Genomic DNA, 50,945 nt, shown 5'->3' with positions numbered 1-50,945 from the left:
ACTACCTCATCGCGGGAGACTTCGACGGGGACGGACGCGGCGACATCGTCGCAGTCGCGGCCGACGGTCAGCTCCTCCTCTACACCGGGGCGTCGGGCCTGCGCACGGTGCGACAGGTGGGCGTGGGCTGGCAGGAGTTCACCGAGGTCACCGGAGGCGTGGACTACAACGGCGACGGGCGCGCCGACCTGCTCGCGCGCACCCCGGCCGGACAGCTCTACCTCTATCCGGGGAACGGGAACGGCGCCTTCGGCGCGCGAGTGCTCGTCGCCTCCGACGCCGCGGACTACCTCGCGATCGAGTGACCGGCCGGAGTCGAGCACTCCGGGGCGCGTATCGTGGGCGCATGGCCGCGGGGACGTTCGACGACATCGCGGCAGCGCTGTATGCGGGGCCGCCGGAATCGTTCACCGCCAGCCGGAACGCCGCGGCGAAGGAGATCGAGGACGCTGCGCTCGCCGCGGAGGTGAAGGCGTTGCGGAAGCCGTCGGTCGCCGCCTGGGTGGTCAACGTGTTCGCGCAGGAGAGGGCCGCCCAGCTCGGGGAGGCCCTGGCGCTGGCCGCGGAGCTGCGCGAGGCGCAGGAGGACCTGGATGCCGGAGCCCTGTCCACGCTCAGCAGGCAGCGCCGGGCTCTGACCCGGCGGCTCGCCGAGAGTGCGGCGGACCTCGCGGGGTCCCGGGGCGAACGCGTCACGGCGGCCACGCGGGACGCCGTCGAGCAGACGATCTCCGCGGCGTTCTTCGATCAGGATGCCGCCGCGGCCGTCGCGTCCGGACGACTCGTGAGGGCTCTGGAGCCGTCGGGGACCGCGGACGACGTCCGCGACGCCGTGGCCGGCACCCTCCCCACCCTGCAGCCGCAACCCCCACGCCCGCGGGACGAACTGCAGGAGCGGCGGAAGCGGCGGGACGCGGAGCGACAGGTAGCCGCGGCGGAGAAGGCCCTGGCCGCGGCGGAGCGGGCACTCACCAAGGAGGACGAGGCGGTGCGGGCACTGAGCGACCGCGCCGAGGAGCTCGCGGACGGCATCGCCGAGGTGGAGGCGCAGCTGGAGAAGCTGCGTCAGGAGGCCGACCGCGTCGAGCGCGACCGTCCCGCCGCGGAGCAGAGGCGCACGGCGGCCGCGGAGAAGCGGGACGCCGCTGCCGAGGCTGTGGAGTCGGCGCGCGAGGCCCTCGACGACCTCTGAGCGGACCTCAGCTCCGGGCGGAGGCCTTCTCCTCGTCGGAGTTCGGCGTCCATCCGAACCAGCCGTCGTCGGACGGGATGACGCTCCAGTCGCTGCAGACGAAGACGGTCTTCGCCTCGTACGCGGACGGGCCGTCGTCGAGAGTCCAGGTCGGGGCGGAGGTCCGCTCCGTCTCCACACAGTCGTCCGGCAGCGCTGTCGTGCTCGTCAGCAGAAGTACGGCGTCGTCGGCGTCCTCGATGGTCGACGTCCGGAGCGTGAGAGCGGTCGCGTCGTCCGGAACCCAGTCCGCGTCGACCGGCGTGTCCGCCCGGAAGGCGTCGGCGTCGTCGAAGGTCGTGGTCGACTGCTTGTGCACGAGACCCTCCACGGCGGCGCATCCGCCGAGCAGCAGGGTGCCGCCGAGGAGCAGGGCGGCAGCGGGGAGGAGGTGTCGTCGTGTCATACCTCCACTCTGCGGGCGCGGCTCGCGGGCGGCGTCCGTCGGGGGAGGTATCCCTGGTCACCCGAAGGAGTGATCTCTGCCGGAGGCGTCTCCGATAGCCTCGGGGGATGCGGGAAGAAGTCCTCGAGGGCGGCAATGCGAGCGGACCCGTCGTGCGGGTCGGGGACACCGTCCGCAAGGCGTGGACAGCCGCGACCCCGCACATCATCGCCTACGTGCGGGCGCTGCGGGACGGCGGCGTCGACGCGCCGGAGCCGCTCGGCAGAGATGCGCAGGGGCGGCAGATCATCGAGTTCCTCCCCGGGACGCTCGCCATGGACGCCGCGCCGCTCTCCGCCGCCGAGCTCGGTCACGTGGGCGGGATGGTTCGCCGGATCCATGACGTCTCGGCGCGGTACGTCCCTGCTGTCGACGCGATCTGGGAACCACCCCTCTCGGCGCCCGCGCAGGAGCTCATCTGCCACAACGATCTGGCGCCGTGGAACCTGATGCCCGGCGACCGCTGGGTCTTCATTGATTGGGACGGCGCCTCCCCGAGCACCCGGTCGTGGGACCTCGCCTTCTCCGCGCAGACGTTCGCGCTTCCGGATCCGACTCGGGACCCGCAGCGCTCCGCCGCCGACCTCGCGGCGTTCGTCGACGGATACGGCGCCGACGAGGAGCTGCGCGCGGTGCTCCCGGACATGATGCGCCGGCGCACGCAGGCGATGCTCGACCTGCTGCGCTCGTCCGCGGAGACGGGGCGCGAGCCGTGGGGCACCATGTACCGCACGGGTCACGGGGCGCACTGGGCGGCGGTGCTCGACTACGTCACCGCGCATAGGGGTGTGTGGCAGCGGGCGCTGGCGTGACCGTTCCGCCAGTCTGCTTCTCCTAGGGTGATCGACATGAGTGACGACGTCGGCCGCGCAGTGATCGCGGATCTGTGCCGGATCCCGAACCCGGAGTCGATCGACAGGACGACGTACGTCGACCTCGGCGGTGTCTCCCAGTTCGTCTCGATCCGCGGTCGCAGCACACGGAACCCCGTGCTCGTCGTCTGCCACGGCGGTCCTGCCCTCCCGTCGCTGCCCTCGTCGTGGGTCTGGCAACGCGGCGTGGAGGACTACTTCACGGTCGTCAACTACGACCAGCGCGCGAGCGGCAAGTCCGTGGGCTCCGTGTCCGAGGACATGGACCTCAGCGTCGACCGGTACGTCGACGATCTCGTGGAGCTGATCGCGTGGCTCCAGGGGGAGCTCGGCGTGCCGAAGGTCGGGGTGCTCGGGCACAGCTGGGGGACGGTCCTCGGGCTCGCCCTCGCCCGGCGGCGTCCCGACCTGCTGTGGGCGTACGTCGGCGTCGGCCAGGTCATCTCCGGTCCCGAGAACGAGGAGGAGAGCTTCCGCCACGCGATGCGGAGTGCCGTCGCGGACCGGAACGAGCAGGCGATCTCCGAGTTGCAGGCGCTCGGGGAGTACCCCGGTGACGAGCCGTTGACCGTCGAACGCATCGTGACCTGCCGGAGATGGGCGCAGTACTACGGCGGCCTCTCGGCGTATCGCTCCGACTTCGCGTACTTCACCGAGTCGCAGGAGCTGTCCCCGTATTACACGGACGCCGACCTGGGCCTCATCGGTGTCGGGCAGCGGGCGACCATGCCCGCGGTGCTGCCCGCCCTGCTCGGCTTCGACGCCCGCCATCAGACGGTGTTCGAGGTGCCGATGCTCCAGTTCCTCGGCCGGCACGACTGGACGACCCCCACCGGGCCGGTCGCCCGCTGGCTGGAGACCGTGACGGCGCCGTCGACGCACGTCGTGTGGTTCGAGAACTCCGCGCACCTCTGCATGTTCGAGGAACCGGGGAAGTTCCTGGTGAGTCTCGTGACCCACGCGCTGCCGCACGCGGTCGAGGCGGGGCAAAGCAAAACCCCCGCCATGTAGAAGCTAGGCGAGGGTTTCTGGGCTGATTGTAATGATCAGCCTTGTGGCTCCGACCGGCATCGATCCGGTGACCTTTCGATTTTCAGTCTCACAATTGTGTCCGTATGGACTTGCTTTCCTTCCGTCCGACTGGCTAACCTAGCCGTACGGAATCACACGGCATCGCCTGGAATCGCCAGGAAGGATGCACCTGTGGTTGCACCTTGGCCGGAAGGGAGCAGCGATGATCCGCCAGCGGAACATCCGTAGAAGACCGATGCATGTCGGAGTGATCAACCTCGAACTTTGGAGCGCGCATGGCAGAAGACTCGAAGCGCACGCAACGTGCGCCTAGCCGCGGTAAGGGCGAGGGGGCGGTCTTCCAGGACAGCCGGGGCCTTTGGACCGCCGTGCTGGAACTGCCCTCTCAGGACGGAAAGACCCGCCGCCGCAAGTACATCCGCGCCAAGTCAAAGCCGGACCTCATGGTGAAGTTCGCCAAAGCGCGTCGAGAGCTCGAGGATCGCGGGGACCTTGACACGAATGTGTTGACGGTCGAGCAGTGGTTCACCTACTGGCTTGAACAGGTCGCCGCTAAGAGGGTGCGGCCAGCAACACTGAATGGGTACAAGTCGGTGGTCAAGGCGCACATCGTCCCGGGCCTGCGTCCCGGGACCAAGCTAGACAAGATCACCGCCGCGACCATTCGGAGGGTTCACGCGTCTGCGCTGAACGCTAACGGTTCCTCCACGTACGCCCTCAACGCCCATCGGATCATGTCGGCATCGTTTGAGGTTGCTGTCCGCGAGGGGCGCTTGTTCCGTAACCCGGCCAAACTTGTTGAGGCGCCGCGTCGAGCGGTTACGTCGCTCGACGTGCTAACGAAGGACGAGGTTCGAGAGTTCATCGCCCGCGCTAGGGCGACTCCAGGTGGAACCCGTTGGATCGTGAGCGTCCTTACGGGTGCGCGGCGCGGCGAGGTTATCGGCCTTGAACGTGACCGTGTTGGCGACGTCCTCGACCTGTCATGGCAGTTGCAGCGTCTCCCTGGCGCCAGGGACGGCAACCTAGTGGCCCCGGCAGACTTCGAGTACCGCCACATTCGCGGAGGCCTGTACTGGACGCGGCCGAAGTCGAAGGCGGGATGGCGCATCATCCCCCTCGTCGAGCCACTGCGAACCTATCTCCTGGAACACCTCGAATCAGAACCCGAGAACCCTTGGGGCCTCGTGTTCACCGAACACGGACGGCCCAGGGACCCAGACCGCGACACCAAAGCCTGGAACCGATTCGTGGAGGACATCTTTCCCGGGCGCAACGTTCGGTTGCACGACTTGCGCCATACCGCCGTGGACATGCTCTACGAGGCCGGCGTCCCCGAGGACCTGATGATTGAGATCGTCGGGCACTCGACGCGCACGATGACCCGTGCGTACAAGACTCGCGGCAACATCGACCGCCTGCGCATCGCTATGAGCAGCTTCGGTGAGCTCGTCACGCCGCCGGCGGATGGGCCAGCACGTATGCTCGAAACAGGCGGGTCGTAACACCAAGCTCGTGGATAACCCGTTGTTCATCAGGGCACCACTTGTACAAGTCGGCAAGTTCGTCGGGATCGATCAGATTCTGCGCGGCGAACTTGTCGGCTTGTTTTTCGTGCTTTGGGCGATCGTCTTCATGGCCATGGGCTGCGTGTCCCACGCCATGCGCAAGGGCAGAACGTTGATGGACGGCACGAATTCGCGAGTTCACGATAAGCGTGTTGTACTCAGGCAGCCACAGCTCATGCCCGGTCCGGAGCGGTCTCGTTACGACTTCGAGGCCTAGCGAGGCGGCGTGCTCCCATGGGTCGTACGCACGGCCCCTAGGGAAGGTCTGACTCGTCCTGGTCCATGTGCTCGTCATTGATTGCTGCCTTCTTCTGGATCGCTTCCAGTTCGTCGTCGGTCATCTCAGCCGGGTTCTTCTTCTGTCGTTGATCGGCGATGCTAGCGACGGGTGGGGACACTGGCGCTTCGGGGTTGAGAGTCGGCCCGTCGGACCACCACCCTCCAAAGCCCTCCGCCCGCTCAACGGCTCGCCGAACAAGCTCCTGCGGAGTTATTCCGAACACCCTCGCGAACCTGGCGATCGCGGTGACATGGATATCCCTAGGGGCCTCGCTGAGAATTCGATTGATCGTCGACTCGCTGAGGCCCGTCTCAACGATCAGCTCTCGCACCGACTTCTTGGGCCGCAAAGCGGCCTTCTCTGCGGCGATCTGAGCGCCCATGGCCCGGTTCAAGATCGAGTCTTTGGTATCCATCCGTCCAGCATATGCGCCGTGCGAGAACTTTTCAGCCCGTATGGACACTTTTCGCTTGCCTTCTCTCCGTACGGGTGTTACCTTGTCCATATGGAAAGAAGAAGCCCCGCCCAGACCATCGCCGCCAACGTGCGCGTGATGGCTGCCGACTCTGGTTTCGCCGTTGAAGCTGTATCCGAGGCCGCTCAGGTTGCTCGGTCCAAGATCGAAGGTTCTGAAGAACTGACGTTCGTGGACGTGTGCAACCTGAGCGGCCTTTTTGGCGTTCGGCCGGAGGTCCTGTTCGAGGGAGTGTCATGAAGAGCGTTGTGAAGCTCCTGCGCGAGATTCGCGATCTGTTGATGCAGCAGAAGCAGGTTGCGTACACCATCCCGGAGGCGGCTGGCGTTGCCCGGATCGGGGTTACGAAGCTGCGGGAACACATCGCACGGGGCGAGCTTGTCCCATCATTCATCGACTCCAAGCCCGTGATTCTTCATGACGAGCTTGAGCGGTGGCTTCGCGAAAGGCCCAACAAAGCGCCCCACTGAGGCGCCGGCTAACCACCGACAACCGGTTCCCGCACCTCCCTGTCGCGGGGAGGGGCGGACGAGTGCACCCAAAAACAGGGGCACCACAACAACACATAGTCGTCTTCCGGAACCCCTTCGGGGCAGGAGATACACCGTAAGCCGATGCCCGCTCGGGGCCCGGTTGAGGAAGACGACGCTTCACAGAACACCGACTACGGGGCTCCGGGATGAGTGCGGGCCTGTTGGGTGTGGAGTTTGACGCTGATGGAGCGGTTGTTGACTCCCGCGTATAGGTCGTTGAAGACGCTTCTGGCGTTGATGGTGCGGCTGTTGACCCGCGGGCATAGGTCGTTGAAGGCGTGGCGGGTGGAGGGCATACACCGGGGTTCGAGTCCCCGGCACCCACGTGGTTGCAGGCGTGAATGCAAAGAGGTTTCCCGCGCCTGCAACCCAACTACATGAGAGGTGCACATGTCTGAACTTGTACAGCGCGACTTGAACTGGGCGCGGAAGATCACTGAGCGTCTGCGGTTCCCTTCCGCATGCACATCTGGCAAACCGACCACATCTGGTGGCTCGACACCGGACTCAACACCATCCCCCACGAAACGTGGCGGCTCGCATGGGACCACGCGGCATTCATCCACCGCATCAGAACGGAATCCCTCACATGAACATCGATCGAGCCCGCGAAACGCTCAGCCAGCGCCTCCTCGACCTGGCAACCGCAGAAAGATCCCTCAGTCCCGCTCGCATCCGCCTCGCGCAAGAAGCCGTGGCGCGGGCAGAGAAGATCCTCGTCGAAGTCACCCTGCGAGACGAGGGCGGCTGGAAGCCATGAACTGTCCCGTCTGCAAAGACACCGGACACTACCTCTACTCGCGCGACCCCGACCTCGAAGACCTCTGCACGTGCGACGCCGGCGACCAACTCAGATCACCCGGCGAAATGGCACTCAAGCTGCTCTTCAACGCCTTCAAAGGACTGTAAACACCATGAATGAAGTAATCATCGCGGGCGGATCCGTGGCCACGATGCTCCTGATCCTCGGCATCCTCATCGCAATCGCGCAGGGCATCAAGGAGGCTTTGGAGATCATCGCCATCGTCCTCGGCATCCTCGCCGGATCCGCCCTAATCGTTCTGTTCTGGGCGTGGGTAGCAGGAGCATTCGCATGACGCTCACGACGTATGCCGAGCTCGAACAGGGCTCCGAATCATGGCTGGCTGCGAGATGTGGTCTACTCACCGCATCCACCCTCGGCAAACTCATCACCCCCACCACCCTCAAAGTCGCGGACAACGAAACCTCACGCGGCCTCACCCTCCAACTCGCCGCCGAACGCATCACCGGACACGTCGACTACGTGTACCCGACCGCGGACATGCAACGGGGGACAGACGACGAACCGTTCGCCCGTGACATCTACGCCGAGCACTTCGCACCGGTCGAACAGGTCGGGTTCATGGTCCGCGACTTCGGTTCATACCGCATCGGTTATTCGCCCGATGGCTTGGTTGGTGAAGACGGGCTCATTGAGATCAAGTCGCGACGCCCCAAGGAACACCTCAAGACCGTGTTGAAGGGGTTGCCGCCACTCGAGAACGTCGCCCAGGTCCAAGCCGGGATGCTCGTCAGTGGCCGCGAATACTGCGACTACATCTCCTACAGCGCCGGCCTCCCACTCTGGGTCAAACGCGTCCACCCCGAACAGCGATGGATCGACGCCATCCACGCCGCCGCCGAGACGTTCGAAATCAACGTCACCAACATCGTCAACAACTTCACCACCGCCACGCACGGCCTACCCATGACCGAACGGCGGGCAAGCATCGAGGAGATCACATTCTCATGAGCGATTACATCGAAGACGCAATCGAAGCGGAGCTTGCCGAACGAACCGACCCGTCGCCCCTGTGGTGTAACAACCAGTTGGCGCATGGGCCGCACAGCGAACGCAATCAGTTCGACGGCATCAACTACTGCACAGGGCGAACCGATCTAAAGCTCGAGATCACGCGAGTGCTCGACGCGCGTGACTGGGAGTACGTGCCCGGATTCCTGTCTCCGGATGGACGCGCTCGGGTCTCGGCGGGGACGATCGCCCCCGGTTACGTGGCGCAGTTCATTGCGGAGGGTGGGGAAGTGCTTAGGCGAAGGGTCGGAGCATTTGAAGTTGTCACCGCCGACACCGCACCATCGGCGGATGAGGAGTAGCCGTGGATGTCAGTGACGCGATAGTCGCGAAGTCCGATCAGCTCAACGCGATCGACCTTGTGGGCCGCGATGTCACGGTCACCATCGTTGACGTCAAACCAGGCTCAGCAGATCAACCCGTACACATCATCACCGACACATACGGCCCAGCGCGCCCCTGGAAGCCATCCAAGACTGCACTCCGGGACATCGTGCAGGCGTGGGGGACCGACAGCACCGTGTGGGTCGGGCGACGCATCACCCTCTTCAACGACCCCGAAGTGCTCTGGGCGGGGCAACCAGTCGGTGGCATTCGCATTCGGGCCATGTCACACATCGACAAGGCGTTCGAAGCGAAACACGTCATCACCCGCGGCAAAACCAAGAAGGTCATGATCCAACCCCTCACCGATGCCCCCGTGGACAGGTCAAAGGTTGATGCTGCACACGCCGCCATCAACCAGGCAACCACCACCCAGAAACTCGACGAGATCGCCGCACACGCAACACGCATCGGCATCCACAACCAGGTGAAAGACGCAATCGAGACGCGACGGGCAGAACTCGAGAAGTAAACAAAATCAATACGAAACGAGGGCGCGCAACCGACCACGGATGCGCGCCCTCACCGCACCCCAGGAGACAACATGACGGTGCTCACATTCGACTGGCCCAGGCCGCCACTCAACGCAAACCAACGCCTCCACTGGGCGCAGAAAGCAAAGCTCACACGCACCATCCGCGAGACGGTCGAAGGAACGGCGCGTCGTGCATTCATGGACCCTTTCGAGCACGTCACCGTGCAGCTCACATGGGTCGTCACAGACAAACGACGCCGCGACTCCGACAACATCTACCCCACCTTCAAAGCCATGTGCGACGGCCTCGTAGACGCCGGCATCGTCCCAGACGACATCCCTGCCTACATGGACAAACGCGCACCACTCATCCGCCACGAACCCGGCGGCAAGGCGCGACTCGAACTCGAGGTCACCGCATGATGTCAGGGCCAACCGCTGGAACATGCGCCGCCTGCAAGAAGGACATTCTCGCGATCATCGATCGCCTCGGACCCGACCAACTAGGCATCCAGTTCCAGATCATCGCGAACGGCCACAACACCGTCCCTTCATGGACCAGAACCGCCGAATCAAGACGCAAACGCATCTCCGCGATCCGCACGGAATGCATCAGACAAGGACACAAGACATGCGAACTCTCCTCGACATCTGCTGCGGCGCTGGTGGAGCCGCCAAAGGATACGCAGATTCCGGGTTCAACGTCATCGGCGTCGACATCGAACACCACGACTTCCCGTTCGGCGACTTCTACATGATGGACGCGATCAAAGCGCTCGAGCAGGTAGCAGCGAACAACTTGACCTTCGACGGTCAACCCATCGACGCGATCCACATCTCGCCGCCATGTCAGCGCTGGGCGACCGGCACGAAAGACCCGGATCGTCATCCAGACCTCATCACACCCGCCCGACCGCTGCTCGACACGATCGGGCTTCCTTATGTCATCGAGAACGTGCCCGGTGCACCACTCATCGATCCCGTCATGCTGTGCGGGTCCTCCTTCTTCGACAAAGGGGAGCGGTTGGGGGTCCGCCGGCACAGGCACTTCGAGGTCAGTGCGCCGCTCCTGAATAGGCCCGCGTGTCAGCACGTCGCACAAGGGACACCGGTGGGCGTGTACGGCGATCACCCGGACAGCCGTGAGTTCTTTCGGCCGGATGGTACGCGCCGTGGCGCCAAAGCAACCTCGCTCAAGCAAGGGCAGCGCGCAATGGGGATCGACTGGATGCCCTGGATCGACCTGAAAGAAGCCATCCCACCAGCGTTCACGCGCTGGATCGGCGAACAACTCATCGAACACATCGGAGTGACAGCATGACGATCCGTGTGTATACGGAGGACAACCTGACCCCGGAAACGTGGATCCAGGACGCCGCATGCGCCCAGATCGGTGGCGACGCATGGTTCCCCGAACCCAAAGACGAAGCAACCGCCAACCACGCCAAACGCATCTGCAAGACCGCATGCCCCGTACGCGAACAGTGCCTCGAGTACGCACTACGCACACGGCAACGCGACGGCGTGTGGGGTGGGTACACCGCGAAGTCGTTGCAAGCAATCAGGAGAAGGAGCGCCGCATGAGTTACCTGACAGCACCGGGCGCGATCCCGACCACGTACCCCAGGGAAGCACCGGAGCACGTCTGCGGGAAGTGTCGCAACCCGTTCACGGTAGGCAACCCGAACTGCCCAAACAGCCGCGAGAAGGAGTGATCTTGGATTTGCACAGGGCTATCCACAGCCTAACGGGTGCGAAGTCGCCAATCTCGCGATTCTGGATTACGGAAGGGAGATCGTAATGGATGGCAGAACAATCGTCGCGGAGTCCTACCTTTCAATGCTGACTGTCGACGACCGGCACGCTGGAATGTACGTTCGGCTCGCTTATAACTACAAGGTGCCTTTCGGGAAGATCGTCTATATCACGGGCTTCGATCCGGCACTTGTTGTCCGGCTCATCGAAGGGGGCGACTGACTTGGCATGGTTCAAAGTCGACGACGGGTTGCATTCGTCCAAGAAGTTCTTGTCCATCCCCAGGCGCCACCGGTTCGCTGCTATCGGAGTTTGGACCCTTGCCGGCTCATGGTGCGCCGATCAACTCACTGACGGTCACGTCCCGGCATACATGCTTGAGCAGTGGGGAACACCGCCCGCAGCGCCGGCGGCTCTCATCGACGCGGGTCTTTGGGGCCGTACGTCTGACGGATACGAGTTCTACAACTGGCACGCGTACCAGCCACGTAAGGAAGACGTAGACGCTGAGCGGGCCGCGAGTAGGGAGCGCATGCGGGAGTTGCGAGCGCGACGTAAGCAAGGGAAACCGCAGAAAGACGCGGAAGAACAGGAACCGTTCGGGCGAACAGGTCCGAACGGTTCGGAAAACGTTCGTAACCCCGACCCGACCCGACCCGACCCGACCCCTACTTCTAAAGAAGTAGAAGGCGCTTCGCGCGGTTCACGCGTCCCAGAACCCTTCGACATCAGCGACGACATGCGCGCATGGGCGAAGGAGGAAGTGCCGCTGGTCGACATCGATAGGAAGACCATCGAGTTCGTCGACTACTGGGCGGCAATCCCGGGCCAGAAGGGCGTGAAGCTCGACTGGGGGAGAACGTGGAAGAACGGCATGCGGAAGCAGCAGGAGTTCGCGGAACGTGATGCAGGCAAGCGGCCTCCGAAGCCGCAGGTCAAGATCCCGTCGAACGAAGAGTGGATGTACAGATGAACGCAGAGCAAGCCGTTCTTGGCTGTGTGCTTCGCGAGAACCGCGTGTTCCGGGAAGCGGCGCTCATCATCCGCGGCGACGACTTCGCCGACTCGCGACTCGGGGTCCTGTTCGATCGTCTTGGAACTGCAATCACGGCAGGGGAGAAACATGACGCCCTGACGATCGAAGGTCGTTTCGGAGAGTGGGGGATTCGCGGCATCGGCCCCGATGAGCCCTGGCGGTGGCTAGACATGGCAACCGCGCCATCCCTCGTCGCCTCGTATGCGTCGATCGTGAAGCAAGACGCGATGCGGCGAACTGGCCGTACTGTCCTGCAGGACGGTTTGGCGAAGCTGGGGGATCACGGCACAGACCCGGCGCAGGTTTGGGAGGACGTAAAGTCCGGGCTCACCCGGCAAGCATCACCGTCCTTTGACACCGTAACGCTGGCCGAGGTGTTGCAAATCCCCGACGACGCAGACTGGGTGATCCCCGGGCTCATGGAACGCAAGGACCGCCTCATTCTCACCGGGCACGAAGGCCTCGGCAAGACGACGCTGGTCCGCCAGATGCTCATTCTGCCGGCCGCCGGTGTTCACCCGTTCACGTTCGATGAGATCGACCCCATCACCGCCCTAGTTGTGGATGCCGAGAACACGGGCAAGCAGTGGATGCGAGCAGCGAGATGGATGAGTGAGCAAGCGCAACGGCGCGGCATGACTGATCCGACTCAACGCATCCACATGCGCCTGTCGGGCCGCTTGAACCTTCTAGATCCGGCCGAACTCGGAGGCATTCACCAGCTCATCGACCGCCATGATCCGGACGTCGTATTCATCGGTCCGCTGTATCGCCTGGCGCTGCGGATGAACACTGACGACGACATTGCCCCTGTGATAGCTGCCCTCGATTCGATTCGAGACCGAGGGGTTGCGCTGGTGATCGAAGCTCACGCCGGTCACGCTGTTGGCGTCAACGGAATCCGCGACGTGCGTCCCCGCGGATCGTCTGCGCTGCTGGGGTGGCCGGAGTTCGGCTACGGCATCCGAAAGGACACCGAACATCAGGAATTGTACGAGTTCGTCGCATGGAGAGGAGCGCGTGAGTTGCGCGAGTGGCCAGAGAAGTTGAGGCGGGGCGGGGCGGGACAGTTCCCGTGGCACGCGGTGCAGGAGTGGTGATGTCCGAAGTGGTGGTGTTCACGAATCCGTCGTGTGTGCAATGCACAGCAACACACCGATATCTGACCGAGAAGGGCGTGGAGTTCATTGAACTGCCCGCCGAGAACCACCTGCCGCTGTTGCGGGCGCTCAACCACATCAGCGCGCCCGTGGTTCTGGCAGACGGTGACCATTGGTCTGGGTTTCGCCCGGACCGCATTGACCGAGTAATCGAAGCAAGGAGAAACAGCTAATGGCTGACATTCAGGTCCGATCCGCGTTCGTCGACAAGGTACTCGTCGGCACAGACGGCCCATGGGGACTCAAGACAAGCGAACCCCACTCCCGTAAGAACGACGCCGGCGGATACGACACCACCGGGCGCACCTTCCGAACCATCCGCGGCAAGAACATCGACTGGACCCAGTTCCAGGAGAAGGGCCGCATCGCGTTCTTCGGCCGTGAAGAGACCGTCGAGCGTGAACACGAGGGCAAGAAGTATTACGACCTGCTCGTGTGGGTTGACGGGGTTACGGTGCTGCGGAACACGGGTCAGTCTCGTCCGGCGCCCACACCCGAACCCTGGCAGACACCGGGCGCATCCACCCAGACCGGCGCATGGACAACACCCGCAGGAGGTGACGGCTTTGGAAGCCCGACCCCTTTCTGACCTGATCGCAGCACTCCGTAAGGGAGACGGCAACGGTTGCGAACGATCGAACTGGCTCATGCAGGAAGCCGCCGACGCACTCATGGCAAACCAGGGCGCGATCGTCAACAGCATCATCGAACGCACACGAACCGAGGTACCGGAGCCGAGCGCCGATGCCCGGTGCTGTGCTCACGTGAAGTGTCCGAGTGGCTCGCTCTGCTGCTGCATAGACGAGGCCCCGGGGGCGAGCGCGTGCGTTTGCTTGCCCGCAATCGCTGGGATAAGCGACGGCCCGAACGTGGATTGCCCGGAACATGGTGAGCGGCTGGATGTTGCGGTGCTCCGTGAGGCGTGGGTGCACTACACGGCAGTGGGCGCATCTGTCGAAGTGCAGGAACAGAAGGCCGCGGTCTTCGACAGATGGATTGCTGGGCCGCGGGTGGAGCCGTCCTGCGACTACGAGGCAGGCTATGCGGAGGGGTTCCATCACGGGGTTTCGACTCCGCGTGGCTCTGCCGAGAATGACCGCGAGCAGGGCGAACCGTCCGACGCGCTGCCGCCGTTGTGGCGTTGTCCGTCGTGTCCGGTCATCCTTGTCGGTCCACAGATCGACGGTGCACGTGAACACACACTTGAACACGAAAGCGAGAACCCATGACCCGGGACGTTATGGATGAGCTATCCGCAATCGACTTGAAGCGGTCCGTGATACTACGAAAGCTCGAGGAGATGAGGGGAGAACTTAAAGAACTAGAAGCGGAGCGTGACCGCTTGTGCGATGGCGTGGACTTGCCGACAGAACCAGGCTGGTATCTCACCGCCGACGAAACGCCCGCGCGGCTCAGCGAGGACGGAACATGGGACGACGGCTGGGGCAACAGCGGTCCGGACTACGGGCCCGCCTGGCATCCACAACCACTAAAACGACTGATCGTCGCCACCGAAAGCGAGAACCCATGACCGAACTATCCGATGGGATGGCCCGACTGATCGGACCATGGACCCTCACCGTAACCGTCGACAACCGCGACAGACAGCAACACTTCCCGCCCCTTGTCGACATGCTCAACGGGCAGCTCGCACCCGGAATGGAAGGCGGAAGCGGGGGAGGGCTGCCGTCAACGCGCAACATCCTCGACGTCCAATCGCTCGACCTGCTCATCCACATTCAGGACGTCACCCGGGCATGGCTGCAGGAATGGGGAGTTCAGGGCGCCGGCGAACTCAAGTTGGATCTGCGCGGATTCTGGGAACGCCTCAACACCCTGCACAACACCGGCGCAATGGACGACACCACGTTCGAACACCTCGCCTCCTACCCAGACACGTGGGCGGCGAAAGTGTGGGACCTCATTGAACCGCCAAAGACCGTCCCGCTGCGGCGAACCGAATGCCCCAAGTGCGGGGAAGGGAAAGTGACCAACGGTGAGGGCGAATCAACCGACAACCTCATCATCACCTTCCGGGTCGGGCACGAGTTCACCGCCGAATGCCGCAACCGGGAATGCGCCGCGGTGTGGATCGGCGTCAAGGGCCTTCAGGATCTTGGGCGCTCTATCGGAGTCGAAATTGATATCGACACGCTTCAGGAGGCCGTAGCCCAAATGGGCTGAAGTCTGCTATCCTGAAGGTGCTTCGGATTATTGTGTCCGAAATCCATACCTCCCACGCCTCTCAACGAAGCGCACTTGGGGGGTTTTCTTGTACCCGGCTAGTTCGGGTCGGGGTGCGTGAGGCATCCGAGCACAAGCGCCCACTGCAAGGCGCCAACCTCACAGTTGTTCCTCCCGGTCGGCTCATGGAATGACCCGTGGCGAATGGTCGGTCGAGGACAAGCCGGGTCGACGCCGGCGAAAACAGGTTGCGTGAGGCAACCCGACAAACACACGACAGCCCCACCGACCCATAGCCCCACGCTTACAGGTCAAAGCGCGCACCCCGTCGTGTCAAACGCTCGTGTCCGGGTAAAGCCGTGGCGAGCACCCCGGGGATTGGCGTAACTGGGAGCCGCGCGCGATTCAAGATCGCGTGTCCGTGAGGACGTGAGGGTTCGACCCCCTCATCCCCGACACAGCTCTAGATCAAACGATGGCGACCCAAAGCCCGTTTAGATCAAACCCTTCATAACTTCACAGTGCATGTTCACGGCTTATGCCAAAACCGGCTATGAAAGGCGACCATCGTGTCCCTCGCAGACCGCGGCGCGAAGGCAGCGCCCAGAACCAAGTTCGAAACCTGGCTCGACACCCTCAACCCCGAACATCACACCATCGTCACCGGCTGGCTCGAAGACCCCTGGTACTCCAACCAGCGCATCTCCGAAATGATCCGCGACGACGACCCCTCAGACAACTTCACCGGGTACAGGGCAAACAAGGACACCATCGCTGTCTGGCGGAAGGCACACAATGTCGATCGCGGCTAGAGCACACGCCACCGAACCCACCACCAACACTGGCAGCGTTGACGTCGGCCCGGACGGGGGAGAGTTCCGGGACATCAAGTCCGAAACCCCGATCACCGACTGGACCGACATCTTCCACCGGTTCGGCCTTGACCCCGCATCGTTCGCCATCGTTGACGACACGGTGCGCATGTCGACCTGGCAGCAGTCGAAACGCCTCGAGGGCGGCGAACGTGACGTCGTGAACCTGTACTCGTACCGGGCACAGTTCAAACGCCTCACGGGTGCTGAGGTTGACCTTCCCGCACTTTATGCGGAGGGGCGCCGGAAGCCGCGTGCACAGGTCAAGACGGCGCCCGCGAACCGGGTCACCGTGGTTGCCCTGTCTGACGTGCAGGCCGGGAAAGTTGACCACCGTGGTGGGACGCCCGAGCTCATCGACCGTCTCGCCGGGATGAGGGACAGGCTCGCCGCACACCTCAAGCAGCGGAAACCCCAGTCGACGGTCCTCGCCGAGGTGGGGGACCTGTTCGAAGGTTTCGAGTCCGGCGGCAACCCCATGTTCACCAACGACCTGTCGTTGGCGCAACAGATGGACCTCGCTGGCACCGAACTGTACAAGTTCATCGAGGTCATGCACCGCCACGGGCACGTCGACGTCATGTCGGCGCCGTCGAATCACACGGCTTGGCGGAACGGGAAACAGAACCTTGGACGTCCCGGTGATGACCTTGGCATGTTCGTTCACCGGCAGGTCGCGAAGGTCGCACACGCGGCCGGGATCGACGCGTCCTGGACGTTCAGTGACGTGTACGACGAATCGGTCACCCTCGACGTCCTCGGAACTGTCCTCGGCATGGTTCACGGTAACCAGTTCTCACCCGGTCAAGCGATCGGGTGGTGGCAGAAGCAGCAGCACGGTGGCATGCCCATGGCGCGAGCCGACATCATGCTGAGCGGCCACTACCACCATTTGACTGTCATCCCTTCCGGTCGCAACCCGAACACGGGGCGGCAGAAGTGGTGGTTGCAAGCCTGCACGACCGACAACGGTTCGTCATGGTTCCGCAACGTCGGCGGTGGCGACTCCGATGCCGGCCTCCTTGTCTTCGACATCACCGAAGACGGATTCGACTTGCAGTCCCTCACGGTGCTTTAACCCATACCTCCCACCTCCCGCGCATTTCGTCTACGCGAGTTCGACTCATTCAGAGACAACCGGCGTCGAGGAACGGTGGGCAGAACCATGTGTGTGTTTCACGACACAAAACGTTGCTGTGTCGTGAAACACACACCCTAGAACTCACGCCCGCCTAGAAAGGCACGCTCAATGGAGAGCACAAGAAACCTCATCCGTGACCTCGCCATCATCCACATGGAGGGCGAAGGATGCTGGCAGTGTGTGTGCGCCCCAGCAGGAGACGACGATGACGCCTGATTGCACGGCCACGCACCTCCTCGCTAGCCACAAGTGGGTTGTCCGCTACGGCTTCTGCGAGTGCGGCTACGAGTGCGATGCGCACGAGTGGGTACGACACGTCGCAGTCCTCACTGCCACGCTGGCTTCGAGAACCGAGGCGGCGTTTTGATGCGAAACGAGGTACAGGACTTCATCGCCTGGGCGGATCAGTCACCCGCGGTCACCTGGGCCGGAAGCCTCGGACTCAAAGAACGATGGCTCAACCGCGACAACCCCGAGTACAAGGCGATGCTGCGAATGCGGGGCGAAGATGTCGACAACTTCCTCTGATTGCACGGCCGCACACCTCCTCAACAACGACTCCCTCGACTGCCACCTCACCAACGGTCACGCCGGCCCACACAAAGGCCACGCGGTAGACGGCGACTACTGGTGGCAGAAAGAACCCACAAGGACACGTCATGAGTGAGTCCTGGTACATCCTCGAACACGACTTCATCCTCGGGCTCCTCTACAGGGCACAAGCCGACGAAAACCCCGATCTCCTCATCATCGAAGTAGAAGCCAACTGCAACACGGTCGAAGTGGAAGACGACGATGCCTAGAGTTTTATCCAATGGCGTGCGCAAGGCGGCGATTGATCTTAGCGATCTTCCCCCCGGCGCGGTCATCATTGATCAGTACGGACACGCGTGGCAATCAGCCAGGAGATATGGCACTCTAGGGTCCGCATATGCTTCTGGATACTGGTACAGGGCATACGACGGCGTGGATGCGTCGGAAGTGTCCACTTGGGACTTGGCCTGCACAGCCGGAAAGTACCGCGTTGTATGGGATGGCGCTGATGGATGAGCGTGTCGAACGGCTCTGGCAGAAAGCCGAAGACGCCATCGACCGCAACGACACCGACCAAGCCGAGGAATACCGCGTACTCGCCGGCCACATCGCATGGCACCGACGCAAAGAAGCACGCGAACTCAACCGCACACTCGCATACGCCAACAAGGACGACTGATGCGCACCCTCACATGGACCGCCACCACCCTCACCGGGATCATCCTCGCCTACATCCTCCGCCGACCCGCACTCAACTGGGCCTTCAACCACAAGACGGACCAGCCCCAAACGCCTGACGGATGGACACCGAAGATGCGCACCTGGATCAACGGGATCGAACAGTGACCACGACGTGCGCCCGATGCGGACGACCCGCAACCTACCCGGCCAGCGGGACCATCACATGCGTCTGCGGCAACCGAATCCACGGCACAACCACCGGAGCACACGCATGACCGACACCTACGTCTGCGAAGACTGCGGCACAGGCTGGAACTCCGAAGCGAGCGCCGACGCATGCTGTGTCAACGACGATCTAACCGGCTACGACCCGAGTAGGCGCCGGCTCAGTTATCGACTCTCCTACGACTGAAACTCCACACCCACACGAAGCCCTGACCACACACCGCCAGGGCTTCACCCCGTTAAGGACAGGTCAACGATGACCCGCACACTCCACACCTGCGACACCTGCAACGAACAACACGTCAGCATCCTCGCCATGCTCATGTGCTGCGACCCAGCAGCACCAGGGGACACCGACTAGAGAGAGCGCACGAGCCCTCTCAACGCCGGCACCTTCGGAAGGTCAACCCACAACCGAGTGCTGTTCGTGTACGCGCCCATGCCATTCACGATGAAGTCGCCAGCACCGATCTCATCAAGCAGCGGGGCCAACAATGCGGCCTTAGTCGCCGAGACGTACCCGATCTTCCGTCCCTCCCAGATGACGACGATCGCATTCCGGTCATGCTTGTTCGAAGGCTCCCGCCTCAGCGTGTACACGGTCCCGCCAACATCCTCCCGCAGTGCATCCGGCACATAGATCACCGTGCCCTTCACCCGCACCCGGGTACTATCCAGCCCCCTCAGATCGAACCCAACAGGTTCAGAGGCAGCGGCACGCTTGAACAGGCGCATGGTCACAACATAGCGAGGCAACCATGGTCAGGCGCAACACCGCAATGCAAGACCGCATGCGCCAACACGTCCGCCGCATCGGGGGTAACTGCCGACTCTGCGGAGAACCTTTGGACTACGACATCCCATACTTCATCCCCGGAACACGCAAACCAAACCCCGAAGCATACGTCGCCGACCACATCATCCCCATCAACAAAGGCGGACGGCACGACACCAGCAACGCACAACCCGCGCACTGGCGATGCAACAGCAAGAAACGCGCCCGAGTCGACGCACCAATCATCAAACGATCAGGCGCACTCAACTGACCAATCGAACACCGCTTCGAACCCAGGGGGAGTGCCCCCACCAACCCACCCCTGGCGGGTCTCCGGGGCTTGCCGTCTTCCCTCCCCGACATTTTTTCTTCGTTCTGCGAGGTGGTTTCGAATGGTTGTTCGAAAGGCTCCTGTGCGCGCGTTGCTCCCGGATGAGGTTCCTGAGCCCCCGAAGATCATGACTCTTGCTGAGGCGATTGAGTCGGGTGACTACTTGCAGATTCTGTTGGCGCAGCGGCGTGAGATTGCGGCGGATCTTCCTGATGAGAAGGGGCCGGCGAAGGCTGCTTTGCATCGTCAGTTGTCGCTTCTGTCGAAGGAGATTGAGGCGTTGCAGCGTGGTGGTGCTGAGGACGCGGAGGGCGGCGCGAATGTCGAGGACGGGGAGTTCGACGCCGCAGCCATCTGATCGGAAGTTGTCTGAGGTTGCGCGTCATGTGGTGATTCCGTCTGGGATTGTGACGACGGCTTGGCCTCGCGTGGTTGCTCAGTGCGCTGCGATGGGCGTCACGTTCGATTCGTGGCAGCACGGTATTGGTTCTGTGGCGTTGGGGAAGCGCAGGGACGGGAAGTATGCGGCCACTGTTGGTGGGGTCGTGTTGTCGATCCCGCGTCAGGTGGGTAAGACGTTCCTTGTGGGCATGATCATCATTGCCCTGTGTGTGTTGTTCCCTAATTTGACGGTGTTGTGGACCGCGCATCGGACTCGGACGTCGACGATGACGTTCACGACGATGCAGGGCATGGTTCGGAAGAAGAAGATCCGTCCTCATCTTGCGGTGGATCGTTCGGACGGTATTCGGGCGACGAATGGTGAGCAGGAGATCCGTTTCAAGAACGGTTCTCGGATCATGTTCGGTGCTCGTGAGGCGGGCTTTGGGCGCGGGTTCGACGCGGTTGACATCGAGGTGTTCGACGAGGCGCAGATCCTGACGGAGAAGGCGCTCGAGGACATGGTTCCGGCGACGAACGCGTCGAAGCAGCCTTCGGGGGCCTTGCTGTTCTTCATGGGCACGCCGCCACGTCCCACCGACCCGGGCGAGGAGTTCACGAATCGTCGGTTGAAGGCGATTGGTGGCAAGGCTAAGAACATGGTCTACGTCGAGTTCTCGGCGGACGATGATGCTGACCCTGATGACCATTCGCAGTGGGAGAAGGCAAACCCGTCGTATCCGTCTCGTACTCCGTTGGAGTCGATGCAGCGGATGCGGGAGCAGTTGACGGATGATGATTCGTTTCGTCGTGAGGCGATGGGGATTTGGGATGCTGCGGGTACTCCTGAGGTCATTGATGCGGCGTCGTGGGCTCGGGCTGCTGATCCGGCGTCGATGCCGGTTGAGCGGTTGACGTTGGCGATTGATGTGGCGCCTGATCGCCGTGTGGCTTCTGTTGCTCTTGCTGGTCGGCGTGCCGATGGGTTGTGGCATGTGGAGCTTGACGATCAGAAGAAGGGCACTGATTGGGTGGCTTCTTGGGTTGCTGATCGTGCTGCTCGCAACCAGTTGCATGCGGTTGTTGTGGATGAGATGACCGGTCTGGTTGAGGAGCGGCGTGGGCGGAACTATCTGCGTGGCACGGATGTGGTTGTGACGTTGGCTGCGGCGGAGGGGCGTGACATGGCGATCGCTTCTGGGCAGTTGTTTGATGCGGTGATGGTGGCGGAGCCGTTGGTTCGGCATACGGATCAGCCGCAGTTGAATGTGGCGTTGTCGGTTGCGCGGAAGCGGCCGTTGGCGGGTGCTTGGGCATGGAATCGCAAGGACGAGGTGTCGGATATCACTCCTGTGGTGTCGGCGACGTTGGCTTTGTGGGGTGCTCGTAAGGATGACGTGGAGCGTCCGATGCGGCGTAGGGCTATTGAACGGACGGCGGTGATCCTGTGACTGATGAGGCGATCCGTGTTCCGGGTTTGACTGATGACGAGCTTGTAACGGTCAATTTCTTGGCGAAGCAGTTGAAGGACAAGACGCATCACAACCGGAAGCGTTCTGACCTGTATGACGGGAAGTCGGCGCTTCGGCAGGTGGGGTCGATCATCCCTCCGCAGTATCACCGGTTGGGCCTTGCTCTGGGGTGGACTGCGAAGGGCGTGGATGGTCTTGCGCGGCGTTGCAATCTCGATGAGATGGTGTGGGCTGACGGTGATCTTGACGCGTTGGGGATGCAGGAGCTTGAGGATTCGAACTTCCTGTTGTCGGAGTTGTCTCAGGGGCGTACTGATTCGCTGATCCATGGCATCTCGTATCTGATCACCACGAAGGGCGATGAGGATGAGCCGGCTGCGCTGATTCACGCGAAGGATGCGTTGAATGCGACGGGTGAGTGGAACGCGCGTAAGCGTCGCCTGGACAACTTGTTGTCGGTGACGTCTCGGGAGCGGAATCGGATTACGGGGTTCGTTCTGTATCTGGACGGGGAGACGATCAACGCTGATCTTGAGGATGGGCGTTGGGTTGTTGATCGTTCGGAGCATCCGTGGCATGTTCCGGTTGATCCGCTGGTTTACAAGCCGCGTACGTCGAAGCGTATGGGGCGGTCGCGGATCACCCCGGCTGCGATTTCGCATCAGTATGCGGCGTTGCGAGAGCTTGTGCGGCTTGAGGCCCACATGGACGTGTTCACGATCCCTCAGTTGATCCTTCTGGGCGCCAGTGAGGGCATGTTCAAGAACGAGGACGGGTCGTACAAGGCGTCGTGGCAGATCGCTCTTGGGCGGGCGTTGGCGTTGCCGGATGCGGTCGATGATCGCGGTGACGTGATCGAGGGCGGTCGCGCCGATGTGAAGCACATTGCTGCTCAGTCGCCGGCCCCTCACCTCGCTGATCTGAACGCGTTGGCGAAGCTTGAGGCGCGTGAGTATGACCTTCCGGATTCGGCTTTCGCGTTGACGGATATGGCGAATCCGACGTCGGCGGATGCGTACAACGCGTCTCGTGAGGATCTGATTGCCGAGGCTGAGGGTGCGACGGATGACTGGTCTGTTCCGATTAGGCGGACGGTTGCTCGTGCTTTGGCGATTCAGAACGGTCTGGATGAGGTTCCGGACGCGTGGGCGTCGATTGATGCGAAGTGGCGTAGCCCGATGTATCTGTCTCGTGCGGCTCAGGCTGATGCGGGTGCTAAGGAGATTGCTTCTCTGCCCGATTGGGTGAGGGAGACGACGGTGGCGATGCGGCGGCTGGGTTGGTCTCAGCAGGAGATCGATTTGGCGTTGCAGGAGCGGCGTCGGGCGGTTGGCAGGCAGTCGGCGTTGTCGATCATTGAGGCTCGTCAGGCGGAGGTTGCGAATGGTGACCGCTTTGGAGTCGAAGGCGCAACTGACGCTGCTGGGTGATGATGCGGAGGATACGGTGCGGTGGATGCTGCGCCGTTCTTCTGGTCGGTGGGAGTCGCGTCGTGTGCAGTTGTTGGACACGGTGCCTGATGTGCTCGGGTTCTATTCGGAGGGTTCTGCGGCGTTGGCTGTGGACTTCTACGATGACGCGCGCGCTGGGGTGGCGGGCCGGTTCTCGGCGGCTCCGGTGGTTCTTGATCGGACGGTGAAGATTCGCCGCGGAGTTGTGTGGGCGTCTGAACCGTTGTCGGTTGATGATGATGAGCTCGCAGCCGCCAGGTTCGCGCAGTTGATGCGGTCTGAGATGGCGCGTCCGTACCGGGACACGGTGTTGTCGAATCGGCAGCGCGATCCTCAGGCGGTTGGTTGGACGCGTATCACTCGAGGGTCGGCGTCGTGCAAGTTCTGTCGGATGCTTGCGGGGGCCGTGTATCGGGAGGCGACGGTGCGTTTCGCGGCGCATGACGACTGCATGTGTACCGCCGCTCCGGTGTTCAAGGGCGGCGAGCTTGGTCCTGAGGCTTCCACGGTGCAGTACATGGCGTCGAAACGGCGTCGGTCCCCTCGCGAGCGCGCGTTCCTGCGCGACTACCTCGAGGGCAACTACCCGGATTGATTTCTCGTCTTGTGGCGGGCTGTACCCGACAGTTTCGGGGTTCTGACGTGCGACGGCACAGAAACGGATGGAACCAATGAGTGATACCACCAGCACTACGGACGACTCGACGGCGACCGATGGTGGCGATGGCAAGCAGGAAACAGTTCTGACTCAGGCGGACGTGGATCGTATCGTCAAGGACCGCATTGCGCGGGTCGAGGCGAAGTACGCGGACTACAACGACCTGAAGGCGAAGGCGGAGGGCGCGAAGTCGGTAGAGCAGAAGCTCGCCGAACTCGAGGCCAAGCATGCGGAGGCGGAAGCCCGCGTGCTGCGTTCCGAGATCGCCACGCGGCACGGCATCTCTGCGGAGGACCGTGATCTGTTCCTAACCGGTTCCGATGCGGATGCGCTCGAAGCCCAGGCCAAGCGTCTGGCGGAGCGCGCCGCGGATCAGAAGAAGAACGGCAATCGTGCCCCCAAGGAGGGCGGCACGACCACTACCGACGATGGCGAGAAGGATCTCCGCGCATTCGCGAAGAACCTGTTTGCCTCGGCGCAGACTGAATAGGAGGCAGCCATGGCTGCACTTGCAACTGGGGATCTCGACCTTCCCGACAACATCATGACTCCCTGGCTGGGGAAGGTTCGTGGCGGTTCTGTCCTCGCGACTCTTTCGCCGGCTGAGGCCCAGCGCTTCGGAAAGGGCACCGCCATGGTGTTCGATTCTGGTGAGGCTGAGCTCGTGTCTGAGGGCGGGCAGAAGTCCTCCAACGACATCACTAAGACGGTCCAGTCCGTTGAGCCGCACAAGTTCCAGAAGACCGTTCGCATGAACGAGGAAGTCCTCTGGGCGGACGAGGATGGCCAGACTGACGCGGTGAAGCAGATCCTCGCACAGATCCAGCCGGCCCTGTCGCGTGCCCTCGACTTTGGTGCGATCCACGGCATCAACCCGAAGACGGGTGCGGTTTCGGGGACCATCACGCAGAAGTTCGCTTCGGTCACGAACCAGGTTGAGCGTGCTGCGGCGGACAAGCCGTATGCGAACCTCGACGCCGCGGACCTGCTGGTTCTCGCTGAGGGGTACGTCCCCTCGGACATCGCCCTGGACCCGACGTTTGCGGCGGCGTTCTCGTCGCTGCGTGCCGGTCAGACGGAGCAGAAGCTGTACCCGAACTTCCGTCTCAGCACTGAGGTTTCGGAGCTTGACGGGCACCGTTCGTCGGTTTCCCGGACGGTCGGCGGTGCGGGTGTCGTCGCGTCTCCCTCGGGCATCCTCGGCATCGTGGGTGACTTCGGTGGCTTCCGTTGGGGCATCCAGAAGCAGATCGGCCTTGAGCTGATCCGTTACGGCGACCCGGACGGGCAGGGTGACCTGAAGCGCAACAACCAGGTCGCGTTCCGTGCGGAGGTTGTGTACGGCTGGGGCATCTCCGACCTTGACGCGTTCGCGCTGATCGTCGACAAGGTGGCCTGATCGTGGCGCGCTATCGGAACGTCGTGAGCGGCGTGATCGTGAGCGTCCCCGACGAGAAGGAACTCGGGTCTGACTGGGAGCGCGAGGGCGACAAGCCGAAGCGCACTTCGAAGACGCAGAGCGAGAAGTAACTACGGGAAGGGGGCGGTCATGACTGTGACTCCCGCAATGATCGCGGTCAAGTTGGGTAGGGCCGCCCCCGAACCTGGTTCCATCCAGGAGCAGCAGTGGCAGATGGATATCGATGACGCATACATGCTCATCGAGAACCGTGCTGAGGAACTGGGCGTCGACATGGCGACGATCAGTGAGATGAAGCTCGACTATGTGGTCCGTGAGGCCGTAGCCGCGTACATCAAGCGCCCGGATGATGCCACGCAGGTGTCGATCACGGTTGATGATGGCACAACGTCGCGTTCGTACCAGTCGGGCAAGGGGCGGATCACCATTCTTGATGAGTGGTGGCGGATGCTTGGCCTGGTCGAGACGGAGAGCGGCGCCTTCTCGATCGATATGGTTCCGTCGTTGGGTTCCGCGCACCTGCCATGGTGTTCGCTCGCCTTCGGCGCCAGTTACTGCTCTTGCGGGGTCGACATCGCCGGTAAGCCGATCTTTGAACTGGGGGAGTGATGTCTCTCGGTTCGGATATTGCGGCGGCTCTTCCGGGGTTGCGTGCTGAGGCTGAGTCGCGGATGGGTGAGCTGGTGCAGGTTGGCCGGTTTGCGGATGGTGTTGACGAGGTGACGGGTGATCCGACGTGGGATCTCGTGTTGGAGCGGTATGCGGGTAAGGCTCGTGTCCGGTGGGGTTCGCGTGAGGTGACGAATGCGGATGCGCCATCGACTCCGGTGACGGTTCAGGAACCGTATTTGTCGGTGCCGTTTGGGACTGTGTTGTTGCGGGATAACGATGAGGTGCTGGTGGTTGGGTCGGATGATCCGGTGCTGGTGGGTCGTCGGTTTCGTGTGCAGGGGTTTCCGGTGGCGGGGGCTGTTACCGCCCACAGATACCCACTGGAAGAGCTCGGATGATCCCCGCAGCGCGGTAGAATAGGAGCAGCCCCGAGGAGTGCGTCAACACTCAACTCGGGGCCTAACCGAAACGCCTTGGTCAGAAGGAGATCGGCTGTGAACCAGTCTACCGATAGTTGGCTACCCGTCGTTGGCTACGAAGGTCTTTACGAGGTCAGCGATCTCGGTCTCGTTCGTTCGCTAGACCATTACTCTCGAGCCGGTGCGCACGAGTCTCGCCTCTATCGCGGGCGGCAGCTTCGTGCTGTTCCAGGCGAACTCGGTCGTCTCCAGGTGAGTCTCCACGATGGGGCTGGCCGCCAAAAGACGCGCCTCGTGCATCACCTGGTTCTTGAAGCCTTCGTCGGCCCAAAACCAGACGGGATGGAGGCATGCCACGGGGATGGTGACGCATCCAACAACAGGCTTACCAACCTTCGTTGGGACACACATGTCTCCAACGAGGCCGACAAGCGGAGTCACGGAACTCACACCAACTCGGTGAAGAGGTTGTGCCCTCGGGGGCATGGCCTGGTAGAGCCGAACCTGGTGCTTTCTGAACTCCGGCGGGGGCACAGAAAGTGCATGGCGTGCAATCGCGCCCGGGCCTATGCCCAGAAGCGCGGGCTCCCGTTGAGCGAGTCGGTGGCCGACCGCCAGTACGAGAGAATCATGGAGCGGGGGCTGGCTGATGGCTGATGACTTCTCGGAGCTGTTGGAGTTGGCGGCTGACTTGAGTGGGGTGCCGGCCGCGGCGAATCGGAACGTTCGGAAGGCGATCGAGGTTACGGCCCGGAATGTGAAGGATGATTGGCGGCAGGGTGCGACGGTTTCGCGTGGGTATGCGGCGTCGTATGCGGCTGCGGTTGATTACACGTTGAAGTTCCCGGGTGGGTCGATTGATGCTGAGGTTGGTCCGTCGTTGGGGAAGACGGCGGGTGCTTCGGCGGGTTTCCTTGAGGATGCTCCTGGTGGTGTGGCGGCTGCTCCTCAGCATGCGGGGCGTGATTCTCTTGAGGCGAATGAGGGTGACTTTGTGCGTGGTCTTGAGATCGCGATCACGGCGGCTGTGATTGACAAGGTGGAGCGATGAAGGCTGAGTTTGCGGCGTTTCGGGCTCGGCTTGAGGAGCATCCGATTCTGGCGGGCAAGGTGTTCCCGATTGTGCGGAAGAACGGTGATGAGGCTGTTCGCGCGAACTATGTGGTGGCGAAGTCGTCGAAGCCTGACCGGTTGGATGATGCTCGGTTCACCGCGGTGAGCGTGTTCGAGTCGGATCGTCGGTTCACGTATGACGTGCGGGTGGTTACGACGTCGGATGTGGCGTTGGACACGTTGGGGGAGCCGGTGTTGCGGCAGCTTGTCGGGCACGCGTTGGTGGTTCCGGGGCGTCGTTGTTCTCCGATTGGGCTTGTGCCTGATGTGGAGGAGGGTGACGGGTATGACCGGACTGCTGACTTGTTCTTCCGTGATTTCAGTTTCCGGTTCTGGTCGAGGAGGGCTTGATGCCGTTTCTGCGTGTGAAGTCTGCGGTGTGGTCTGACCCGCAGCATGAGTTTGATGTGTCTGTTGCTGAGTTTGAGGCGCATCCGTCGCTGTATGCCGTGGTGGATGCGGTGCCGGTGGATGATAGTCGCCCGCCGAGGTATGTGAAGCGGAAGCCGAAACCGGAGCCTCCGAAACCTGAACGGAAGTGACTTGCAGCCCCCACAACGTTGGGGGCTTTTTCGTACCCGCCGCGGTCCTGTGGCGGGTTGTAGCCCCCTCCGTGGGGCGTGTCCCAAGGAGAGAATATGGCTCTTGAAGAGGTTCCTGTTGGGCAGGCGGCGGATGGTCGCGGCCTTGTCCTGTTTGTCCCTACGATTGCTGACCCGTCTGCGCCGACTGCGGCTGAGTTGACGGCTGGCACGGTGAAGGCGCTGACGTATTCGTTGGTGCCGGATGGTTTCCGTCATGAGACGACGGAGAACACGATCACGACTGGTCGGTACACGCTCAAGCAGGTGCTTGAGCTTGCGGGTACGGTGACGGACACCCTTGAGGTGCAGTACGTGTCGAACTCGACGACGCCGACGCCGGCCGAGACGTCGCTGACTGAGGGCGCGACTGGGTTCATCGTGCACCGTCTGGGTATCCCGAATGAGACGGAGCCGGCCGCGTCGCAGAAGGTCGACGTGATCCCGATCCGTGCGGGTGTGCAGCGGAAGGTTGCACCGACTGCGAACACTGAGCTTCAGAAAGTTCAGAAGCTATTCGTTTCCGGAGCGGTCCACCGGGATGTTGCCATCGTTGCGTGATTGACGACCGTGGGTGGGGTTTCTCACCGCCCCGCCCACGGTTCCTTCTTTCTGGTGAGGTTTGGTGAGAGGTGAGACTTGAGTATCAAGGATTTGATTGCGAAGCAGCGCGCCGAGCTTGCGGTTGTGAAGACGCAGGCGGTGGAGGTTGTTGCAGGTGGTGAGCGGGTGGAGCTCGAGTTCGAGAAGCTTCTTCCTGATGAGTGGGATGCGCTGGTTGCGTCTAACCCGCCTCGCCGGGGCGTCGAGGGTGACGCGATGGTCGGCTACAACCCGAAGGGGCTTGCGTCCGCCTATCCCCGCGTTCGCGTATCTGGGGAGGACGCGGACGCGGAGTCGTGGGCCGAGTTGTATTCGGTGCTGGATTCTGTGTGGCGGAACACTATCGAGGTTTCGATCTGGGGCATGAACGTGAACTCGTCGTTGCAGGCGCTCCGCGACTTGGGAAAAGCACAGGCGGGCCAGTCGTAAGCCTGGCCCGCGAGATGCGGGTGTCGCCTCGCAGGTTGTTCGGTTGGGAGCCGAGCACGGTAACGACGTACGAGTACGACGGCTCGGGGCGCGTAGTTCGGGCGGTGACTGTGCAGGAGTCGGAGTTCTCTGACTGGGACGTGGCGGCGCTTCTCGCGGATCGGGCTGAGGCTGCGGTCCCTCGCGGTCCCCACGGAATTCCCATCGCGGACGCCACTGATCCTGCGAACCAGTACAAGTTCAGCGTCGAACTGCCAACTACCGATTTCGCGGCACGTGCTTTGCACGAAGCGCAAGAACGCTACCGGAAACAGTACCCGGATGCGGATATGGGCTCGCTGCTGTGGCGGGTTGAGCGTAAAGCCTAGCTTGAGGTCTCGCGCAGGGATTTGCCGACCGATGCGGCCATAACCGTGAGTGCCCCAGCAACGACAATTCCGATAAGCCCTGCGATCACTGCCCCCGTGGCAAGCATGGCGATTCCGTAGATAACGGCCCCGATGGCGAGTACGCCAAAGAGGACCGTCACGCCAAACATGAACCACTTCATGCCCCCAGTTTAGGGGGCTTTTCGCATTTCTGGGGGTGCATTTTGGCTGAACGGGTTGTGCGGGTTCGCTTGTCTGCGACAGTCGATGACTACAAGCGCGGCATGTTGGAGGCGGCTCAGGCCACGCGCACGGTCGGGACGCAGGCGGAGAAGCTGGCCCAGACGCGCGAGTCGATGAACACGGTTGGCGCTGCTGGCGTTGCGATGGGAGCAGCTCTTGCGGCTGGCATCGGCGTCGCCGTGTCTAAGTTCGCGGAGTTCGATCAGGCCATGTCGTTCGTTGCCGCGACTGGTGATGACGCTCGCGAGAACATGGATGCTCTGCGCCAGGCGGCTCTTGATGCGGGTGCGGCTACGGTCTTCTCTGCTACGGAGTCTGCGAACGCTATCGAGGAGATGGCTAAGGCCGGTGTTGATGCGAAGGACATCCTCGGCGGCGGGCTCAAGGGTGCGCTTGACCTCGCGGCGGCTGGCGGTCTTGGTGTTGCTGATGCTGCTGGTATCGCGGCGACGGCGCTCAAGACGTTCAAGCTTGAGGGTTCGGACATGTCGCATGTGGCGGACTTGTTGGCTGCTGGTGCCGGCAAAGCGATGGGCGACGTCTCTGATCTGTCTCAGGCGCTTTCGCAGGGTGGGCAGGCTGCGGCGCTGACCGGTCTGTCGATTGAGGAGACGACGGCAGCGCTTGCGGCTTTCGCGTCGCAGGGTCTTCTCGGTTCGGATGCTGGTACGTCGTTGAAGACGATGCTGTTGAACCTGAACCCGACGACTAAGAAGGCCGCGGACCTGGTTGAGCAGTACAACTTGCAGGCCTTTGACCAGCAGGGCAACTTCATTGGCCTGGCGGCGTACGCGGGCAAGCTGCAAGCTGCACTTGGGGACATGTCTGCTGAGCAGCAGTCGTCAACGTTGAAGACGATCTTCGGTACGGACGCGTATCGTGCTGCGGCTGTCGTGCTCGGCGAGGGCGAAGAGGGTATCCGTAACTGGATCACTGCCGTGGACGACCAGGGGTATGCGGCTGAGACCGCGGCCACTCGGCTCGACAACCTCATGGGCGACTGGGAAGCGTTCACGGGCGCCCTGGACACCGCGTTCATCTCGATGGGAGAGGGCGCGAACGGGCCGCTCCGGTTCCTGGTGCAGGCGTTGACGAACATGGTTGATGGATTCAACGCGTTGCCGGACTGGGCGAAGCAGGCCGCGTTGGGTGTCGGCATCCTTACGGCAGGTGTTGGGCTGTTGGGCGGTGGCGCGCTCATCGCGATCCCCAAAATTGCGGCACTCAAGGTTGCGATGATCGATCTCAACCTCAACGGGACGACCGCACGCGCGGGGCTGTCCCGTTTCGCGTCGTTCCTTGGTGGGCCTTGGGGGATCGCTATGGCGGTTGCCACGGCAGCCGTCGTCTCCTTCAACGCGGCGGTTGCGGAGGGGCAGCCGAAGCAGGAGGAGTTGCTGAATAGCATTGCGACGTCGACTGATTCGATGGAGTCTTTCAAGACGGCGTTCAGCCGGGGCGGCTTGGAGAGCAACCTGTTCGGTGACTACGCCGAGGAGTTGAAGGATCTTCCGGGTCTTCTCGACCGAGCTGCTGATGCACAGTGGCGGTGGGCTGATCTGTCGTTCTCGGAGCAGGGCGCGCTTGATTCGATCAAGCGGTATGGTGACGCGCTGGCCGAGCTCTCGCAGACGGATCTCCCGGCTGCTCAGGCCGAGTTCAAGGCATTGGCGGAGTCTTTCGACCTCACGCCTGAGTCGACTCGGAAGCTGCTCGACGAGATGCCGGCGTTGAAGTCTGCGCTTCTGGATCAGGCGACCGCGGCGAACATCGCGGAGGACTCATCCGAGTTCTTGAACCTGGCTATGGGCGAGTCGGAGCAGGTTACGCAGACTGCGGCGGATGCGTACATGGAGCAGGCAAGTCAGGTTGAGGATCTGAACTCGCAGCTGATGCAGCTGATCGATTCGATGAACGAGGCGAACGGTGTCGGTCAGGATGCGGTGTCGTCGAACATCCGTTACCAGGAGACGTTGGCCGCGGTTAATGAGGCCATCGCGAACGGTGCGATTGGTTTGGATGTTTCGACTGCGGCGGGCCGGGCGAACATGGAGATGCTTGTTGGGCTTGCGTCCGATTCGCAGGCTGCGGCTGCTGCTCAGTTCGAGCTTGACGGTTCGACGGAGGCGTACACGGCCAGGATGCGTGAGGGCCGTGAGGCTCTTATCAACTCTGCGATGCAGATGGGTGCCACTCGCGACCAGGCGGTTGCTCTCGCTGACAAGGTGTATGCGATTCCGACTGAGCGGCAGATCAAGGTTCTGGCGGATACGTCTCAGGCTCATGCGGGCTTGGACGGGATTCTGGGCCGGTTGAATGAGGCGGTTCGTACGCACTTCAACATTCCTGTGTCGACGGTTGGTGTGGGCACGGTGTTGAAGCCGGCGGGGAACGCTGAGGGCGGTGTCTACTCGGGCGGCGTGAAGGCGTTTGCTGGTGGTGGGGTTGAGCCGGGGATCTACCCGTACACCTCTGGCGGCCTGCACAAGTTCGCTGAGGAGTACGACGAGGCGTACATCTCGATGGACCCGAAGCGTCGTACGCGTTCGTATGGGGTGTGGGTTGAGGCGGGGGAGCGGTTCGGTTTCCAGCAACCTCAGCAGCAGGCCCCGGTACAGGTGTCTCTTGCGGGTGCGGTGATGACGCTGATGGTGGATGGGAACCCTGTTCGTGCTGTCGTTCAGGAGCAGATTGTCGCTTATGACGGTGCGCGTGAGCGTGTGTCGAGTAGGGGGGTGCGTGCTTGATGGCTGCTCCTGTGGTGACTCCGTTTGTGGATGCGTCGCCGTGTCCGCGTGTGGAGGTGTTCTTTCCTTCGTTTGTGGCGGGCACGGCGACGGTGACGGTGTATCGGCTTGCGGGTGGTCGCGAGTTTCAGATGCGTGGTGGTGTGCGTGCGGTTACGGGCGGCACGTTGACGCGGATCGATCATGAGATCCCGTTCAATGTTCCGGTGACGTATCGGGCTGAGCAGTTCAACGCGACTGGTCAGTCTCTCGGGTTCACTGCTTCGACTGAGGTGACGGTGGCGTCGGCTGATTCGTGGATGCACAACCCGTTGGACCCTCAGGGCGCCGTACGGGTGTCGTTGGGCACGGATTCGGCAGTTTCGTTCTCGCGTCCCGTCCCTGGTGTGGTTTCGCGTCCGCGGGGCCGTCGCGTGGGGGTGGTCTTGTCAGAGCCCCGGCAGGGCGTTTCGGGTCTGACGCTTGACGTTCGGACTTCGACGACCGCGGACGCGGATGCGGTTCAGGCCATGTTTGGCGATGATGGCCGGCCTCCCATTGTGTGTGTTCGGTTGGGGGAGCTGGACCGGGTGATGCGGGTTCCTCAACCGTTGTTTCTTTCTGCGTTGTCCGTGTCTGAGGTGGACGTCGGGTACAGGTGGGGCTCGGGAGAGATTTCGCATCCTGTTGAGGGTGATGAGGTCGCTCCGCCTGTTCCGGGTTTGTTTGTTCCGACGTTGCGGGCGATCGATCTCAACGTGTCGTTTGCGACGGCGGCTGAGTTGAACTTGGCGCATTTGACTGCCGCTGATGTGAATCGGCGGTATGACTTGGCTGGTGCGGCGGGGTGAGGGGGTTCCTGTGAGGCAGCATTCGGCGGGGTTGGATGATGTGTTGTCTGGGTCGTTTGAGCGCGACCTGACCGTGAATGTGTTCAACGGGTCCGAACGGGTTCGGACTGGTTTGCGGCTTGAGGCTTGGCAGTTGGAGTCTGATCTTGGGGCGAAGGTATGCACGTCGGGTTCCGGTTCTGTTGTTCAGGAGTCGGTGTCTGGGGACTCTCTTGTGCCGGTGGGTACGAGGGGTGTGTTGTCGCCATTTCGGGCTCGTGTTGAGTTGGTGATGACGGTTCGTGCTGGCGATTTCTCTGAGGCTGTGTCTTTGGGGATGTTTCGGGTGACGTCGGTTCCGTCTGCGCAGGAGTGGACGGCGACGTTTGAGGGCCGCGAGGTTGTGGTTGCGTCGAGTGTGGGGTTGAAGTTCTCGTCGTTGGATGAGGACGTTGCTCGGCGTGGGTTTGTGTCTCCGGAGCAGTCGCGGGCTGGGGTGTCGGCGTACGGGGAGATTCGGCGGTTGACGGGTATGCCTGTGGAGCAGTCGGTTGCGGATGTTGCACTTCCTGCGACGAAGGTGTGGGAGGCGCGTCAGGGTGGCCGGTTGGAGGCTGTGCACGAATTGGGTCGGGTGTTGTCAGGGTCGGCGGTGGTGAACAGTCGTGGGGCGTGGACTGTGGTGCCGGATGCTGTTGGGGCGCCTGTTGTGACGTTGCGGTTGGGGGATCTGGGGACGGTTCTTGATGTCGCGGACGAGATTGATACCGATCAGGTGTTCAACGAGGTCGTTGGGTCGTTTGAGGACGCCAACGGTAATCCGATCTACGCGACTGCAAGGGTGACGACGGGTGACTTGGCGGTGTCGGGCAACTACGGCACGAACACTCGCTACTACTCGTCGGAGCTGGTGAAAACGCAGGCGCAGGCGGATCGCGCGGTGCAGTCGGTGTTGGCGCAGTCGATTGGTGCGCAGCAGTATGACGTTGAGGTGCAGTGTCATGTGAATCCGGTGGTTGAGATCGGTGATGTGGCTCAGCTTGTGGGGTGGCGTCGACCGTTGGTGGGCCGTGTGCGGAGGGTGTCTTTGTCGGATAGCCCGTACATGAACGTGACCTTGCGGGTGGATCGGGAGTTGTCGTGAGCGATGTTGAGGTCATTCAGCGGCAACTTGCGGGGGTGACGTCGGCTCGGTCTGAGACGGCCTTGTTTGTGAAGATGGATGGGCCGCTGGCGGTGGTGAACATTGGCGCGGCTACGATCCCTGTCCGGTGCGTGGGGTTTTACCCGCCTGTGGCGGGGATGCCTGTTCGGGTGGACTGGGTGAACGGTGTTCCGTCGCTTACTGGCCCGATGCGCCCGTTGAGTCCTGTGGGGAAGATCACGGCTACCGGGTCGCCGCGGGCGACGGTCACAGTTGATGGTGTCGCCTACAGCTTGTTTTACCGTTCCGGGTACACGCCGGCCGTGAATGACGACGTTGAGATCAACTGGGCCACCGGCATCATCCAGGGGAAGATCACGGGGGTGACGGCTACGGAAGCGCCCCCGGAGTCGGTGGCCGTTCCTGAGACGTTTGAGTTTGTGGTGCGTGCGGAGGATTCAGGACGCTTCAACAGTGGCGGACGTTGGGGTAACAGCGACCCGTGGGCGTCGAACTCCACGCGTGGCCTGTGGACGTATGGTGATCGAATTAAGGACGCCTTGGCTGGTGTGGTGTCTGTCAACTTTGTTGACGTGTTTCTCCCGCTGGTTTCCGAGTTGGGGAACGCATCGATCGGGGTCCATGAGTACGGAGCCCTCCCGGGGTTCTTCCCCACGATCATCGACCCTTTGCCGTTGCCCCTGGGCACGCGCGCGGGATGGTTGCGGATGCCGAACTGGGGCGCTTTCCTCGCGCTCGGTCAACGCGGTGTCGGTGTTCTCGCCCCCGGGGGTGGGCAAACCATTTGGAACGGCATTGCGACCGACCCCATGTCCGGTGCTTTGAGGTTCAACGTCACACGCTGAAAAGCAGACCTTTCACATCTTCGACGCTCACCTTCGGGTGGGCGTTTCGTGTTTCTAAAGGGGGACACATGGCAGTCAACAGCAACGACCCGACGACGGGCAGGCCGATCTTTGTTGATACGGATGCCCCTGACATCAAGGTTGATCCGACTCAGGCAGCGCTTTACGCGGCTGACGTTGGGAACCGGATCATTCGCGCGAACCTGGCGGCGTTGAACTCGTACGCCTACAAGCGGAAGGGGCTCGCGGGGTTCGCTCTCGACACGGGTGTTTCGTACGTCCATGACGGGTCTGGTTGGGTTCCGTTGAACACGACGTGGGACATCCCGTGGACGAACTTGACGGCAGCTACCGGGTGGACTGCGAACACGGGTGGCGGTGCCCCGCAGGTGTCGTTGCAGGGTGGTGTTGCGTGGTTCCGTGGCGGTCTGTTTGGTGGTCCGGCCAACACCACAGCAACGACGCTCCCCGCGTGGGCAGCACCCACACGCACGTCTAGAGTCCGCGCGAACGACACGGCATCGGGGTTCGTGTACGTGAGGCTCTTCACCAACGGGGTCATGCAGCCCTCTGGCGGTTTCCATTCGGAGACGTTGTTCTCGTGGAGCGTCCGCTGATGGGCGGCGCTGCTATCGAGACTGTTCGGCCAGGGGTGCAGTTCACTCCCGAGGCGGCTTCGGCGTTCAGGCGCGCGGAAGCTCAGGTGCGTGCTGAGTTCGGCCGCGACATTGACGTGAACTCGACGTACCGGAACTGGGACGTCCAGTTGTCGATGTTCAACGCGTGGAACCGGTACGTGATGTCGGGGTTCAAGGCCGCGTTCTACCCGGGGCACTCGAAGGCGTTGCACCCGGATGACCCGCTCGCGTTCCACACGAAGGGGACTGCCCTCGACTCGGACGACTGGGTGAACGCGCGGATCGTTGCGATTCTCGCCGAGAACGGGTTTATCCGTAACCGGCTGTACGTGCCTAACGAGCGGCACCACTTCGAGTACCTGCGTGACAGGGATCAGAACTACGGCAAGACCGCTTCGGGCGGGAACAGTGTGGAGGACGACATGTTCACAGATGAGGACCGTGCACGCGCACAGCAGCTCGAGCGGGATGTTGCGTGGTTGAAGACGCGTGTTGGTGGCAAGGATGGTGAGCCGACGATCTCGAGCAGCCTGAGCGGGGTGGCGCGGGTCGTCCAGTGGATCAAGGACCGGATCGGTGGTTCCACGAAGACCGCACCCACCGTTGCTGATGAGCTGCGGGGATCACGCGGCACCGCGAAGGGATGACGCGCGGCGGGCAAGGCGAGGGGGCGACATGGACCCTTGGTCTTCATTTGTATCCAGCCTGAGCGTTATGGATCTCGGCTCGACGGGACTTCTTGCCGTGACTGTGCTGATGATTCTCACCGGCCGGCTCGTTCCTAAGAGTGCAGTGGATTCGTGGCGTGACGCGTATCTCAAGGAACGTTCTGCGGGTGACGTGATGCGTCAGCAGGTCAGTGAGCTTGTGTCTACGGGGCGGGTTACTGCACGGGTTCTGGACTCTCTACCTACGGCAGGGGGTGAGCCGGATGATGTGGAAGAAACTACGGAAACTCGTCGGCGGCGGCGTCAAGGCTGAGGCGGATCAGGCGAATGCGGCGGCGGATAAGTCGCTGGCGGATGCGCAGGCGCGTGCGGCGGAGGTATCGCAGTTGGTGGGCCGTATTCAGCAGCACGGGTATGTGAATCACATTGGTGAGCGCGTGTTGGCGGGGATCAGGGGGGCGTGATGCTGATCGATGACGTGATCTTGTTCGTCTTGTTCTCCTGGGTGGTTCCGCTTGGGTTGTTCATCTTCTATCAGGTGACGACTGCTGTCCCGTTTGCTCGGTGGCGTCGCCGGTTGTTGCGTGTGCGGGAGATGCAGCCGATCACTCGGATTCTGGTGTCGCAGAAGGCGGCTCTGATTCTTGTGGTGGCGTTCATCGCCGCTGTCAGGTTTCTGGGGGACTTCCCCGGCCGCGAGTGGGTCGCGTTCGGCCTGTACACGCTCTTGGTCACCCTCGCGTGGGTGGTCTTCATCTATCAGCGTCGCGTGCAGCTCCCGCAGGAGCACCGCATACGTGGCCGCTGAGTTCGAGGTTTGAAGGAGAAGCACATGAGTACACCTGTTGTTGATGCGCCGTCGTTCTGGGCGCGTACGAAGAAGGCTTTTGCTGGTGGCATCGCGGGTCTCGCGACTGGTGGTGTTGGGTCGGCGATCACGGCCGCACTGTCGGATGGTGCGATCACTGGCGATGAAGTGTGGAGCATCATCGGCCTCGCGGTCGGTGGGTTCCTGGTCGGTTTCGGTGCTGTGTATGCGGCGCCGGCCAATGCTAACTGACCATCAAATCACGAACGCCCCCACCCGGCCCGCACAGGGCTAGGTGGGGGCGTTCACGCGTTTACGGGGCGTCGAGGATCGTCGGGTCGGTGGTGATGTAGAGGGGGAGTGCCGCCGCCTGCCCATGCCCCAACCGTTCCGGCGTGGACGGGTCTGGGAGCGACCGACGATGCTTCCCCAACGCGATCCACGGGTCCAGGTCCGGGAGCGCTCTGAGGGCCGCACAGAGGGTCGCCGTATAGGCGCCCTCGAAGTAGCCAACCCATGTGCCCACGGCCTCAGCGAGCACGTCTGCGCGGTCACCCGCGGCGGCCCTGAGCTCGTCTAGAACGGGCGCCGTGTCGGTCGTGTACCTGTTGCGTGAACAGATCGCATCCAACTCAACACTGAGTTTCACAGTGGGGGACAGGCCTCTTGATTGCATGCCGGATCATCCTTCCTCCGGCCGAGACAAGTCAGTCTAGTTGTCGAGTAGGTGGCTGTACTCGTCGCGGTAGTTCTCGAACGCACGCCGCACGATGTCTGATGCTGATTCGCCGTTGATCTTCGCCAGGTGCAGCACGTCGCGTTTCAGGTCGCCGTCGATCCGGAACGACATGTGCGGGGTCTTCGGCTGATTCGGCACGAAGACCATCATGCCCGGAACCTCGCCAGATGCGAGAGTACGGGGAGAGACGCTAGCCATTAGCGGAGACCTTCGAGTGCTGGAAGCAACGCACACCCTCGGTTGGCACCTTCCGGTTGCAGTGCCACATCCATCCAAGTTCCGAGCGGGCGTGCTTTCGTGCGGCGCTCAGTCCGCCGTATCGACAGGGCGCTCCGCAGATTGGGTGCTTGGCAGGGGTTGTCACCGGTCACCCCTCATTCCTACTGAGGGGGTCCGACAAAGACAGGAGGTGACGGCGATAAGCGGTCAGGTCATCCAGCACTATGCGTCGAGCGGGAGACAGGGACTGGATTCCCCTTGCCTGCTCGATCGCACGGTCTACGTCATCGATCGTCGAGGTTACTCGACGTGCCACCGCTCGCGGCCTGGACTGTGCTTCGCGCCATGGGGTCGGAATAGCCACGGAGACTCCTCTATTGAGGCGTGATCCGAAGCGATGTAGGCGGGGATCACGCGGTGTTCTTGTTTCCATGTTACCAAGGTGTATATACACCGTGCAACCATCAAACGCCTGCGGTTCGCGGCAAGATCGAAACCGTGACGCCCGCCGCGCCTAGCCTTCCTAACCTAAAGAGATCGCTGTTAGGTAATGATCGCCAGAACGCGGTCCAGACGGTTCGTGTCAGTGGATCGTGGCATCGTGTCGAGCGTGACGCCCGCAGAACTACTCGCCTTCGAAGCCCGCCACCCGAAGCACACGTCCGCCAAGACTCACGCCATCCTCCACCAACTTGGTATCACCGAAGTCCGCTACTACACACTCCTCCACCGTGCCGCACAATCCGCCGAGGGGATCAAAACCGACCCGGTGACAGCGCGCATGGTCAGAGAGCGTGCCGAGAGGCAGGCGGCAGCGCGAGCTGGACGGACGGCAGCATGACCGCCCGCAAGGACGGCCGGCCACTGTACTTCGATCATCCGGTAAAGCCTGAGGAGTTCGTTGAGTACTACAACGGGCCGACGCCGACTGATGGCCTGGGGTGCGTATACCGCCGCACTGAGCCCGACTACGAGGCGTGGGTGGATGATGTCTGAGCGGTCGGATGCACCATCGGATGCACCAGGCTTATCCTGGTCACAAAGCAAAACGCCCTCTCCCCAGTAGAAGCCTAGGGAAAGGGCGAGTGGCTCCGACCGGCATCGATCCGGTGACCTTTCGATTTTCAGTCGAACGCTCTACCAACTGAGCTACAGAGCCGCGCGGCGATGATGCTGCCGCGTCCTAGACGAAGAGCCCTCTCCGAAGAAAGAGCTCGTCGCACGGAGCGACCCTGACGGGACTTGAACCCGCGACCTCCGCCGTGACAGGGCGGCACGCTAACCAACTGCGCTACAGGGCCATACTGGTGTTTTCAATTGTATCGGATGGAGTGACCCCAACGGGATTCGAACCCGTGCTACCGCCGTGAAAGGGCGGCGTCCTAGGCCGCTAAACGATGGGGCCGAGTCAGTCCCGGGGGACTTCCTTGCCGACGCTCAAGCATAAGGGATCATCCGGGCAAATCGCGAATCGAGGCCGGAACCCGCTTCCCCCGGGCGTGTTCGAGCGGGACCATGGAGGGGCCGGGGATGCCGTTCACGCCGCTCCAGAAGTCTGGTGCTGGTGTGAAAGTTGTTGTTACTGTGGCATCTGTGAAACCGGCGGAAGGGGCCGTGTGAACGACAAGACCACGCAGGATGCGGCACTCGCGGCATCCGCGGACTGCGGGTGTGCGCCCACCCCGACGGAGCGACGTACCCTCTTCGGCGACGGCATCAGCCGCCGCGGCGCTCTCGGACTCGGCGCGCTCAGCGTCGTCGCCCTCAGCGCGTTCGGCATCACGTCCGGCGTCACGGCCGCCCACGCCGCGTCGTACCCGAGCTGGGACGACGTGCAGAAGGCCAAGCAGAACGAGGCCTCCAAGGCCGCCGAAGTGAAGCGCATCGAGGGGCTGATCCAGTCGCTCACGCAGAAGGTCTCCGAGACGCAGGCCGCCGCCGAGGTCGCCTCGACCGAGTTCTACAACGCGCAGCAGGCCTACTTCGCCGCGATCGCGGAGGCCGACTCGCTGCAGGAGAAGGCGGACGCGCAGGCCGCCGTCGCCGACGAGTCCGCCCGCAAGGCCGGCCAGGTCGCCGCGCAGCTCTACCGCAACGGCGGTGACGACACCTCGCTGGAGCTGTTCTTCGCGGGCTCCGCAGGCAACGCCGACGAGCTCCTCGCCCGCCTCGGCTCGATGGACAAGCTCCTCGAGTACAACCAGACCGTCTACAACGACGCGGTCGCCGCGCGGAACTCCGCGCAGTCCCTCAGCGACCAGGCGGTCGTCGCCCGGGACGAGCGCGACCGGCTTCAGAAGATCGCCGAAGAGAAGATGGTCGCAGCGCAGCAGGCCGCCGACGCCGCCCAGGCCGCTCTCGACGAGCAGTCGGCGAACCTCGCCACGATGCAGGCGCAGCTCGCCGCGCTGAAGGACACCACCGCGACCACCGTCGCCGGGTACCAGAAGGGCGTCGAGGAGCGCGAGAAGGAGCGCAAGCGCCGCGAGGCCGCCGAGGCCGCCGCGAACGCCGGGGGGAACAGCGGCGGAGGCGGCACCCCGGGAAGCGGTGGCTGGGTGCGTCCGCACGGTGGCTACCGCAGCTCCGGCTACGGCCCCCGCTCGCAGCAGTGCAACGCCAACGGCTGCTCTTCGAGCTGGCACTACGGCGTCGACCTCGCGAACGGCTGCGGCGCGGCGATCTACGCCGCCCACTCGGGCACGGTCGACGCGGCCTTCTACAACGGCGGCTACGGCAACTACGTCCGCATCCAGCACGGCGGCGGCATCGCCACCGGCTACGCGCACATCAAGCCCGGCGGGTTCGCCGTGCGCAGCGGCCAGTGGGTCGAGGCCGGACAGGTCATCGCCTACGCGGGCAACACCGGCGGCTCCTTCGGCTGCCACCTGCACTTCGAGGTCTACATCAACGGCCGCTACAGTAACCCCATCGACTTCATGGCGGGCAAGGGCATCTCCGTCTGACGGACGGCTGGACAGCAGAAGACCCCCGGACGCCTGGCGTCCGGGGGTCTTCGCTTCGACAGGCTCAGCGACCCAGAGAGGTCAGCGACCCAGAGAGGTCAGCGACCCAGAGAGGTCAGCGACCCAGATAAGGTCAGTGGCCCTGCTCGCCGAAGCGGACGATGGCCTCGTCGAGGATGCGCTGCGCCTCGGCGGCGTTGCCCCACTCGTCGACCTTGACCCACTTGTTGGGCTCGAGGTCCTTGTAGTGCTCGAAGAAGTGCGCGATCTCCTTCTTCGTGTACTCCGGCACGTCGTCGATGTCCTGGATGTGCGCCCAGCGCGGGTCCTTGGAGAGCACGGCGACGAGCTTGTCGTCTCCGCCGGCCTCGTCGCTCATCTTCAGCACGGCGACGGGGCGGACCTCGACGACGACGCCGGGGTAGATCTGGTGGTCGAGGAGCACCAGCACGTCGAGCGGGTCGCCGTCCTCGCCGAGCGTGTTGTCGAAGTAGCCGTAGTCGGCCGGGTAGCCGAAGGTCGTGTAGAGCACGCGGTCGAGGTGCACTCGCCCGGTCTCGTGGTCGACCTCGTACTTCACGCGGCTGCCGCGCGGGATCTCGATGACGGCGTCGTGTGCGCCCATGCGTGTGCTCCTCAGGAAGATCGGTTGGGATGCCGCGGACCAGCCTACTCGGGGGTCGCGGGATGGCTGTCCCGGTGCCGCCGCTGGACGATCCGGTTCAGGAGGCGTGAGAGAGGACTGCTCAACAGGAGGACCAGCAACCCCAGGTATCCGTTCGGCGACGCGGCGACGGCGATGACCAGGGCGATCGCGAAAAGGACGATCGCCGCGAGATCACCGGCGATTCCGCCGCGGATCACCGCCGGGGGTGCCGTGATGAGCTCCCCGTGCCGCTGCAGATAGAGCCAGCCGGCGAGCGTCGTGACCTGCGTCAGAAGGAGCGTGCCGATGTAGAGGACCGCCTGCAGAGGGTCGGGCTCCATCTGACCGATCATCGCCGTCGGCACCGGCAGCCACACGATGGTCGCCATCCACGCCACGTTGATCCACAGCAGCGCCGGCGTGACCGCCTGGACGTCCCGGTACTGACTGTGGTGCCCCATCCAGAACACCGCGATGAGGAGGAAGCTCAATCCGAAGCTCAGAAGCTGGCCCGCGTGTGCGGCGAGGAACTCTGCCGTATCCAGGTGATCGGCGGCCGCCTCGGCGACCGAGTCCGTGAGCGGCAGGATCAGCAACGTCATCGCGATCGCCACGACCGCATCGACGAACGCCTTGAAGCGCTCAGGGCGGAACGACGGAGCAGGGGAGCGACCGGTCACGGCGCCAGGATAGCCCTGCGCGGTTTCGGGCGACACGGCAGCCGAGACGGTGCCCTAGCGTGGAGGGATGCCATCCCTCGACCCCGCCGTCGCCGAGATCCGCCTCGCCGTGCGCACCGCGCTCGCCGACCTGCCCGAGGGCTCGACCGTCGTCGTCGCGGTGTCCGGCGGTGCCGACTCGCTCGCACTGGCGGCGGCCACCGCGTTCGAGGCCGCGAAAGTCGGGGTGCGTGCGACCGCGGTGACGGTCGACCACGGTCTGCAGGACGGGTCCGCCGAGGTCGCCGCCGAGACGGCACGCATCGCCGGACGGCTCGGATTGGAGGCGCTCGTCGTCCGCGTCGAGGTCGACGGCGACGGTGGTCCGGAGGCGGCCGCGCGCGACGCGCGCTACCGCGTGCTCCGGGACGCGGCGGGCGACATCGGCGCGCGGGCGGTCCTGCTCGGTCACACGCTCGACGATCAGGCCGAGACGGTCCTGCTCGGACTCGCCCGCGGCTCCGGGGCGACGAGCCTGCAGGGCATGGCGCCGGACCGGGAGGACGATGACGGCCTCCGGTGGCTGCGCCCGCTGCTCGGCGTGCGCCGCGAGACCACCCGTGCGTTCTGCGCCGCGGCGGAGCTGCAGCCGTGGGACGACCCCCACAACACCGATGACCGCTACACGCGGGTGCGGGTGCGTCGCCACGTGCTCCCGGTGCTGGAGACGCAACTCGGCCCGGGCATCGCCGAGGCGTTGGCGCGCACCGCCGAGCAGCTCCGGGAGGACGCGGAGGCGTTCGACGAGATGATCCACGAGACGATCGAGGACATCGTCGAGCACGCCGAGGCCGGGATCTCGGTGAGCGTCGCCGCGCTCGCCGCCAACCCGGCCGCGCTGCGCAACCGCATCATCCGTCTCGTGGTCGACAGCGAGTTCGGGGCGAGCCTGAGCCGCGCGCAGACGATCGAGGTCGCCCGCCTCGTGACCGACTGGTCGGGTCAGGGCCCGATCGACCTGCCGGGGTGCGCCGCCGTGCGCCAGGGCGGCCGGATCGTGTTCACCGCCGCGACCCGCTGAATCGCGGGCCGCGGCGGCGTCGCGTCCTACTTCCTGCCGCCGAAGAGGCCGCCGAGGATGCCGCCGAGGTCGATGCCGCCGCCGGAGCCGCTCTTGCCGCCGCCGAGGAGGCCACCCAGCACGTCACCCAACCCGCCGCCGGAGCCAGAGTCGCCGCCGCCGAGGATGCCGCCGATGACGTCGCCGATCCCGCCGGAGCCCTCCGTGCCCGCGTCCGCCTTCGCCGTCTTGTCCTTGGTCGCGTTGGCGATCAGACCCATCACGATCGGCGCGAGGATGGGGAGGAGCTTTCCGAAGTCGATGCCCGGGGTCGCCTTCGACTCCGTCAGCTCCTTCGTGACCTCCTTCTCCTTCCCGCCGAGGATGTGGGAGACGATCTTCTCGCCGTCCTCCTGATCGATGTCGTCGATCGTCGCCGGGCTCGACGCACCGCGGTGCTTGCCCAGGGCCTTCTCGATGGCCGCCGACCCCTCGGAGCTCTCCGCGTTCTTGGCCAGCCCGCCGAGGAGCACGGCGCCGCCCTGCTCGACCGCGACCTTGGCCTCGTCGCGCGACACTCCGAGCTTCTGCGCGATGTCGTCGAGGGGGACCTGGCTGAGGATGTCTTGGGTCGCCATGGGGATCTCCTTCCGTCGGGGCGTGCGCCCTCGTCACCGTCAGAGTAGTGCGGTGTCGCCCTGCGGGGGAGGGTACGCGCCCGCGACCGGAGCACACTGCCGCGTCGCCTAAAATCGATCCATGCGCGCCGCGGAGATCCAGGACGACCTTGCACAGATCCTCGTCACCGAGGAGGAGATCCACGCCAAGCTCGACGAGCTCGCGGCGCAGGTCGCGAAGGACTACGAGGGCAAGGACCTCATCCTCGTCGGCGTGCTGAAGGGCGCGGTCATGGTCATGGCCGACTTCGCACGCGCGCTGCCCTTCCACGCGCCGATGGACTGGATGGCGGTGTCCAGCTACGGCGCCAGCACGAAGTCGAGCGGTGTCGTGCAGATCCGGAAGGACCTCGACACCGACCTGCACGGCAAGCACGTGCTCATCGTCGAGGACATCATCGACTCCGGCCTCACCCTGAGCTGGCTCCTGGAGAACTTCGAGTCCCGCGGTGCGGAGTCGATCGAGGTCCTCGCGCTGCTTCGCAAGCCGGAGGCCGCGAAGGTCGAGATCGACTGCAAGTACGTCGGCTTCGACATCCCCGTGGAATTCGTCGTCGGCTACGGACTCGACTACGCCGAGCGCTACCGCAACCTCCGCGACGTCGCCGTGCTGGCACCGCACGTCTACAGCTGACGCTTCGACAGGCTCAGCGACCCAGGGTAGGGGCGTTGCGCCGTGGGTGAACGCACAGCGGCCCCCTAGCACGGAGGCGATACGCTGATCCGACCATGGATGTGAAGAAGCTCACCCGCAATCCGCTGATCTACGTCGCTCTGATCGGCGTGCTGCTCTTCGGCGGATTCCTGCTGATCTCGAACCTCGGTGCGCCGAAGCAGATCACGACGCAGGAGGGGCTCGAGCTGCTCTCCGGCAAGACCGTGACCGAGGTCGTCACCACCGACGGCGATCAGCGCGTGGACATGACGCTGTCCAAGCCGTTCGAGGGCTCCGAGAACGTCCAGTTCTACTACGTCGAGGCCCGGGCCGACGAGGTGGTCTCCGCGATCGATGCGGCCGCCCCGAAGGACGGCTTCAACGACGCCGTGCCGCGCGCGACCTGGTTCGACGGCTTCCTCTCCCTGCTGCTTCCCCTCGTGCTGCTCGGCCTCCTGTTCTGGTGGCTCCTGTCGTCCATGCAGGGCGGCGGCGGCAAGGTCATGCAGTTCGGCAAGTCCAAGGCCAAGCTCGTCAACAAGGAGACCCCGACGGTCACCTTCGCCGACGTCGCCGGTGCCGACGAGGCCATCGAGGAGCTCCACGAGATCAAGGAGTTCCTGCAGGACCCGGCGAAATTCCAGGCCATCGGCGCCCGCATCCCGAAGGGCGTGCTCCTGTACGGCCCTCCCGGAACCGGAAAGACCCTCCTCGCCCGCGCCGTCGCCGGAGAGGCCGGAGCCCCGTTCTACTCGATCTCCGGTTCCGACTTCGTCGAGATGTTCGTCGGCGTCGGCGCCTCCCGCGTGCGTGACCTGTTCAGCCAGGCCAAGGAGAACGCTCCGGCCATCATCTTCATCGACGAGATCGACGCCGTCGGTCGTCACCGCGGCGCCGGCATGGGCGGCGGCAACGACGAGCGCGAGCAGACGCTGAACCAGATGCTCGTCGAGATGGACGGCTTCGACCCGAACGCGAACGTGATCGTGATCGCGGCCACCAACCGTCCTGACATCCTCGACCCCGCACTGCTGCGCCCCGGCCGCTTCGACCGTCAGATCGGTGTCGACGCCCCCGACCTCAAGGGCCGCCAGAAGATCCTCGAGGTGCACAGCAAGGGCAAGCCGCTGTCGAAGAACGTCGACCTCGAGGTCGTCGCCCGCAAGACCCCCGGCTTCACGGGTGCCGACCTGGCGAACGTGCTGAACGAGGCCGCGCTGCTCACGGCCCGCTCGAACGCGCAGCTCATCGACAACCGCGCCCTCGACGAGGCCATCGACCGCGTGATCGCCGGTCCGCAGCGCCGCACCCGCGTGATGAAGGACAAGGAGAAGCTCATCACGGCGTACCACGAGGGCGGACACGCGCTCGCGGCGGCGGCGATGAACTACACCGACCCCGTGACGAAGATCACGATCCTGCCCCGTGGCAAGGCGCTCGGCTACACGATGGTGCTGCCGCTGGACGACAAGTACTCGGTGACCCGCAACGAGCTGCAGGACCAGCTCACCTACGCGATGGGCGGCCGTGTCGCCGAGGAGCTCGTCTTCCACGACCCCACCACCGGTGCCTCCAACGACATCGAGAAGGCGACCTCGATCGCCCGCAAGATGGTCATCGAGTACGGCATGACGACGCAGGTCGGCCCCGTCAAGCTCGGCACCGAGGGCGGCGACATGTTCGTCGCACGGGACATGGGCCGTGGCCGCGAGTACTCCGAGAAGGTCGCGGAGCGCGTCGATGCCGAGGTGCGCGCGCTCATCGAGCAGGCGCACAACGAGGCGTATGCGGTGCTCAGCGAGAACCGGGACATCCTCGACCGTCTCGCCCTCGCGCTCCTCGAGGAGGAGACCCTCGACCACAACCGCATCGCCGAGATCTTCACCGAGGTGAAGAAGCTCCCCGAGCGTCCGCTGTGGCTGTCCAGCGAAGACCGCCCGGTCTCGGAGCGGCCGCCGATCGAGGTCCCGAAGAAGGACGTCTCGCTCGCCGCCTCCGTCGAGGCGCCGACGGCCCCGCCGCGCCCGCAGCAGGGCTCCGCCGGAGCGGGCAACCCTCGTCCCGCGACGGCGTGACGTGACCGTCGACAAGGGACGCGTCGAGCGGCTCACCAGGGAACTCCTGGAGGCGATCGGCGAGGACCCCGATCGTCCGGGGATCAAGCAGACGCCCTCCCGGATGGCCGAGCTCTACGCGGAGTTCTTCGCCGGGGTGGGCGAGGATCCCGCCGAGCCGCTCGCCCACACGATCAGCGTGACCCGCGGGCCGGCGCCGGACACCCTGCCGTCCGGCGCGGTGCTGCTGCGCGACATTCGCTTCCGCTCGGTGTGCGAGCACCACCTCCTGCCTTTCGCAGGGCACGCGCACATCGCCTACCTTCCGGGCGAGCAGGTCGTCGGCCTCGGTGCGCTCGTGCGCGTCGTGGAGATCCTCGCCGCGCGGCCGCAGGTGCAGGAGCGGCTGGGGGAGCAGATCGCCGACACGATCGCCGAGAACCTCGACGCGCGCGGCGTGCTCGTCGTGCTCGATGCCAGCCACGGCTGCGTGACGATGCGGGGCGGGCGGCAGACCGAGGCCTCGACGCTGACCATCGCGGCGCGCGGGGTCTACACGGATCCCGTGGCACGCGCGGAGCTGGTGACCCTGATCGGCATGACCGTGCCGGGGGCCGGGACGTCGCGCGCATGACCGGCATCTGGGGCATCGTCAACGTCACCCCCGACTCGTTCAGCGACGGCGGGCGGTATCTCGACGCAGACCGCGCGGTCGCCCACGGCCTTCGCCTGCGCGCGGAAGGGGCGTCCGTCCTCGACGTCGGGGGCGAGTCGACCCGGCCGGGCGCGGAACGCGTCGGGGTGGACGAGGAGCAGCGCCGCGTCCTTCCGGTGGTCGAACAGCTCGCGGCGGCCGGCGCCGTCGTCAGCATCGACACCCTCAACGCGTCGACCGCCGCGGCCGCCGTGCGCGCGGGGGCGCGCATCGTCAACGACGTCTCCGGCGGACTGGCTGACCCCGACATGCGCGCCGCGGTGGCGGAGTCGGGTGCCGACTTCGCGATCGGGCACTGGCGGGGCTTCTCCGCCGACATGTACGCGAACGCCGATTACCGCCGCGTCGCCCGAGAGGTGGCCGGCGAACTGCGCGAGCGCATCGGGGAGGCGGCCGCCGCCGGGATCGCGCCCTCCCGCCTGATCGTCGACCCCGGTATCGGGTTCGCCAAGGCCGGTGCCCAGAACTGGGACGTGCTGCGGGGCCTCGACGAGATCGTGGGTCTCGGCTTCCGCGTGCTGGTCGGGACGTCGCGCAAGCGCTTCCTCGCCGACGTGCTGCAGGAGGCGGCCCCGGGCGGTGACGGCGTGTCCGAGGAGCGCCGGGACCTGGCCACCGCGGTGACGAGTGCGCTCGCGATGCGCGCCGGCGCCTGGGCGGTGCGCGTGCACGACGTCGCGGCCACCCGCGACGCCCTCGCGATCACCCGCGCCTGGGAAGGCTGAGTGCGAGGTCGGAGCGTCGCCGTACCCTAGAGGCATGGACTTCCTCGACGAGATCGTGCTGACAGGGCTGACCGTGTTCGGCCACCACGGCGTCTACCCGCACGAGCGGGAGAACGGACAGGAGTTCACGGTCGACCTCCGGCTGCGGCTCTCCCTCGAACAGGCCGCCGCGTCCGACGATGTGGCCGACACCGTGCACTACGGCGAGCTCGCGGAGCGGGTGGCCGCCGTCGTCGCGGGGGAGCCGGTGAACCTCATCGAGACCCTGGCCGAGCGGATCGCGGACGTCGCCCTCGGTGACCGCCGCGTGCAGCAGGTGACCGTCACGGTGCACAAGCCGCAGGCGCCGATCGCCCTGACCTTCGGTGACGTGGCTGTGACGGTGCATCGGACGCGGGCTCCGGAGTCGCTGGAGGACATCACCACATGAGCCGCAACCTCACCCGCCCGCCGGAGGTGCCGGGCCCCCGAGCTCCGCGCCCCGAGACGGTGGCGGTCGTCGCGCTCGGCGCCAATCTCGGAGACCGCGAGGAGACGATCCGCGCCGCGGCCGCGCGCATCGCTCGGCTGCCGCTCGTCTCGGACGTGCGCCTGTCGCGTCTGTTCGAGACGGTGGCGCTGCGCGTGGACGGCCCCGATCCGGACGCCCCCGGGTATGTGAACGCGGTGGCTCTGGTGACCACCCGGCTCGCTCCCGAGATCCTCCTCGGCATGCTGCACGCCATCGAGGACGAGAACGGCCGCGTGCGCGGCGAGCGGTGGGGCGACCGCACCCTCGACCTCGACCTCATCGCCTATGGCGACGTCGTCTCGGACGACCCCCGCATCCAGCTGCCCCATCCGCGGGCGGCGGAGCGGCTGTTCGTCCTGGAGCCGTGGCTCGACGTCGACCCCGACGCCGAGCTCGTGGGGCGCGGCCGGGTCGCCGATCTGGCGGCGGACCTTCGCGCGCGAGGCGAGGGATGAAGCGCACCTCCGCCGGACTTCTCGCCGTCCTCGCGCTCGTCGGCGCCGGGGCCGGCTTCATCCTCGACCAGATGCTCACGGCGACGGGGCGGGCCACGTTCACGCCGTCCCTCTTCCTCCCGGTGCTGCTCGTCCTCATCGCGGGCGCATCGCTCGGGGTGGCCTGGCCGGTGCGGCGTAGCGTCCGCTCCGGGGTGCGCATCGACCCGTTCCGTGCCCTCCGGGCCGCGACCCTCGCGCGGGCGTCGAGTCTGCTGGGGGCGATCCTGGCGGGCTTCGGGGCGGGCCTGCTGGCCTTCCTCCTCACGCGCCCCATCGATCCCCCGATAGGGTCGACTGTGGCCATGGTGGCGCTGATCGCGAGTGCGGTCGTGCTCGTCATCGCCGCTCTCGTCGCCGAACAGTTCTGCACCCTGCCGAAGGATCCTGATGACTCAGAACCCAGAGACCGCGCCCCTGAACCCGGCGGAGGGCACTGACCTCGGCGCCCTCGACCAGGGCACCTACACGGGCCTGCGCACGGCGCGCAACGAGGCCCGCCTCGAGCTCGACGGCACCTGGCACCAGATCTCGCCGCGCTACGTGGTGTCGCAGATCGTGCAGAACGTCATCTTCCTGGCGATCGTCGTGGCGGCGGCCGTCGTGCTGAACATCGTGCTCGAACAGGACTGGGTGTGGATCCCGGCCGGGGTCATCATCCTCATCACCCTCGTGACGCTGGTCATCCTCCCGCGTCAGGCGCGGGCGATCGGCTACATGCTGCGGGCGGACGACATCGTGTTCCGCAAGGGCATCCTCTGGCAGCGCATGATCGCCGTGCCGTACGGTCGCATGCAGCTCGTCGACATCACTCAGGGGCCGCTCGACCGGGCGTTCGGCATCTCCCAGCTCAAGATGGTCACCGCGGCGGCCACCACCGGCGTGCAGATCCCCGGCCTCACCCAGGCGGCGGCCGAGGCGCTGCGCGACACGCTCATCCAGGTCGCCGAGACCCGCCGGACCGGACTGTGAGCGAGTCGCAGCTCCCCACCGCCGCGCCGGGGCAGACCTCCGCGGGCGCACCGTCGACGCACCTCGCGGACGGCGAATGGCACCGGATGCATCCGCTGACGCCGCTCTTCAAGGGCGGCCTGGCGCTCATCATCGTCGGCGGCATCGTGATCGCGAACATGCGCGACCGCGTCATCGCCTGGCTCGTCGGGCAGTTCGCGCCGGAGGAGGCGCACTACGACGACTACACCGGCGGCGATCCGGTCGACTGGGTGCTCGCCAACAACTTCGCCCTGATCGCGCTGCTGGGTGTCCTGGCGCTCGTCGTGGTGCTCGTGGCCATCTTCTGGTTCGTCTGGCGCTTCCAGCAGTTCCGGATCACCGGGGAGCACGTCGAGGTGCGCAAGGGCATCATCTTCCGGTCGCACCGTCGCGCCCCGCTCGACCGTGTGCAGGGCGTGAACCTCACGCGGCCGTTCCCCGCACGCATCATCGGCCTCGCGAAGCTCGAGGTCGTCGGCGCGGGCACCGACGCGAACGTCGCGCTGGAATACCTGGCGACGCCGCGCGCCGAAGGCGTGCGCGCCGAGATCCTGCGCCTGGCCTCCGGTGCGCGAGCCG

General features: G+C 64.2%; 78 protein-coding genes and 4 tRNA genes (2 of these 82 running past the window's edge). 69 read left to right on the top strand and 13 right to left on the bottom strand.

Going from position 1 to position 50,945, the window contains the following annotated elements:
* Both D8M34_RS06845 and D8M34_RS06840 read left to right on the top strand, forming a co-directional pair.
* On the top strand, nt 1–305 hold the 3' end of the coding sequence (locus D8M34_RS06845) for a VCBS repeat domain-containing M23 family metallopeptidase (RefSeq protein WP_126893552.1). The gene continues 1,021 nt to the left of window position 1, outside the view; the window shows 305 of its 1,326 coding nt (coding positions 1,022–1,326); its start codon lies beyond the left edge, outside the window; its stop codon occupies nt 303–305.
* 41 nt (nt 306–346) lie between these two features.
* A complete protein-coding gene (locus D8M34_RS06840) occupies nt 347–1,192 on the top strand; it encodes a transposase (RefSeq protein ID WP_126893551.1) in 846 nt (281 codons plus the stop codon).
* A 7-nt stretch (nt 1,193–1,199) separates the two neighbouring features.
* Here D8M34_RS06840 and D8M34_RS06835 read toward each other — a convergent pair whose 3' ends face one another.
* Nucleotides 1,200–1,637 carry a hypothetical protein gene (locus D8M34_RS06835; RefSeq protein WP_126893550.1) on the bottom strand — a complete coding sequence of 146 codons (438 nt, stop codon included), beginning with the start codon at nt 1,635–1,637 and terminating at the stop codon, nt 1,200–1,202.
* 107 nt (nt 1,638–1,744) lie between these two features.
* Here D8M34_RS06835 and D8M34_RS06830 point away from each other — a divergent pair, with 107 nt between their 5' ends.
* The 3 genes from D8M34_RS06830 to D8M34_RS06820 all read left to right on the top strand — a co-directional run bounded on the left by D8M34_RS06830 (nt 1,745) and on the right by D8M34_RS06820 (nt 5,085).
* Entirely contained in the window at nt 1,745–2,488 is a 744-nt protein-coding gene (locus tag D8M34_RS06830; protein WP_126893549.1) for a phosphotransferase, read from the top strand.
* A gap of 36 nt (nt 2,489–2,524) precedes the next feature.
* Entirely contained in the window at nt 2,525–3,559 is a 1,035-nt protein-coding gene (locus D8M34_RS06825; protein ID WP_126893548.1) for an alpha/beta hydrolase, read from the top strand.
* A 296-nt stretch (nt 3,560–3,855) separates the two neighbouring features.
* Complete coding sequence (locus D8M34_RS06820) at nt 3,856–5,085, top strand: tyrosine-type recombinase/integrase (RefSeq protein WP_126893547.1); 1,230 nt, start codon at nt 3,856–3,858, stop codon at nt 5,083–5,085.
* Here D8M34_RS06820 and D8M34_RS19860 read toward each other — a convergent pair.
* Nucleotides 5,033–5,443 carry an ImmA/IrrE family metallo-endopeptidase gene (locus tag D8M34_RS19860; RefSeq protein ID WP_126893546.1) on the bottom strand — a complete coding sequence of 137 codons (411 nt, stop codon included), beginning with the start codon at nt 5,441–5,443 and terminating at the stop codon, nt 5,033–5,035. The two genes, D8M34_RS06820 and D8M34_RS19860, sit on opposite strands and share 53 nt — an antisense overlap.
* Nucleotides 5,403–5,843 (bottom strand): helix-turn-helix domain-containing protein, encoded by a 441-nt coding sequence (locus tag D8M34_RS06810; RefSeq protein WP_161973044.1) that lies wholly within the window; start codon nt 5,841–5,843, stop codon nt 5,403–5,405. The genes D8M34_RS19860 and D8M34_RS06810 overlap by 41 nt, the downstream gene beginning before the upstream one ends.
* A gap of 90 nt (nt 5,844–5,933) precedes the next feature.
* On the opposite strand from D8M34_RS06810, the gene D8M34_RS06805 reads away from it, so the two are divergent.
* The 26 genes from D8M34_RS06805 to D8M34_RS18825 all read left to right on the top strand — a co-directional run bounded on the left by D8M34_RS06805 (nt 5,934) and on the right by D8M34_RS18825 (nt 18,657).
* Complete coding sequence (locus D8M34_RS06805) at nt 5,934–6,143, top strand: hypothetical protein (RefSeq protein ID WP_126893544.1); 210 nt, start codon at nt 5,934–5,936, stop codon at nt 6,141–6,143.
* On the top strand, nt 6,140–6,373 hold the full coding sequence (locus tag D8M34_RS06800; protein WP_126893543.1) for a helix-turn-helix domain-containing protein: 234 nt from the start codon (nt 6,140–6,142) through the stop codon (nt 6,371–6,373). Before D8M34_RS06805 ends, D8M34_RS06800 begins: the two co-directional genes overlap by 4 nt.
* Before the next feature lie 652 nt (nt 6,374–7,025).
* Entirely contained in the window at nt 7,026–7,196 is a 171-nt protein-coding gene (locus D8M34_RS18850; protein ID WP_153244995.1) for a hypothetical protein, read from the top strand.
* A gap of 154 nt (nt 7,197–7,350) precedes the next feature.
* On the top strand, nt 7,351–7,533 hold the full coding sequence (locus D8M34_RS06795; protein WP_126893542.1) for a hypothetical protein: 183 nt from the start codon (nt 7,351–7,353) through the stop codon (nt 7,531–7,533).
* Entirely contained in the window at nt 7,530–8,210 is a 681-nt protein-coding gene (locus tag D8M34_RS06790; protein ID WP_126893541.1) for a lambda exonuclease family protein, read from the top strand. Before D8M34_RS06795 ends, D8M34_RS06790 begins: the two co-directional genes overlap by 4 nt.
* Entirely contained in the window at nt 8,207–8,572 is a 366-nt protein-coding gene (locus tag D8M34_RS06785) for a hypothetical protein (RefSeq protein WP_126893540.1), read from the top strand. The genes D8M34_RS06790 and D8M34_RS06785 overlap by 4 nt, the downstream gene beginning before the upstream one ends.
* Before the next feature lie 2 nt (nt 8,573–8,574).
* Complete coding sequence (locus tag D8M34_RS06780; protein WP_126893539.1) at nt 8,575–9,126, top strand: hypothetical protein; 552 nt, start codon at nt 8,575–8,577, stop codon at nt 9,124–9,126.
* 72 nt (nt 9,127–9,198) lie between these two features.
* On the top strand, nt 9,199–9,552 hold the full coding sequence (locus D8M34_RS06775) for a hypothetical protein (RefSeq protein ID WP_126893538.1): 354 nt from the start codon (nt 9,199–9,201) through the stop codon (nt 9,550–9,552).
* A gap of 130 nt (nt 9,553–9,682) precedes the next feature.
* Nucleotides 9,683–10,450, top strand: coding sequence for a hypothetical protein (locus D8M34_RS06770; protein ID WP_202976256.1), 768 nt, complete (start codon nt 9,683–9,685; stop codon nt 10,448–10,450).
* Entirely contained in the window at nt 10,447–10,713 is a 267-nt protein-coding gene (locus D8M34_RS06765) for a WhiB family transcriptional regulator (protein ID WP_202976255.1), read from the top strand. The genes D8M34_RS06770 and D8M34_RS06765 overlap by 4 nt, the downstream gene beginning before the upstream one ends.
* Nucleotides 10,710–10,844 carry a hypothetical protein gene (locus D8M34_RS19750; RefSeq protein WP_274543252.1) on the top strand — a complete coding sequence of 45 codons (135 nt, stop codon included), beginning with the start codon at nt 10,710–10,712 and terminating at the stop codon, nt 10,842–10,844. The genes D8M34_RS06765 and D8M34_RS19750 overlap by 4 nt, the downstream gene beginning before the upstream one ends.
* Before the next feature lie 85 nt (nt 10,845–10,929).
* Nucleotides 10,930–11,106, top strand: a complete 177-nt coding sequence (locus D8M34_RS18845) for a hypothetical protein (protein ID WP_153244994.1) — start codon at nt 10,930–10,932, stop codon at nt 11,104–11,106.
* Nucleotides 11,107–11,257: 151 nt separating this feature from the next.
* Nucleotides 11,258–11,857, top strand: a complete 600-nt coding sequence (locus D8M34_RS06760; RefSeq protein WP_126893537.1) for a hypothetical protein — start codon at nt 11,258–11,260, stop codon at nt 11,855–11,857.
* Nucleotides 11,854–13,020, top strand: coding sequence for an AAA family ATPase (locus D8M34_RS06755; RefSeq protein WP_126893536.1), 1,167 nt, complete (start codon nt 11,854–11,856; stop codon nt 13,018–13,020). Before D8M34_RS06760 ends, D8M34_RS06755 begins: the two co-directional genes overlap by 4 nt.
* Nucleotides 13,020–13,253, top strand: coding sequence for a glutaredoxin domain-containing protein (locus D8M34_RS06750; RefSeq protein ID WP_126893535.1), 234 nt, complete (start codon nt 13,020–13,022; stop codon nt 13,251–13,253). Before D8M34_RS06755 ends, D8M34_RS06750 begins: the two co-directional genes overlap by 1 nt.
* Entirely contained in the window at nt 13,253–13,669 is a 417-nt protein-coding gene (locus D8M34_RS06745; RefSeq protein ID WP_126893534.1) for a hypothetical protein, read from the top strand. Before D8M34_RS06750 ends, D8M34_RS06745 begins: the two co-directional genes overlap by 1 nt.
* A gap of 58 nt (nt 13,670–13,727) precedes the next feature.
* A complete protein-coding gene (locus D8M34_RS06740) occupies nt 13,728–14,309 on the top strand; it encodes a hypothetical protein (RefSeq protein ID WP_126893533.1) in 582 nt (193 codons plus the stop codon).
* Nucleotides 14,306–14,611, top strand: coding sequence for a hypothetical protein (locus D8M34_RS06735; protein WP_126893532.1), 306 nt, complete (start codon nt 14,306–14,308; stop codon nt 14,609–14,611). Before D8M34_RS06740 ends, D8M34_RS06735 begins: the two co-directional genes overlap by 4 nt.
* The gene (locus tag D8M34_RS06730) at nt 14,608–15,264 is read left to right on the top strand and encodes a DUF7341 domain-containing protein (protein WP_126893531.1); all 657 of its coding nucleotides are present in this window, start codon (nt 14,608–14,610) and stop codon (nt 15,262–15,264) included. Before D8M34_RS06735 ends, D8M34_RS06730 begins: the two co-directional genes overlap by 4 nt.
* A gap of 372 nt (nt 15,265–15,636) precedes the next feature.
* Nucleotides 15,637–15,720: transfer RNA gene (locus tag D8M34_RS06725), tRNA-Leu, on the top strand.
* A 113-nt stretch (nt 15,721–15,833) separates the two neighbouring features.
* Nucleotides 15,834–16,076: a hypothetical protein gene (locus D8M34_RS06720; protein WP_126893530.1), complete on the top strand. Its 243-nt coding sequence runs from the start codon at nt 15,834–15,836 to the stop codon at nt 16,074–16,076.
* On the top strand, nt 16,060–17,214 hold the full coding sequence (locus D8M34_RS06715) for a hypothetical protein (protein WP_126893529.1): 1,155 nt from the start codon (nt 16,060–16,062) through the stop codon (nt 17,212–17,214). Before D8M34_RS06720 ends, D8M34_RS06715 begins: the two co-directional genes overlap by 17 nt.
* A 429-nt stretch (nt 17,215–17,643) precedes the next feature.
* Complete coding sequence (locus D8M34_RS18840) at nt 17,644–17,805, top strand: hypothetical protein (RefSeq protein WP_153244993.1); 162 nt, start codon at nt 17,644–17,646, stop codon at nt 17,803–17,805.
* Nucleotides 17,806–17,936: 131 nt separating this feature from the next.
* Nucleotides 17,937–18,080, top strand: coding sequence for a hypothetical protein (locus D8M34_RS18835; RefSeq protein WP_153244992.1), 144 nt, complete (start codon nt 17,937–17,939; stop codon nt 18,078–18,080).
* 239 nt (nt 18,081–18,319) lie between these two features.
* The gene (locus tag D8M34_RS18830) at nt 18,320–18,490 is read left to right on the top strand and encodes a hypothetical protein (RefSeq protein ID WP_153244991.1); all 171 of its coding nucleotides are present in this window, start codon (nt 18,320–18,322) and stop codon (nt 18,488–18,490) included.
* Entirely contained in the window at nt 18,490–18,657 is a 168-nt protein-coding gene (locus D8M34_RS18825) for a hypothetical protein (RefSeq protein ID WP_153244990.1), read from the top strand. The genes D8M34_RS18830 and D8M34_RS18825 overlap by 1 nt, the downstream gene beginning before the upstream one ends.
* A 417-nt stretch (nt 18,658–19,074) precedes the next feature.
* Here D8M34_RS18825 and D8M34_RS06710 read toward each other — a convergent pair whose 3' ends face one another.
* Complete coding sequence (locus D8M34_RS06710) at nt 19,075–19,452, bottom strand: HIRAN domain-containing protein (protein WP_126893528.1); 378 nt, start codon at nt 19,450–19,452, stop codon at nt 19,075–19,077.
* Nucleotides 19,453–19,475: 23 nt separating this feature from the next.
* Here D8M34_RS06710 and D8M34_RS19855 point away from each other — a divergent pair, with 23 nt between their 5' ends.
* The 16 genes from D8M34_RS19855 to D8M34_RS06635 all read left to right on the top strand — a co-directional run bounded on the left by D8M34_RS19855 (nt 19,476) and on the right by D8M34_RS06635 (nt 28,962).
* Nucleotides 19,476–19,763 carry an HNH endonuclease gene (locus D8M34_RS19855; RefSeq protein ID WP_126893527.1) on the top strand — a complete coding sequence of 96 codons (288 nt, stop codon included), beginning with the start codon at nt 19,476–19,478 and terminating at the stop codon, nt 19,761–19,763.
* Nucleotides 19,764–19,950: 187 nt separating this feature from the next.
* A complete protein-coding gene (locus D8M34_RS06700) occupies nt 19,951–20,181 on the top strand; it encodes a hypothetical protein (RefSeq protein ID WP_126893526.1) in 231 nt (76 codons plus the stop codon).
* A 91-nt stretch (nt 20,182–20,272) separates the two neighbouring features.
* Nucleotides 20,273–21,655, top strand: a complete 1,383-nt coding sequence (locus D8M34_RS06695; RefSeq protein ID WP_202976254.1) for a terminase large subunit domain-containing protein — start codon at nt 20,273–20,275, stop codon at nt 21,653–21,655.
* Entirely contained in the window at nt 21,652–23,106 is a 1,455-nt protein-coding gene (locus D8M34_RS06690) for a phage portal protein (RefSeq protein ID WP_126893525.1), read from the top strand. Before D8M34_RS06695 ends, D8M34_RS06690 begins: the two co-directional genes overlap by 4 nt.
* A complete protein-coding gene (locus D8M34_RS06685; RefSeq protein WP_126893524.1) occupies nt 23,063–23,722 on the top strand; it encodes a VG15 protein in 660 nt (219 codons plus the stop codon). Before D8M34_RS06690 ends, D8M34_RS06685 begins: the two co-directional genes overlap by 44 nt.
* Before the next feature lie 76 nt (nt 23,723–23,798).
* Nucleotides 23,799–24,275, top strand: coding sequence for a hypothetical protein (locus D8M34_RS06680; protein WP_126893523.1), 477 nt, complete (start codon nt 23,799–23,801; stop codon nt 24,273–24,275).
* A 9-nt stretch (nt 24,276–24,284) separates the two neighbouring features.
* Complete coding sequence (locus tag D8M34_RS06675; protein ID WP_126893522.1) at nt 24,285–25,184, top strand: phage major capsid family protein; 900 nt, start codon at nt 24,285–24,287, stop codon at nt 25,182–25,184.
* Between the two features lie 2 nt (nt 25,185–25,186).
* Nucleotides 25,187–25,315: a hypothetical protein gene (locus tag D8M34_RS19745; RefSeq protein ID WP_274543251.1), complete on the top strand. Its 129-nt coding sequence runs from the start codon at nt 25,187–25,189 to the stop codon at nt 25,313–25,315.
* Between the two features lie 37 nt (nt 25,316–25,352).
* Nucleotides 25,353–25,814 carry a Gp19/Gp15/Gp42 family protein gene (locus D8M34_RS06670; RefSeq protein ID WP_161973042.1) on the top strand — a complete coding sequence of 154 codons (462 nt, stop codon included), beginning with the start codon at nt 25,353–25,355 and terminating at the stop codon, nt 25,812–25,814.
* Complete coding sequence (locus tag D8M34_RS06665) at nt 25,814–26,215, top strand: DUF6093 family protein (protein ID WP_274543253.1); 402 nt, start codon at nt 25,814–25,816, stop codon at nt 26,213–26,215. Before D8M34_RS06670 ends, D8M34_RS06665 begins: the two co-directional genes overlap by 1 nt.
* Before the next feature lie 96 nt (nt 26,216–26,311).
* Nucleotides 26,312–26,893, top strand: coding sequence for an NUMOD4 motif-containing HNH endonuclease (locus D8M34_RS19850; RefSeq protein WP_126893519.1), 582 nt, complete (start codon nt 26,312–26,314; stop codon nt 26,891–26,893).
* A complete protein-coding gene (locus D8M34_RS06655) occupies nt 26,886–27,287 on the top strand; it encodes a hypothetical protein (protein ID WP_126893518.1) in 402 nt (133 codons plus the stop codon). Before D8M34_RS19850 ends, D8M34_RS06655 begins: the two co-directional genes overlap by 8 nt.
* On the top strand, nt 27,284–27,700 hold the full coding sequence (locus D8M34_RS06650) for a hypothetical protein (protein ID WP_126893517.1): 417 nt from the start codon (nt 27,284–27,286) through the stop codon (nt 27,698–27,700). The genes D8M34_RS06655 and D8M34_RS06650 overlap by 4 nt, the downstream gene beginning before the upstream one ends.
* Complete coding sequence (locus D8M34_RS06645) at nt 27,700–27,891, top strand: hypothetical protein (RefSeq protein ID WP_126893516.1); 192 nt, start codon at nt 27,700–27,702, stop codon at nt 27,889–27,891. Before D8M34_RS06650 ends, D8M34_RS06645 begins: the two co-directional genes overlap by 1 nt.
* A 96-nt stretch (nt 27,892–27,987) precedes the next feature.
* Nucleotides 27,988–28,491: a phage tail tube protein gene (locus D8M34_RS06640; RefSeq protein ID WP_126893515.1), complete on the top strand. Its 504-nt coding sequence runs from the start codon at nt 27,988–27,990 to the stop codon at nt 28,489–28,491.
* A 78-nt stretch (nt 28,492–28,569) separates the two neighbouring features.
* Nucleotides 28,570–28,962 (top strand): hypothetical protein, encoded by a 393-nt coding sequence (locus D8M34_RS06635; protein ID WP_126893514.1) that lies wholly within the window; start codon nt 28,570–28,572, stop codon nt 28,960–28,962.
* A gap of 364 nt (nt 28,963–29,326) precedes the next feature.
* Here the strand turns inward: D8M34_RS06635 and D8M34_RS06630 are convergent, their stop codons facing one another.
* A complete protein-coding gene (locus D8M34_RS06630; RefSeq protein ID WP_126893513.1) occupies nt 29,327–29,512 on the bottom strand; it encodes a hypothetical protein in 186 nt (61 codons plus the stop codon).
* A gap of 102 nt (nt 29,513–29,614) precedes the next feature.
* Here D8M34_RS06630 and D8M34_RS06625 point away from each other — a divergent pair, with 102 nt between their 5' ends.
* From D8M34_RS06625 to D8M34_RS06585, 9 genes are all read left to right on the top strand, one after another.
* Nucleotides 29,615–32,320, top strand: coding sequence for a phage tail tape measure protein (locus D8M34_RS06625; protein ID WP_126893512.1), 2,706 nt, complete (start codon nt 29,615–29,617; stop codon nt 32,318–32,320).
* Nucleotides 32,320–33,150, top strand: a complete 831-nt coding sequence (locus D8M34_RS06620) for a hypothetical protein (protein WP_126893511.1) — start codon at nt 32,320–32,322, stop codon at nt 33,148–33,150. Before D8M34_RS06625 ends, D8M34_RS06620 begins: the two co-directional genes overlap by 1 nt.
* Nucleotides 33,151–33,421: 271 nt before the next feature.
* Nucleotides 33,422–34,273 (top strand): hypothetical protein, encoded by an 852-nt coding sequence (locus tag D8M34_RS06615; protein WP_161973041.1) that lies wholly within the window; start codon nt 33,422–33,424, stop codon nt 34,271–34,273.
* Nucleotides 34,270–35,139 (top strand): hypothetical protein, encoded by an 870-nt coding sequence (locus tag D8M34_RS06610; RefSeq protein WP_126893509.1) that lies wholly within the window; start codon nt 34,270–34,272, stop codon nt 35,137–35,139. The genes D8M34_RS06615 and D8M34_RS06610 overlap by 4 nt, the downstream gene beginning before the upstream one ends.
* A gap of 68 nt (nt 35,140–35,207) precedes the next feature.
* Nucleotides 35,208–35,756 carry a hypothetical protein gene (locus tag D8M34_RS06605; protein ID WP_126893508.1) on the top strand — a complete coding sequence of 183 codons (549 nt, stop codon included), beginning with the start codon at nt 35,208–35,210 and terminating at the stop codon, nt 35,754–35,756.
* Nucleotides 35,741–36,424, top strand: a complete 684-nt coding sequence (locus D8M34_RS06600) for a hypothetical protein (RefSeq protein ID WP_126893507.1) — start codon at nt 35,741–35,743, stop codon at nt 36,422–36,424. The genes D8M34_RS06605 and D8M34_RS06600 overlap by 16 nt, the downstream gene beginning before the upstream one ends.
* Before the next feature lie 284 nt (nt 36,425–36,708).
* Entirely contained in the window at nt 36,709–36,909 is a 201-nt protein-coding gene (locus D8M34_RS06595; protein WP_126893506.1) for a DUF7620 family protein, read from the top strand.
* On the top strand, nt 36,909–37,253 hold the full coding sequence (locus D8M34_RS06590) for a hypothetical protein (RefSeq protein ID WP_126893505.1): 345 nt from the start codon (nt 36,909–36,911) through the stop codon (nt 37,251–37,253). Before D8M34_RS06595 ends, D8M34_RS06590 begins: the two co-directional genes overlap by 1 nt.
* Before the next feature lie 24 nt (nt 37,254–37,277).
* Nucleotides 37,278–37,505: a hypothetical protein gene (locus D8M34_RS06585; protein ID WP_126893504.1), complete on the top strand. Its 228-nt coding sequence runs from the start codon at nt 37,278–37,280 to the stop codon at nt 37,503–37,505.
* 61 nt (nt 37,506–37,566) lie between these two features.
* Here the strand turns inward: D8M34_RS06585 and D8M34_RS06580 are convergent, their stop codons facing one another.
* Nucleotides 37,567–37,929: a hypothetical protein gene (locus tag D8M34_RS06580; RefSeq protein ID WP_126893503.1), complete on the bottom strand. Its 363-nt coding sequence runs from the start codon at nt 37,927–37,929 to the stop codon at nt 37,567–37,569.
* Nucleotides 37,930–37,965: 36 nt separating this feature from the next.
* Nucleotides 37,966–38,142 carry a hypothetical protein gene (locus tag D8M34_RS18820; protein ID WP_153244989.1) on the bottom strand — a complete coding sequence of 59 codons (177 nt, stop codon included), beginning with the start codon at nt 38,140–38,142 and terminating at the stop codon, nt 37,966–37,968.
* Nucleotides 38,143–38,761: 619 nt separating this feature from the next.
* On the opposite strand from D8M34_RS18820, the gene D8M34_RS19845 reads away from it, so the two are divergent.
* The gene (locus tag D8M34_RS19845; protein ID WP_126893502.1) at nt 38,762–39,052 is read left to right on the top strand and encodes a DUF3263 domain-containing protein; all 291 of its coding nucleotides are present in this window, start codon (nt 38,762–38,764) and stop codon (nt 39,050–39,052) included.
* The gene (locus tag D8M34_RS18815) at nt 39,049–39,207 is read left to right on the top strand and encodes a hypothetical protein (RefSeq protein WP_153244988.1); all 159 of its coding nucleotides are present in this window, start codon (nt 39,049–39,051) and stop codon (nt 39,205–39,207) included. Before D8M34_RS19845 ends, D8M34_RS18815 begins: the two co-directional genes overlap by 4 nt.
* 90 nt (nt 39,208–39,297) lie before the next feature.
* Here D8M34_RS18815 and D8M34_RS06570 read toward each other — a convergent pair.
* From D8M34_RS06570 to D8M34_RS06560, 3 genes are all read right to left on the bottom strand, one after another.
* Nucleotides 39,298–39,370, bottom strand: a tRNA-Phe gene (locus tag D8M34_RS06570).
* Between the two features lie 68 nt (nt 39,371–39,438).
* Nucleotides 39,439–39,512 (bottom strand) — tRNA-Asp (locus D8M34_RS06565).
* Nucleotides 39,513–39,543: 31 nt separating this feature from the next.
* A tRNA-Glu gene (locus tag D8M34_RS06560) sits at nt 39,544–39,616 on the bottom strand.
* Nucleotides 39,617–39,827: 211 nt separating this feature from the next.
* Between D8M34_RS06560 and D8M34_RS06555 the strand changes: the two genes are divergently transcribed.
* A complete protein-coding gene (locus D8M34_RS06555; protein WP_126893501.1) occupies nt 39,828–41,177 on the top strand; it encodes a M23 family metallopeptidase in 1,350 nt (449 codons plus the stop codon).
* Between the two features lie 133 nt (nt 41,178–41,310).
* On the opposite strand, the gene ppa is transcribed toward D8M34_RS06555, so the two are convergent.
* Both ppa and D8M34_RS06545 read right to left on the bottom strand, forming a co-directional pair.
* Complete coding sequence (gene ppa / locus D8M34_RS06550; RefSeq protein ID WP_025104593.1) at nt 41,311–41,802, bottom strand: inorganic diphosphatase; 492 nt, start codon at nt 41,800–41,802, stop codon at nt 41,311–41,313.
* Nucleotides 41,803–41,846: 44 nt separating this feature from the next.
* Entirely contained in the window at nt 41,847–42,503 is a 657-nt protein-coding gene (locus D8M34_RS06545) for a TMEM175 family protein (protein ID WP_025104592.1), read from the bottom strand.
* A gap of 67 nt (nt 42,504–42,570) precedes the next feature.
* On the opposite strand from D8M34_RS06545, the gene tilS reads away from it, so the two are divergent.
* On the top strand, nt 42,571–43,563 hold the full coding sequence (gene tilS, locus D8M34_RS06540; RefSeq protein WP_126893500.1) for a tRNA lysidine(34) synthetase TilS: 993 nt from the start codon (nt 42,571–42,573) through the stop codon (nt 43,561–43,563).
* Between the two features lie 26 nt (nt 43,564–43,589).
* Here the strand turns inward: tilS and D8M34_RS06535 are convergent, their stop codons facing one another.
* Nucleotides 43,590–44,180, bottom strand: a complete 591-nt coding sequence (locus tag D8M34_RS06535) for a DUF937 domain-containing protein (protein ID WP_126893499.1) — start codon at nt 44,178–44,180, stop codon at nt 43,590–43,592.
* Between the two features lie 121 nt (nt 44,181–44,301).
* Here D8M34_RS06535 and hpt point away from each other — a divergent pair, with 121 nt between their 5' ends.
* The 9 genes from hpt to D8M34_RS06490 form a co-directional block, all read left to right on the top strand.
* Nucleotides 44,302–44,853 (top strand): hypoxanthine phosphoribosyltransferase, encoded by a 552-nt coding sequence (hpt, locus tag D8M34_RS06530; protein WP_017204674.1) that lies wholly within the window; start codon nt 44,302–44,304, stop codon nt 44,851–44,853.
* A gap of 95 nt (nt 44,854–44,948) precedes the next feature.
* Nucleotides 44,949–46,949 (top strand): ATP-dependent zinc metalloprotease FtsH, encoded by a 2,001-nt coding sequence (gene ftsH / locus D8M34_RS06525; RefSeq protein WP_025104589.1) that lies wholly within the window; start codon nt 44,949–44,951, stop codon nt 46,947–46,949.
* 1 nt (nt 46,950) lies between these two features.
* Nucleotides 46,951–47,562 (top strand): GTP cyclohydrolase I, encoded by a 612-nt coding sequence (gene folE / locus D8M34_RS06520; protein WP_025104588.1) that lies wholly within the window; start codon nt 46,951–46,953, stop codon nt 47,560–47,562.
* Nucleotides 47,559–48,368 carry a dihydropteroate synthase gene (folP, locus tag D8M34_RS06515; RefSeq protein ID WP_102207986.1) on the top strand — a complete coding sequence of 270 codons (810 nt, stop codon included), beginning with the start codon at nt 47,559–47,561 and terminating at the stop codon, nt 48,366–48,368. Before folE ends, folP begins: the two co-directional genes overlap by 4 nt.
* Before the next feature lie 34 nt (nt 48,369–48,402).
* Nucleotides 48,403–48,798, top strand: coding sequence for a dihydroneopterin aldolase (gene folB / locus D8M34_RS06510; RefSeq protein WP_085604020.1), 396 nt, complete (start codon nt 48,403–48,405; stop codon nt 48,796–48,798).
* Nucleotides 48,795–49,334, top strand: coding sequence for a 2-amino-4-hydroxy-6-hydroxymethyldihydropteridine diphosphokinase (gene folK / locus D8M34_RS06505; protein ID WP_085604017.1), 540 nt, complete (start codon nt 48,795–48,797; stop codon nt 49,332–49,334). Before folB ends, folK begins: the two co-directional genes overlap by 4 nt.
* Nucleotides 49,331–49,813: a DUF3180 domain-containing protein gene (locus D8M34_RS06500; protein WP_025104584.1), complete on the top strand. Its 483-nt coding sequence runs from the start codon at nt 49,331–49,333 to the stop codon at nt 49,811–49,813. The genes folK and D8M34_RS06500 overlap by 4 nt, the downstream gene beginning before the upstream one ends.
* The gene (locus D8M34_RS06495; protein ID WP_060921542.1) at nt 49,764–50,345 is read left to right on the top strand and encodes a PH domain-containing protein; all 582 of its coding nucleotides are present in this window, start codon (nt 49,764–49,766) and stop codon (nt 50,343–50,345) included. Before D8M34_RS06500 ends, D8M34_RS06495 begins: the two co-directional genes overlap by 50 nt.
* A protein-coding gene (locus D8M34_RS06490; protein WP_238695608.1) for a PH domain-containing protein crosses the window boundary here: on the top strand, nt 50,342–50,945 show its beginning. 1,433 nt of this gene lie beyond the right edge of the window; only the first 604 of its 2,037 coding nucleotides appear in the window; it begins with the start codon at nt 50,342–50,344; the stop codon falls past the right edge of the window. Before D8M34_RS06495 ends, D8M34_RS06490 begins: the two co-directional genes overlap by 4 nt.

Source organism: Microbacterium sp. HSID17254 (assembly GCF_003989315.1).
In the GTDB taxonomy this organism is placed as follows: Bacteria; Actinomycetota; Actinomycetes; order Actinomycetales; family Microbacteriaceae; genus Microbacterium.
The sequence above is the reverse complement of the archived record's forward strand: the minus strand, read 5'-3'. Positions and strand labels throughout refer to the sequence as shown.

Excerpts from the sequence above, each read along its gene's own strand:
- D8M34_RS06630 (WP_126893513.1), bottom strand. The coding sequence starts at position 29,512 with ATGAAGTGGTTCATGTTTGGCGTGACGGTCCTCTTTGGCGTACTCGCC.
- hpt (WP_017204674.1), top strand. The coding sequence starts at position 44,302 with ATGCGCGCCGCGGAGATCCAGGACGACCTTGCACAGATCCTCGTCACC.
- D8M34_RS06735 (WP_126893532.1), top strand. The coding sequence starts at position 14,306 with ATGACCCGGGACGTTATGGATGAGCTATCCGCAATCGACTTGAAGCGG.
- D8M34_RS06585 (WP_126893504.1), top strand. The coding sequence starts at position 37,278 with ATGAGTACACCTGTTGTTGATGCGCCGTCGTTCTGGGCGCGTACGAAG.
- D8M34_RS06750 (WP_126893535.1), top strand. The coding sequence starts at position 13,020 with ATGTCCGAAGTGGTGGTGTTCACGAATCCGTCGTGTGTGCAATGCACA.
- tilS (WP_126893500.1), top strand. The coding sequence starts at position 42,571 with ATGCCATCCCTCGACCCCGCCGTCGCCGAGATCCGCCTCGCCGTGCGC.
- D8M34_RS06740 (WP_126893533.1), top strand. The coding sequence starts at position 13,728 with ATGCAGGAAGCCGCCGACGCACTCATGGCAAACCAGGGCGCGATCGTC.
- D8M34_RS06710 (WP_126893528.1), bottom strand. The coding sequence starts at position 19,452 with ATGCGCCTGTTCAAGCGTGCCGCTGCCTCTGAACCTGTTGGGTTCGAT.
- D8M34_RS06665 (WP_274543253.1), top strand. The coding sequence starts at position 25,814 with ATGTCTCTCGGTTCGGATATTGCGGCGGCTCTTCCGGGGTTGCGTGCT.
- D8M34_RS06800 (WP_126893543.1), top strand. The coding sequence starts at position 6,140 with ATGAAGAGCGTTGTGAAGCTCCTGCGCGAGATTCGCGATCTGTTGATG.
- D8M34_RS06640 (WP_126893515.1), top strand. The coding sequence starts at position 27,988 with ATGGCTCTTGAAGAGGTTCCTGTTGGGCAGGCGGCGGATGGTCGCGGC.
- D8M34_RS18835 (WP_153244992.1), top strand. The coding sequence starts at position 17,937 with ATGAGTGAGTCCTGGTACATCCTCGAACACGACTTCATCCTCGGGCTC.
- D8M34_RS19860 (WP_126893546.1), bottom strand. The coding sequence starts at position 5,443 with ATGACGAGCACATGGACCAGGACGAGTCAGACCTTCCCTAGGGGCCGT.
- ftsH (WP_025104589.1), top strand. The coding sequence starts at position 44,949 with ATGGATGTGAAGAAGCTCACCCGCAATCCGCTGATCTACGTCGCTCTG.
- D8M34_RS06580 (WP_126893503.1), bottom strand. The coding sequence starts at position 37,929 with ATGCAATCAAGAGGCCTGTCCCCCACTGTGAAACTCAGTGTTGAGTTG.
- D8M34_RS18845 (WP_153244994.1), top strand. The coding sequence starts at position 10,930 with ATGGATGGCAGAACAATCGTCGCGGAGTCCTACCTTTCAATGCTGACT.
- D8M34_RS06790 (WP_126893541.1), top strand. The coding sequence starts at position 7,530 with ATGACGCTCACGACGTATGCCGAGCTCGAACAGGGCTCCGAATCATGG.
- D8M34_RS06615 (WP_161973041.1), top strand. The coding sequence starts at position 33,422 with ATGACGGTTCGTGCTGGCGATTTCTCTGAGGCTGTGTCTTTGGGGATG.
- D8M34_RS06755 (WP_126893536.1), top strand. The coding sequence starts at position 11,854 with ATGAACGCAGAGCAAGCCGTTCTTGGCTGTGTGCTTCGCGAGAACCGC.
- ppa (WP_025104593.1), bottom strand. The coding sequence starts at position 41,802 with ATGGGCGCACACGACGCCGTCATCGAGATCCCGCGCGGCAGCCGCGTG.
- D8M34_RS06830 (WP_126893549.1), top strand. The coding sequence starts at position 1,745 with ATGCGGGAAGAAGTCCTCGAGGGCGGCAATGCGAGCGGACCCGTCGTG.
- D8M34_RS18815 (WP_153244988.1), top strand. The coding sequence starts at position 39,049 with ATGACCGCCCGCAAGGACGGCCGGCCACTGTACTTCGATCATCCGGTA.
- D8M34_RS06730 (WP_126893531.1), top strand. The coding sequence starts at position 14,608 with ATGACCGAACTATCCGATGGGATGGCCCGACTGATCGGACCATGGACC.
- D8M34_RS06715 (WP_126893529.1), top strand. The coding sequence starts at position 16,060 with ATGTCGATCGCGGCTAGAGCACACGCCACCGAACCCACCACCAACACT.
- D8M34_RS06495 (WP_060921542.1), top strand. The coding sequence starts at position 49,764 with ATGACTCAGAACCCAGAGACCGCGCCCCTGAACCCGGCGGAGGGCACT.
- D8M34_RS06820 (WP_126893547.1), top strand. The coding sequence starts at position 3,856 with ATGGCAGAAGACTCGAAGCGCACGCAACGTGCGCCTAGCCGCGGTAAG.
- D8M34_RS06765 (WP_202976255.1), top strand. The coding sequence starts at position 10,447 with ATGACGATCCGTGTGTATACGGAGGACAACCTGACCCCGGAAACGTGG.
- folB (WP_085604020.1), top strand. The coding sequence starts at position 48,403 with ATGGACTTCCTCGACGAGATCGTGCTGACAGGGCTGACCGTGTTCGGC.
- D8M34_RS18850 (WP_153244995.1), top strand. The coding sequence starts at position 7,026 with ATGAACATCGATCGAGCCCGCGAAACGCTCAGCCAGCGCCTCCTCGAC.
- D8M34_RS06620 (WP_126893511.1), top strand. The coding sequence starts at position 32,320 with ATGGCTGCTCCTGTGGTGACTCCGTTTGTGGATGCGTCGCCGTGTCCG.
- D8M34_RS19750 (WP_274543252.1), top strand. The coding sequence starts at position 10,710 with ATGAGTTACCTGACAGCACCGGGCGCGATCCCGACCACGTACCCCAGG.
- D8M34_RS06785 (WP_126893540.1), top strand. The coding sequence starts at position 8,207 with ATGAGCGATTACATCGAAGACGCAATCGAAGCGGAGCTTGCCGAACGA.
- D8M34_RS06650 (WP_126893517.1), top strand. The coding sequence starts at position 27,284 with ATGAAGGCTGAGTTTGCGGCGTTTCGGGCTCGGCTTGAGGAGCATCCG.
- D8M34_RS18840 (WP_153244993.1), top strand. The coding sequence starts at position 17,644 with ATGCGAAACGAGGTACAGGACTTCATCGCCTGGGCGGATCAGTCACCC.
- D8M34_RS06625 (WP_126893512.1), top strand. The coding sequence starts at position 29,615 with ATGTTGGAGGCGGCTCAGGCCACGCGCACGGTCGGGACGCAGGCGGAG.
- D8M34_RS06535 (WP_126893499.1), bottom strand. The coding sequence starts at position 44,180 with ATGGCGACCCAAGACATCCTCAGCCAGGTCCCCCTCGACGACATCGCG.
- D8M34_RS06590 (WP_126893505.1), top strand. The coding sequence starts at position 36,909 with ATGCTGATCGATGACGTGATCTTGTTCGTCTTGTTCTCCTGGGTGGTT.
- D8M34_RS06805 (WP_126893544.1), top strand. The coding sequence starts at position 5,934 with ATGGAAAGAAGAAGCCCCGCCCAGACCATCGCCGCCAACGTGCGCGTG.
- D8M34_RS06645 (WP_126893516.1), top strand. The coding sequence starts at position 27,700 with ATGCCGTTTCTGCGTGTGAAGTCTGCGGTGTGGTCTGACCCGCAGCAT.
- D8M34_RS06770 (WP_202976256.1), top strand. The coding sequence starts at position 9,683 with ATGGACCAGAACCGCCGAATCAAGACGCAAACGCATCTCCGCGATCCG.
- D8M34_RS06795 (WP_126893542.1), top strand. The coding sequence starts at position 7,351 with ATGAATGAAGTAATCATCGCGGGCGGATCCGTGGCCACGATGCTCCTG.
- folP (WP_102207986.1), top strand. The coding sequence starts at position 47,559 with ATGACCGGCATCTGGGGCATCGTCAACGTCACCCCCGACTCGTTCAGC.
- D8M34_RS06675 (WP_126893522.1), top strand. The coding sequence starts at position 24,285 with ATGGCTGCACTTGCAACTGGGGATCTCGACCTTCCCGACAACATCATG.
- D8M34_RS06595 (WP_126893506.1), top strand. The coding sequence starts at position 36,709 with ATGATGTGGAAGAAACTACGGAAACTCGTCGGCGGCGGCGTCAAGGCT.
- D8M34_RS18825 (WP_153244990.1), top strand. The coding sequence starts at position 18,490 with ATGCGCACCCTCACATGGACCGCCACCACCCTCACCGGGATCATCCTC.
- D8M34_RS06605 (WP_126893508.1), top strand. The coding sequence starts at position 35,208 with ATGGCAGTCAACAGCAACGACCCGACGACGGGCAGGCCGATCTTTGTT.
- D8M34_RS06760 (WP_126893537.1), top strand. The coding sequence starts at position 11,258 with ATGCTTGAGCAGTGGGGAACACCGCCCGCAGCGCCGGCGGCTCTCATC.
- D8M34_RS06695 (WP_202976254.1), top strand. The coding sequence starts at position 20,273 with ATGGGCGTCACGTTCGATTCGTGGCAGCACGGTATTGGTTCTGTGGCG.
- D8M34_RS06500 (WP_025104584.1), top strand. The coding sequence starts at position 49,331 with ATGAAGCGCACCTCCGCCGGACTTCTCGCCGTCCTCGCGCTCGTCGGC.
- D8M34_RS06670 (WP_161973042.1), top strand. The coding sequence starts at position 25,353 with ATGATCGCGGTCAAGTTGGGTAGGGCCGCCCCCGAACCTGGTTCCATC.
- D8M34_RS06745 (WP_126893534.1), top strand. The coding sequence starts at position 13,253 with ATGGCTGACATTCAGGTCCGATCCGCGTTCGTCGACAAGGTACTCGTC.
- D8M34_RS06700 (WP_126893526.1), top strand. The coding sequence starts at position 19,951 with ATGACTCTTGCTGAGGCGATTGAGTCGGGTGACTACTTGCAGATTCTG.
- D8M34_RS06680 (WP_126893523.1), top strand. The coding sequence starts at position 23,799 with ATGAGTGATACCACCAGCACTACGGACGACTCGACGGCGACCGATGGT.
- D8M34_RS06835 (WP_126893550.1), bottom strand. The coding sequence starts at position 1,637 with ATGACACGACGACACCTCCTCCCCGCTGCCGCCCTGCTCCTCGGCGGC.
- D8M34_RS19845 (WP_126893502.1), top strand. The coding sequence starts at position 38,762 with ATGATCGCCAGAACGCGGTCCAGACGGTTCGTGTCAGTGGATCGTGGC.
- folK (WP_085604017.1), top strand. The coding sequence starts at position 48,795 with ATGAGCCGCAACCTCACCCGCCCGCCGGAGGTGCCGGGCCCCCGAGCT.
- D8M34_RS06775 (WP_126893538.1), top strand. The coding sequence starts at position 9,199 with ATGACGGTGCTCACATTCGACTGGCCCAGGCCGCCACTCAACGCAAAC.
- D8M34_RS06825 (WP_126893548.1), top strand. The coding sequence starts at position 2,525 with ATGAGTGACGACGTCGGCCGCGCAGTGATCGCGGATCTGTGCCGGATC.
- D8M34_RS06840 (WP_126893551.1), top strand. The coding sequence starts at position 347 with ATGGCCGCGGGGACGTTCGACGACATCGCGGCAGCGCTGTATGCGGGG.
- D8M34_RS18820 (WP_153244989.1), bottom strand. The coding sequence starts at position 38,142 with ATGATGGTCTTCGTGCCGAATCAGCCGAAGACCCCGCACATGTCGTTC.
- D8M34_RS18830 (WP_153244991.1), top strand. The coding sequence starts at position 18,320 with ATGGATGAGCGTGTCGAACGGCTCTGGCAGAAAGCCGAAGACGCCATC.
- D8M34_RS19855 (WP_126893527.1), top strand. The coding sequence starts at position 19,476 with ATGGTCAGGCGCAACACCGCAATGCAAGACCGCATGCGCCAACACGTC.
- D8M34_RS06810 (WP_161973044.1), bottom strand. The coding sequence starts at position 5,843 with ATGGATACCAAAGACTCGATCTTGAACCGGGCCATGGGCGCTCAGATC.
- D8M34_RS06655 (WP_126893518.1), top strand. The coding sequence starts at position 26,886 with ATGGCTGATGACTTCTCGGAGCTGTTGGAGTTGGCGGCTGACTTGAGT.